Consider the following 54,770-nt stretch of genomic DNA (forward strand, 5'->3'; position numbering starts at 1 on the left):
ACCCGCCCCACCGCCCCTCCCGCCCCTCCGTCTCCTCCCTCTCAGCCCGGTACCCGGACCAACTTCTGCCCCATTCACGGCATCTGTCGGACCTTCATCGAAGCTTCCCGGACGTGATTTCGACAACACTCCGTTTGGTGACCGCCGCGTACGGGCAACCCGGCCGCTCTCGACGATGTGTCGGAAATGTAAAGATCACGAGGGGGGAATGTGCTGTCATGTCCCGCTCGTCATGTCAGTACGCAGAAAAATGTGGGGTCTTGTTGAACACCCCGCGAGTCACTTCCGTACCGGTGGGGGAGCGACCGACTGGGGGAACCCCCGGACACCGGAGGTGGGCGTGCGCAAGGATGCGGCCGTGGCCAATGAACGTGGATCGAGGGCCCGACATCGCATGTCCCAGCCCTCGGAACCAGATGAGGAGCTGATGCGTGCCCTGTACAGGGAGCACGCCGGACCACTCCTTGCGTATGTCCTTCGGCTGGTCGCCGGTGATCGGCAACGCGCCGAGGACGTCGTGCAAGAGACACTCATCCGTGCCTGGAAGAACGCCGGCCAGCTCAATCGAGCGACCGGATCGGTACGCCCCTGGCTGGTGACGGTCGCTCGCCGCATCGTCATCGACGGTCACCGCAGCCGGCAGGCCCGGCCGCAGGAGGTCGATCCGTCGCCGCTGGAGGTCATCCCCGCGGAGGACGAGATCGACAAGGCGCTGTGGCTGATGACGCTGTCAGACGCGCTCGACGACCTGACCCCGGCCCACCGGGAGGTGCTCGTCGAGACGTACTTCAAGGGGCGTACCGTCAACGAGGCGGCCGAAACGCTGGGCATACCCAGCGGCACCGTTCGCTCTCGGGTGTTCTACGCCCTCAGGTCGATGAAGCTGGCTCTGGAGGAGCGGGGGGTGACGGCGTGATGAGTGTGTACGGGGGGCACGGCGGGTTCGGCACAGGTGGTGCGGGTATGTCTGGTGCCATGCAGGAATCTCCGGTGCCCAATGAGCACGAGACCGTCGGCGCATATGCGCTAGGGATTCTCGACGACGCCGAGGCAACCGCTTTCGAGGCCCATCTGGCCGGGTGCGAATGGTGCGCCCAGCAGCTCGACGAGCTGGCCGGAATGGAGCCCATGCTGGCGGCCCTGGCTGATCTGCCGGGCTCCGGAAGCACACCGTCCATCGGCGAGTCGCTGTCCGCGAAGCCCAGTCCGCGGCTGGCCGAGAAGCTGGTCGTCGAGGTGGCCGAGAAGCGGAAGGTCCGCAGCCGGCGCAACATCTTCGCACTGGCGGCCTCGGTCGTCCTGATCGCCGGCGGTTCGGCGGTCGGCGTGGCGCTGGGCGGCGGCTCGGACGGCAGCGGCGGCACCGACATGGCCGTGGGGCCCGCCCAGACGGCCTTCCAGACCATGTCCGACAAGAAGACGGCCACGGACCCGACGACCCATGTCACCGCGACCGTCGCCCTGGAGAAGAAGGACTGGGGCACCCACGCGGTCCTCCAGCTCAAGAACGTCACCGGTCCGAAGAAGTGCTCGCTCATCGCCGTCGGCAAGAACGGCGAGCGCGAGACGGTGACCTCCTGGTCGGTTCCGACCTGGGGATACGGCATCACGGACGCCAAGTCGGAGAAGGCCAAGGAGCCCCTCTACGTGCACGGCGGCGCCGCCTTCACCCCCAACCAGATCGACCACTTCGAGGTCATGACCTTCGACGGGAAGAAGCTCGTCTCGGTCAGCGCGTAGGGCCGGTCCGGCCGATCGGTCGCGGGAAACCACAGGTCGCGGGAGACCAGCGGCGGCCGACCGTGCCCGCGAGCGGGCCATGGTGCGTGCAGCCGCCAGGCGGAGGCGGCGCGGACATTCGGCCGCCGCCGCGGCGGGCGACGCGGTGGGGGCACCTCCCGGCGGAGGCCGGGGGGCGCCGGCGGGTGACGACCACGCCGTCGGGGGCACCTCCTCCGGGGAGTACGCGCCACGTCCCGCGTCCGCGGCATGATCCGCCGGACAGGCCCTGGCTTCGGCGGGCCCCCTTCGCGTACGGTTGACGGCTGCCCAGCACGTCAGAAGGGGGCCCGGTGGCCGCTCAGGCTCAACAATCCGCGGTCGGCTCTCACCGCTCCGAACAGGACACCGTCCAGGACACTGTCCAGGACTCCGTTCGGGACCGTGAGATCTGCGTCGAACAGGAACATCTCGACCGGGTCTACCGGCGCCTCGAGGAGAAGATCCACGAGGCCGAGTTCCTCATGAACGACGCGGCCCAACGCGGCCAGGTAGGCACGCCCGGAGCGCTGGCGGAGCGGGACGCCCAGGTCTTCCGGGCCGGCGTCCACCTCAACCGGCTCAACAACGAGTTCGAGGACTTCCTCTTCGGCCGGATCGACCTGCTCCTCGGCAAGGACGGCAAGAAGGGCCCCGACGGCGCCTACACCGCCGTGGAACCCGCCGACGGCGCGGTCCGCGCCGACAACACCGCCGACATCGCCGAGACCCTGCACATCGGCCGCATCGGCGTCCTCGACCAGGACTACGCGCCCCTGGTCATCGACTGGCGGGCCCCCGCCGCGGCCCCCTTCTACAGGTCCACTCCGGTGGATCCCGGGCGTGTCGTACGACGCCGGGTCATCCGCTCCAAGGGCCGCCGCGTCCTCGGTGTCGAGGACGACCTGATGCGCCCCGAGCTCACCGCCCTCCTGGACGGCGACACGCTGCCCGTCATCGGCGACGGCGCCCTGATGGCCGCCCTCGGCCAGGCCCGCGGCCACACCATGCGGGACATCGTCGCCTCCATCCAGGCCGAGCAGGACCTGGTCATCCGCGCCCCCGCCGCCTCCGTGACCTACGTCGAGGGCGGCCCGGGGACCGGCAAGACCGCCGTCGCCCTGCACCGCGCCGCCTACCTGCTCTACCAGGACCGGCGCCGCTACGCGGGCGGCATCCTGATCGTCTCCCCGACCCCGCTCCTCGTCGCCTACACCGAGGGCGTCCTGCCGTCCCTCGGCGAGGAGGGCCAGGTCGCCATCCGCGCCATCGGCTCCCTGGTCGACGGCGTCGAGGCCACCCTCTACGACACCCCGGCCACCGCCCGCGCCAAGGGCTCCTCCCGGATGCTCCGGGTGCTGCGCAAGGCCGCCCGCGGTGCCCTGGAGCTGAACGACTCGCCGACCCGGCTCAGGGTGGTCGCCTTCGGCCGCCGCCTGGAACTGGAGGCCCCCGAACTCGACCGCGTCAGGCAGAACGCGCTGAGCGGCACCGCGCCGGTCAACCTGCTCCGCCCGCGCGCCCGCAAGCTGCTCCTCGACGCCCTGTGGGCCCGCTCCGGCGCGGCCGGCCGGCACACCGACCCGGAACTCGCCGCCGAACTGCGCTCCTCCTTCGACGAGGACATCCTCACCGAGGACCCCTTCATCGAGTTCCTCGACGCCTGGTGGCCCGAGCTCACCCCGCGGGCCGTCCTCACCGCCATGGCCGACGAGAGACGCCTCGGCCGCTGGGCCCGCCGCGTCCTCAACCCCGGCGAGATCCGCCGGGTGGCCCGCTCCCTGCGGCGGGACGGCCACACGGTCCACGACATCGCCATGCTCGACGAGCTCCAGGCCATCCTCGGCGCCCCCGCCCGCCCGAAGCGCAAACGCGAGGCGGACCCGCTGGACCAGCTCACCGGCCTGGAGGAGCTGATGCCGGTCCGTGAGGAGTCCCAGCGCGAGCGCGCCGAACGGCTCGCCCAGGAGCGCGTCGAGTACGCCCACGTCATCGTCGACGAGGCCCAGGACCTGACTCCGATGCAGTGGCGGATGGTCGGCCGCCGGGGCAGGCACGCCACCTGGACGGTCGTCGGCGACCCCGCCCAGTCCTCCTGGTCCGACCCGGACGAGGCGGCCGAGGCCCGCGACGAGGCGCTCGGCAGCCGTCCGCGCCGCCGCTTCGAGCTCACCGTCAACTACCGCAACCCGGCGGAGATCGCCGAGCTCGCGGCCAAGGTGCTGGCCCTCGCCATGCCCGGCTCCAAGTCCCCGTCGGCCGTCCGCTCCACTGGAGTCGAACCCCGCTTCACGGTGGTGCGCGACTCCCTGGAGAAGACCGTGCGCGCGGAAGCGGAGCGGCTGCTCGGCCTGGTGGACGGCACGGTCGGCGTGGTCGTCGCCATGGACCGGCGCGCCGAGGCCGCCCGCTGGCTCGCCGGGCTCGGTGACCGGGTGGTGGCCCTCGGCAGCCTGGAGGCCAAGGGCCTGGAGTACGACGCGACGGTCGTCGTCTCGCCCGCGGAGATCGCCGACGAGTCCCCGGCCGGGCTGCGCGTGCTGTACGTGGCCCTCACCCGGGCGACCCAGCAGCTGACGGTGGTCTCCGCGGAACGTGACGAACCGGACGCGGCCGGGGTGCCCGACCTGCTCAGGGACTGAGTCCGGGGGTGTCCGGGGACCCGTTCGGCTGGAGGTTTCCTGTGAAGTCGGCGGACGGGAATGGCTGAACGGGATCTGTTTGTTAGCCTTGTCGTGACACCGGCTCGATCCAAGCCCCCGGGCCCAACCTTCGTCGCTGCGAGCGACCACTTGCCGCGAGGCGAGCATGGCGGGTCGGTGTCATGAACGTAGAAGGGGCCCACGTCACCGTGTGACGTGGGCCCCTTTTTCTCGCGAACAATACGCACGTAATCAGGCCCGGCTAACGCCTACCCGGCGGTAGGTGCGACGATCGGACGGCAAAACCAGCGACACGGTGAAACAACGAAGGAAGTCGGCCATGGCAACGGCGCCCAGCGTCTCCTACTCGATGACCATCCGGCTGGAGGTGCCCGCGAGCGGAACGGCCGTCTCGCAGCTCACCACCGCCGTGGAGTCCTCCGGAGGCTCGGTCACCGGCCTCGACGTCACCGCGTCCGGCCACGAGAAGCTCCGTATCGACGTCACCATCGCGGCCTCCTCGACCGCGCACGCCGACCAGATCGTCGAGCAGCTCCGCCACATCGAGGGCGTCACCCTCGGCAAGGTCTCCGACCGTACCTTCCTGATGCACCTCGGCGGCAAGATCGAGATGGCGTCGAAGCACCCCATCCGCAACCGTGACGACCTCTCCATGATCTACACCCCGGGCGTGGCCCGCGTGTGCATGGCGATCGCGGAGAACCCCGAGGACGCGCGCCGCCTCACCATCAAGCGCAACTCCGTTGCGGTCGTGACGGACGGCTCCGCGGTCCTCGGCCTCGGCAACATCGGCCCCAAGGCCGCCCTCCCGGTCATGGAGGGCAAGGCGGCCCTCTTCAAGCGGTTCGCGGGCATCGACGCCTGGCCGCTGTGCCTCGACACCCAGGACACCGACGCGATCGTCGAGATCGTCAAGGCGATCGCCCCTGGCTTCGCGGGCATCAACCTGGAGGACATCTCCGCGCCCCGCTGCTTCGAGATCGAGGCGCGCCTGCGCGAGGCCCTCGACATCCCCGTCTTCCACGACGACCAGCACGGCACCGCGATCGTCGTCCTCGCCGCCCTGACGAACGCACTTCGCTGCACCGGCAAGGCGATCGAGAACATCCGGGTCGTCATGTCCGGCGCCGGCGCGGCCGGTACGGCCATCCTCAAGCTGCTGCTCGCGGCCGGCGTGAAGAACGCCGTCGTCGCCGACATCCGCGGTGTCGTGCACTCCGCGCGCGAGGACCTCGTCGACGCGCCCGCGGACTCGGCGCTGCGCTGGATCGCCGACAACACCAACCCCGAGGGCCTCACCGGCAGCCTCAAGGAGGCCGTGCGCGGCGCCGACGTCTTCATCGGCGTGTCCGCCCCGAACGTGCTCGACGGGGACGACGTCGCCGCCATGGCCGACGGTGCGATCGTGTTCGCACTCGCGAACCCTGACCCCGAGGTCGACCCGGCGATCGCCCGCCAGACGGCCGCCGTGGTCGCCACCGGCCGCTCCGACTTCCCCAACCAGATCAACAACGTGCTGGTCTTCCCGGGTGTCTTCCGGGGCCTCCTGGACGCCCAGTCCCGTACGGTGAACACGGACATGATGCTCGCGGCCGCGAAGGCCCTCGCCGACGTGGTGACGGAGGACGAACTGAACCCGAACTACATCATCCCCAGCGTCTTCAACGAGAAGGTCGCCGGGGCGGTGGCGGGCGCGGTCCGGGAGGCGGCGAAGGGCGCGTAAGCGCCCGTCAGGGGCGCGGGGAACCGCGTGACCGGCCGCCACCGGGCGGCACCAGGAACCCCGCCCGGGCAAACATCTGTGAAACTTGCCACGCCATACATCCGGCGCGTCGTGAAACCCCCCCTTCGGCCCAGCCGTAGGGTATTGGCGGCACCCGGATTGGCGTTCCCGCCGCAGGTGGGGGCAGGATGCGTCCCGGCCCAACATGCGGCTCCGCCGCGTGGCACGCCTCAATGGCAAGAAGAACACGGGAGTAACAACATGAACCGCAGTGAGCTGGTGGCCGCGCTGGCCGACCGTGCCGAGGTGACTCGCAAGGACGCCGACGCCGTGCTGGCCGCGTTCGCCGACGTCGTCGGCGACATCGTCTCCAAGGGCGACGAGAAGGTCACCATCCCCGGCTTCCTGACCTTCGAGCGCACCCACCGTGCCGCTCGTACCGCGCGCAACCCGCAGACCGGCGAGCCGATCAACATCCCCGCCGGCTACAGCGTGAAGGTCTCCGCGGGCTCGAAGCTCAAGGAAGCCGCGAAGGGCAAGTGACCTTGCCGTCCGTAAGCCACGGGACGGCATACGGCACGTAGGAACGACGACGGGGCGGCCCCTCCACCAGGGGGCCGCCCCGTCGTCGTACCAGAACCGCTACCCGAGCGCCTTGCCCGGCAGTTCGACCTTCGCGCCGAGTTCCATGAGCTTCTCCATGAAGTTCTCGTAGCCGCGGTTGATGAGGTCGATGCCGTGGACCCGGGACGTGCCCTGGGCCGCGAGGGCGGCGATGAGGTAGGAGAAGCCGCCCCGGAGGTCGGGGATGACCAGGTCGGCGCCCTGGAGGCGGGTCGGTCCCGAGACGACCGCCGAGTGCAGGAAGTTGCGCTGGCCGAAGCGGCAGGCGGAGCCGCCCAGGCACTCGCGGTAGAGCTGGATGTGCGCGCCCATCTGGTTGAGCGCCGAGGTGAAGCCGAGGCGGGACTCGTACACCGTCTCGTGGACGATGGACAGGCCTGTCGCCTGGGTCAGGGCGACCACGAGCGGCTGCTGCCAGTCGGTCTGGAAGCCCGGGTGCACGTCCGTCTCCAGCGCGATGGACTTCAGCTGGCCGCCGGGGTGCCAGAAGCGGATGCCCTCGTCGTCGATCTCGAAGGCACCGCCCACCTTCCGGTAGGTGTTCAGGAACGTCATCATCGAGCGCTGCTGGGCGCCCCGGACGTAGATGTTGCCCTCGGTCGCCAGCGCCGCCGACGCCCAGGACGCCGCCTCCAGCCGGTCCGACAGGGCGCGGTGGGTGTAGCCGCCGAGCTTGTCCACACCGGTGATGCGGATCGTGCGGTCGGTGTCGATCGCGATGATCGCGCCCATCTTCTGGAGCACGCAGATGAGGTCCTCGATCTCCGGCTCGACGGCCGCGTTCGACAACTCCGTGACGCCCTCGGCGAGTACGGCCGTCAGCAGCACCTGCTCGGTCGCGCCGACGGACGGGTAGGGCAGCGCGATCTTCGTGCCGCGCAGCCCCTTGGGGGCCTCCAGGTACTGGCCGTCCGCGCGCTTCTCGATGGTCGCGCCGAACTGCCGCAGCACGTCGAAGTGGAAGTCGATCGGCCGGCCGCCGATGTCACAGCCGCCGAGCCCGGGGATGAACGCGTGCCCGAGCCGGTGCAGCAGCGGACCGCAGAACAGGATCGGGATCCGGCTGGACCCGGCGTGGGCATCGATGTCAGCGACGTTCGCGCTCTCCACGTACGTCGGGTCGAGCACCAGCTCACCGGGTTCCTCGCCCGGCCGTACCGTCACCCCGTGCAGTTGCAGCAGACCGCGTACGACCCGCACGTCACGGATGTCGGGGACGTTGCGCAGCCGACTCGGCGCACTGCCCAGCAGTGCGGCGACCATGGCCTTCGGTACGAGGTTCTTCGCACCGCGGACCCGGATCTCGCCCTCCAGCGGGGTGCCGCCATGGACAAGCAGTACGTCGTCAGAGCCGTTGACGGTCATGGATCTCGCGTTCCGTGGAGTTGGGCAGGGCTGGAGAGACAGAGTAATCGCCCATCGACCCCCTGCCGTAAGCCCAAGTACCGCCCAGCTACGTCATAGCTGTGTCACAACACGAACCGTTTCTCCTCGGGCACGAGGGGTCACTGGCCGTCACCGTGCGCCGTGGGCGCTTCCGTCCACCCTGAGCTGCATTCACTCGCACACCCCGATTGGCTCCCCACTGGACGGGAAGATGCGGGATCATGTCTGGCATGACCGAGGTGTCCTCGCTCACAGGGCGGCTGCTCGTGGCCACGCCCGCCCTGGCGGACCCGAACTTCGACCGCGCGGTGGTGCTCCTTCTCGACCACGACGAGGAGGGCTCCCTCGGTGTCGTCCTCAACCGCCCCACCCCGGTGGGCGTCGGTGACATCCTGGAGGGCTGGGCCGCCCTCGCCGGTGAGCCCGGGGTCGTCTTCCAGGGCGGCCCGGTGTCGCTGGACTCCGCGCTCGGCGTCGCGGTCATCCCGGGCGGTGCGAGCGGCGACCGCGTACCGCTCGGCTGGCGCCGGGTGCACGGCGCGATCGGTCTGGTCGACCTGGAGGCCCCGCCGGAACTGCTCGCCTCGGCCCTCGGCTCCCTGCGGATCTTCGCCGGTTACGCCGGATGGGGCCCCGGTCAGCTGGAGGACGAACTGGTGGAGGGTGCCTGGTACGTCGTCGAGTCCGAACCCGGCGACGTCTCCTCCCCGTCCCCCGAACGGCTCTGGCGCGAGGTCCTGCGCCGCCAGCGCAACGAGCTCGCGATGGTGGCCACGTACCCCGACGACCCATCGCTCAACTGATTCGTGCGGGCCTCGGTACCCTTGGCGGCATGAGCACTCTTGAGCCCGAGCGCGGGACTGGTACGGGGACCCTCGTAGAGCCGACGCCGCAGGTGTCCCATGGCGACGGCGACCACGAGCGCTTCGCCCACTACGTCCAGAAGGACAAGATCATGGCGAGCGCGCTCGACGGCACCCCCGTCGTGGCGCTGTGCGGCAAGGTGTGGGTGCCGGGCCGTGACCCGAAGAAGTACCCCGTGTGTCCCATGTGCAAGGAGATCTACGAGTCCATGAGCGGCGGCGACGACGAGGGCAAGGACAAGTAGCCCACCGCTCTCCAGCTCGGCTCTCTGAGGCCCCGAGCGCGCTTTGGCGTGCTTCGGGGCCTTTGTCGTGTCCGTGCGTTGCACGGGGTGCGTGCCCTGGTCACAGAGTGGTCGAGACCTCTTGTCGGCATGTTCATGTTGTCCCTACCCTCCGTGGTGTTGTGCAGAGCGAAACCGGCATTGCATATGTTGCAACGCCGTCCGTTGTCTCAGTGCGCTCCGGAGGGTCACTCCATGAAGCTCCCCGTCCCCGCGTTCCTCGTCGCCGCCCTGTTCCTGGCCGCCTGTGCCCCGCAGACCTCCACCAACTCCGCGTCCGACAAGGACGACAGGCACGGCACCCTGCGGGTGTGGCTGTTCCAGGAGGTCGGCAACGAGCCGAAGCAGAAGGTCGTCGACTCGGTCGTCGCCGGCTTCGAGAAGGCGCACCAGGGCACCCGGGTCGACGTCGAGTACATCCCGGTCGACACGCGCGCACAGCGCGTCAAGGCCGCGTTCAACGACCCCGGGTCCGCACCGGACGTCATGGAGTACGGCAACACCGACACCGCCGGTTACGTCCACGACGGCGGACTCCTCGACGTCACGAGGGAGTTCGGCGCCTGGCCCGCGGCCAAGGACACCGACCCGACGGCGAAGCAGTCCGTCACCGTCGCCGGCAAGGTCTACGGCGCCCCCTTCTACGTCGGGGTCCGCGCCCTCTACTACCGCACGGACGTCTTCCGGGAACTCGGCCTGAAACCACCGGCGACCCTCGCCGAGGTGGCGTCCACGGCGCGCAGGATCCGGGCCGCCAGGCCGGACCTGTACGGCCTCGTCGTCGGCGGTGCCTACACCTACGGCGCGATGCCCTTCATCTGGGCCGACGGCGGCGAACTCGCCACGGCCGTGGGAGGTTCGTACACCTCCGCGATCGACAGCGCGGCCGCCCGGAAGGGCATCAAGCAGTACACCTCCCTCTTCGGCGACGACAACTGCCCGGCCGCCAAGTGCGCGGGCTTCGGCGGCAACGACACGGTCACCGCGTTCGCGGCGGGCAAGGCCGGGATGGCGATCGGGGGCGACTTCAGCCACGCGGCGGTGGAGGCGGGGGCCGTCAAGGGGAAGTACGCGGTGGTGCCGCTGCCGGGGGTCACGGCAGGCTCGATCGCGCCGGCCTTCGCGGGCGGCAACAACATCGGCGTGCTGAAGAGCACGACACACCGCACGCTGGCGGTCCGACTGATGGAAGAGCTGACCTCGAAGAAGACACAGGCCTCGATGTTCGACGCGATGGGGTTCCTGCCGACGTTCACGGACGTGCGGGAACAGGTGGCCGCCAAGGAGCCGTTCGTCAAGCCGTTCGTGGCGACGCTGGCCGCGGGGGCGAGGTTCGTGCCCGCGTCGGCCGGGTGGTCGGCGATCGATTCCTCGCTGGTGCTGCCGACGATGTTCCAGGAGGTCATCAGCGGCAAGAAGGACGTGGCGGGGGCATCCGAGGAAGCGGCGAAGAAGATGGACTCGGCGTTCGGGGCGGCGGGATGACGCCCACCGGGGTGGGGGCTGCGGTGCCTTCGCGGGTGCGGGTGCGTCGTGGCTTGTCGCGCCCACGCGGCGGCAGCCGCAAATACGATGCAGCCCCGCGCCCCTTCGGGGGCGCCGGGTGGCACCCTTGGCTGTATCTCGCCCCCGCTCTCGTGATCCTCGGAGGGCTGCTTCTCTACCCCATCTACCAGTTGGGGCTGATCTCGGTCTTCCGGTACACCCAGGCCCAGGTCAGCGGCGGGGAACCCACCGCCTTCGTCGGAGTCGACAACTACGCGGACGTCTTCGGCGACGAGCAGTTCTGGTCGGTCCTGCTGGCCACCGTCCTCTTCGCCGCCGCCTGTGTCGTGTCGACGCTCGCCGTCGGCTGCGCGCTCGCGGTCCTGCTCACGCGGGTGCGGGCGCTGCCCCGGCTGGTGCTGATGCTGGCCGCGCTGGGGGCCTGGGCGACCCCGGCCGTCACCGGGTCGACCGTCTGGCTGTTTCTCTTCGACCCGGACTTCGGGCCCGTCAACCGGGTCCTCGGACTGGGGGACCACTCCTGGACGTACGGGCGGTACAGCGCCTTCCTGCTGGTGCTGCTCGAGGTGGTGTGGTGCTCGTTCCCGTTCGTCATGGTCACCGTGTACGCCGGGATCCGGGCCGTGCCTTCCGAGGTGCTGGAGGCCGCCGCGCTGGACGGGGCCTCGCCGTGGCGGGTCTGGCGGTCGGTGCTGGCGCCGATGCTGCGGCCGGTCCTGACAGTCGTCACCATCCAGTCGGTGATCTGGGACTTCAAGGTGTTCACCCAGATCTACGTGATGACCGGCGGGGGCGGTATCGCCGGGCAGAACCTGGTGCTGAACGTCTACGCCTACCAGCAGGCCTTCGCCTCCTCGCAGTACGGGCTGGGCGCCGCCATCGGTGTCGTCACGCTGCTGGTCCTGCTCGCCGTGACCCTGGTGTACCTGCGGCTGCTGCGCCGGCAGGGGGAGGAGCTGTGACCGTGGTGAATCTTGTGCGCGGGTTCGTAAGGCGCCCGGGGCGTACGGCGGCCGAGGCGGCGGCCCTGGTGATCGCCGTCGTCGTCGCCTTCCCGCTGTACTGGATGGTGCTGGGTGCCTTCAGACCGGCCGGCGAGATCGAGTCCGGCCGGCCCCGGCCGTGGACGCTCGCGCCGTCCCTGGACTCCTTCCGGCGGGTGTTCGGGCAGCAGGAATTCGGCCGCTACTTCGTCAACAGTCTCGTCGTCGCCGGCAGTGTGGTGGTCGTCTCGGGACTCGTCGCCTTTCTCGCGGCGACCGCCGTGACCCGATTCCGGTTCCGCTTCCGGACCACCCTGCTGATCATGTTTCTGGTGGCCCAGATGGTGCCCGTGGAGGCCCTCGCCATCCCGTTGTTCTTCCAGCTGCGGAACCTCGGTCTGCTGAACACGCTGGGCTCGCTGATCCTGCCCCACATCGCCTTCTCGCTGCCCTTCGCGATCTGGATGCTGCGGGGGTTCGTGAAAGGGGTGCCCGAGGCGCTGGAGGAGGCCGCGTACATCGACGGGGCGAGCCGTGTGCGCTTTCTCTGGCAGATCCTTTTCCCGCTCGTCCTGCCGGGGCTCGTGGCCACGAGCGTGTTTTCCTTCATCTCGGCCTGGAACGACTTCCTCTTCGCCAAGTCCTTCATCATCAGCGACACTTCGCAGTCCACGCTGCCGATGGCGCTGCTGGTGTTCTTCAAGCCGGACGACCCGGACTGGGGCGGGGTCATGGCGGCCTCCACGGTGATGACGGTTCCGGTGCTGGTGTTCTTCGTTCTCGTACAGCGAAGGCTGGTCTCAGGACTGGCCGGAGCGGTCAAGGAGTGACGTGGTGGACGTGATGGATGTGATTCCCGGACCTCTGGACGTGCTGTCCCACGGGGACGGTTTCTTCGAACTGGACGCCGGCACCGGACTCGCGGCGGGGGAGGGCGCGGAGCGTACCGAGCGCTGGCTGCGCGGCACGCTGGGGGCGGCCACCGGACTGCCGCTGCCGCCGGGCGGAAGCACGGACGACAACGTCATTCGGCTCTCCGTCGATCCGGCGGTGACCGCGGAACTCGGTGCGGAGGGCTACCGGCTCACGGTCGCCCCCACCGGTGTGCGGGTGGCAGGTGGCGGTCCCGCCGGGCTTTTCTGGGGCGCCCAGACACTGCGTCAGCTGCTCGGCCCCGACGCCTTTCGGCGTGCCCCGCTGCCCGGCGGTTCCCGGCGGCTGCCGTTGTGCCGCCTCCAGGACGCGCCGCGATTCCCCTGGCGCGGCCTCATGCTCGACGTCGCCCGGCACTTCATGCCGAAGGAAGGCGTCCTGCGCTACCTCGATCTCATGGCGGCGCACAAACTCAACGTCTTCCACTTCCATCTGACGGACGACCAGGGATGGCGCATCCGGATCGAGCGGTACCCCCTGCTCACCGAGGTCGGCTCCTGGCGGCCCCGCACGAAATTCGGCCACCGGGCCTCACCGCTGTGGGAGGAGAAGCCCCACGGCGGCCACTACACCCAGGACGACATCCGGGAGATCGTCGCCTACGCGGCCGAGCGGCATATCACCGTCGTCCCCGAAATCGACGTACCGGGGCACTCGCAGGCCGCCGTCGCCGCGTATCCGGAACTCGGCAACACCGATGTCATCGACACCGCCTCCCTGACCGTCTGGGACACCTGGGGGATCTCTCCGAACGTACTCGCCCCCACTGACAACACCCTGCGCTTCTACGAGGGGGTGTTCGAGGAAGTGCTGGAGCTGTTCCCGTCGGAGTTCATTCACGTCGGCGGCGACGAATGCCTCAAGGACCAGTGGCGGGCCTCCCCGGCCGCACAGGCCCGCATCAAGGAACTCGGGCTCGCCGGCGAGGACGAGTTGCAGGCGTGGTTCGTCGGCCACTTCGCGAAGTGGCTCTCCGCGCGCGGGCGCAGACTGATCGGCTGGGACGAGATCCTGGAGGGCGGTGTCGCCGAGGGCGCGGCCGTGGCGTCGTGGCGCGGTTACGGCGGCGGGATCGCGGCCGCGCGGGCCGGCCACGACGTCGTCATGTGCCCCGAGCAGCACGTGTATCTGGACCACCGGCAGGCGGACGGCGCGGACGAGCCGGTACCGATCGGATATGTGCGCACCCTGGAGGACGTGTATCGGTTCGAGCCCGTTCCACCGGGGCTCGACGAATCCCAGGCCCACCGGATCCTGGGCACCCAGGCCAACCTGTGGACCGAGGTGATGGAGGACCACGCGCGCGTGGACTACCAGGCGTTCCCCCGGCTGGCCGCCTTCGCCGAGGTCGCCTGGAGCGCGCTGCCGGCTCCTCCGGAACGGGACTTCGCCGGCTTCGAGCGCCGTATGGCCACCCACTACCGGCGGCTCGACGCCCTCGGGGTCGCCTACCGGCCACCGGCCGGGCCCCTGCCCTGGCAGCGTCGCCCGGGGGTGCCGGGGCGCCCGATCGACGGCCCGCCCCCGAACCGGTAGCCCTCGCCCGTCAGCTCCCCGCCCCGAACGCGTAATGGAAAAAGACCTCAAGGGTCACCGAAGAGTGTCAATCAGGACTCACCGGTGATGGCGTGTGAAAACGGTCCATGCCGCCGGTGAGGTGGGCGAATGCCTCCTAGCGGACCCGTGCGTTCGAGGCTTGCGAAGATGTGCCAGAGTTGCCACGTCCGCCCTGTGAGCACGTACCGTACGGCCACACAGGTGGGACCAGGTGGGGCAGCGGGAAGGGGCAGCCGGTTTTGACCACGCACGCACCGCAGGCGGGGCAGTCCGTCACGCTGCCCACGACGCTGAACGAGGCAGTGGCGGCCCTCACCGACATGCCCGCCGCGGTCCCCGTGGCCGGCGGCACCGACCTGATGGCCGCCGTCAACGCCGGGCAGCTGCGGCCCGCCGCGCTCGTCGGTCTCGGCCGGATCAGCGAGATCCGCGGCTGGCAGTACCAGGACGGCAACGCGCTGCTCGGCGCCGGCCTCACACACGCGCGCATGGGGCGCCCCGACTTCGCCGCGCTGATCCCGGCGCTCGCCGCCGCCGCGCGGGCCGCCGGTCCACCGCACATCCGCAACGCGGGCACCCTGGGCGGCAACATCGCCACGGCCGCGCCCACCGGCGACGCGCTGCCGGTCCTCGCCGCCCTGGAGGCGACGCTGATCATCGCGGGGCCCGGCGGGTCCCGCCGGGAGATCCCGGTGTCGCACCTGCTGGCCGGCGTGGAGATGCTCCGCGCGGGCGAGCTGATCGGCTTCGTGCGGGTGCCGCTGCTGCACGCCCCGCAGGTCTTCCTGAAGGCGACCGGACGCACCGGTCCGGGCCGCTCGGTGGCCTCCGTGGCGCTCGTCCTCGACCCCGCGCGGCGCGGCGTCAGATGTGCCGTCGGTGCCATAGCGCCGATGCCGCTGCGGCCCCTGGAGGCCGAGCAGTGGGTGGCGAGGCTCATCGACTGGGACAACGACCGGGCGCTGGTCCCGGAGGCGCTGGCCGCGTTCGGCGAGTACGTGGCCGCCGCCTGCATCCCGGACCCGGCCCCCGAGCCCGACGGCTCGGTGCCCACGCTTCCGCCCGCCGTACTGCACCTGCGGCGCACCGTCGCCGCGCTGGCCCGACGAGCACTGGGGAGGGCGCTGTCATGACCGACGACCAGCACGCGGAGGGTGCGCCCTCCGGTGGCGGCCGGTGGGACCCGCTGCCCCAGGGCGACTACGACGACGGTGCGACCGCGTTCGTGAAGCTCCCCGAGGGCGGCATCGAGGCCCTGCTGTCCGGTGACAGTCCGCTGGCCGCGCCCGGACACGGTTACGTACCGCCGCAGATAGCGGTCGCTCCGGACAGCGAGACCTGGGGCGCGCCGGGCGAGGGAGGCCGGTGGCCCGACCCCGACGCGGTCCCCCAGGAGCAGTCCGGCGGCGACCGGTTCACGTACAACCCCGCCTCGACGCAGCAGTGGACGTACGAGGAACCGCCGCCCGCGCCCGGTCACGATGTGACCGGGCAGTGGTCGATTCCGGTCGCAAGTGGCGATACTCCGGACGAATCCGGCGAGTTCACCACATCCGCGCTCATGGAGCAGTGGGGCGGCACACCCCCGTCGACCCTCCCGGGCGGTGCCCCCGCCCCCTGGGCGACGGAGACCCAGACCTGGGAGCACCCCGCGGAGGCCCCTGGAGCCCCCGCTGGCGCCCCGTCGCGGCACGGCCCCACTCCGCCCGCTGCTCACGCCCCCGGGCCCGCTGACGGCCCGCCTGCGGCCGGCGGTGCCGAGGAGGGCGAAACGGGCGGACCCTCCGAAACGGGCCGACCGCCCGGGGCCGCGGCACATGAGCACGGCCACGAGCACGCCCACGAGCCCGCGGCGGCCGACGGCCCGGGCGGAACCGGTGAACCGGATGCGGTCGGGGAGCGGGCCGAAACGGACGCACCCGACGACGAGAACCACACCGGCGGTGCGGACGGGGCAGAACCCGACGACGGCGAGACCGAGGCGGTCGACGACCACCCCCTCGCCTCCTACGTCCTGCGGGTCAACGGCACGGACCGCCCCGTCACCGACGCCTGGATCGGCGAGTCCCTGCTCTACGTCCTGCGGGAGCGCCTCGGCCTGGCCGGCGCCAAGGACGGCTGCTCGCAGGGCGAGTGCGGCGCCTGCAACGTCCAGGTCGACGGCCGTCTCGTGGCCTCCTGCCTGGTTCCGGCCGTGACCGCCGCCGGCAGCGAGGTGCGCACCGTGGAGGGCCTCGCCCAGGACGGCCGGCCCTCCGACGTCCAGCGCGCCCTGGCCCGCTGCGGAGCGGTCCAGTGCGGCTTCTGCGTCCCCGGCATGGCGATGACCCTCCACGACCTGCTGGAGGGCAACCCGGCCCCGACCGAGCTGGAGACCCGCCAGGCCCTGTGCGGCAACCTCTGCCGCTGCTCCGGCTACCGGGGCGTCCTGGACGCCGTCCAGGACGTCGTCGCCGAACGCGAGGCACACGCCGCCGCCGACGCCGAGACGGACGGCGACGAGGCCCGTATCCCGCATCAGGCGGGACCGGGCGCCGGCGGCGTCAACGCGTCGGCGTTCGACTCCCCGGGCACGTTCGGGGCGGGCATCCACGTCCCGCACGAGCAGTCGTACGACCAGTCCTTCGGCGGCAACCAGTCGTTCAACGCCGACCAGTCGTTCGGAGGCAACCAGTCCTTCGGCGGCGACCAGACGTTCGGTGGCAACCAGTCGTTCAACGCCGACCAGTCCTTCGGTGGCAACCAGTCGTTCAACGCCGACCAGTCCTTCGGCGGCGACCAGACGTTCGGCGGCAACCAGACGTTCGGCGATCAAGGCCAGGGTTACGACGACCAGCCCTACGGCCCGGACGGAGGCCAGGCGTGACCAACGAGACCGTCACCACGACCACCGCCGCGGAGGCCCCCGCCGCCGCACCCGAGCCCCCGCACGGCCTCGGCGTGTCGCTGCCGCCCGCGGACGCGCGCGCGAAGACCGAGGGCACCTTCCCGTACGCGGCCGACCTGTGGGCCGAGGGCCTGCTGTGGGCGGCCGTGCTGCGCTCCCCGCACCCGCACGCGCGCATCGTGTCCGTCGACACCAGCCACGCGCGCGAGATGCCCGGCGTCCGGGCCGTGATCACCCACGAGGACGTCCCCGGCACCCCGCGCCACGGGCGCGGCACCCCGGACCGCCCGGTGTTCGCCTCGGAGGTCGTCCGCCACCACGGCGAGCCGATCGCCGCCGTCGCCGCCGACCACCCCGACACCGCCCGCATGGCCGCCGCCGCCGTCATCGTCGAGTACGAGATCCTCGACCCGGTCATCGACCCCGAGCAGTCCTTCGAGGCCGAGCCGCTGCACCCCGACGGCAACCTGATCCGGCACATCCCGCTCCAGCACGGCGACCCGGACGCGACCGGCGAGATCGTCGTCGAGGGCCAGTACCGCATCGGCCGCGCCGACCCCGCCCCCATCGGCGCCGAGGCCGGCCTCGCCGTGCCCCGCCCGGACGGCGGGGTCGAGCTGTACCTGGCCTCCACCGACCCGCACACGGACCGCAACACGGCCGCCGCCTGCTACGGCCTGTCGCTCGAACAGGTGAAGATCGTCGTCACCGGGGTGCCCGGCGCCACCGCCGACCGCGAGGACCAGGGCTTCCAGCTGCCGCTCGGCCTGCTCGCCCTGAAGACCGGCTGCCCGGTCAAACTCACCGCCACGCGCGAGGAGTCCTTCCTCGGCCACGCCCACCGCCATCCCACCCTGCTCCGTTACCGGCACCACGCCGACGCCGAGGGCAGGCTGGTCAAGGTCGAGGCGCAGATCCTGCTCGACGCGGGCGCCTACGCCGACACCTCCGCCGAGTCCCTGGCCGCCGCCGTCTCCTTCGCCTGCGGCCCCTACGTCGTCCCGAACGCCTTCATCGAGGGCTGGGCCGTACGCACCAACAACCCGCCCTCCGGTCACGTCCGCGGCGAGGGCGCCATGCAGGTGTGCGCCGCCTACGAGGCGCAGATGGACAAGCTGGCGAAGAAACTGGGCCTGGACCCGGCCGAGATCCGCCTGCGCAACGCGCTCGCGACCGGTGACGTCCTGCCCATCGGCCAGACCGTCACCTGCCCGGCCCCCGTCGCCGAACTCCTCCAGGCGGTACAGGACTTCCCGCTGCCGCAGCTCCCCAAGGACACCCCCGAGGACGAGTGGCTGCTGCCCGGCGGCCCCGAGGGCGCGGGCGAGCCGGGCGCGGTGCGCCGGGGCGTCGGCTACGGCCTCGGCATGGTCCACATGCTCGGCGCGGAGGGCGCCGACGAGGTCTCGACGGCCACCGTCAAGGTCCACGACGGCATCGCGACCGTGCTCTGCGCGGCCGTGGAGACCGGCCAGGGCTTCACCACGCTGGCCCGGCAGATCGTCCAGGAGACGCTCGGCATCGACGAGGTCCACGTGGCGCCCGTCGACACCGACCAGCCGCCCGCGGGCCCCGGCTGCCGCGGCCGCCACACCTGGGTCTCGGGCGGCGCGGTCGAACGCGCCGCGAAGATGGTCCGCACCCAGCTCCTCCAGCCCCTCGCCCACAAGTTCGGCATGTCCACCGAACTGCTCCAGATCACCGACGGCAAGATCACCTCGTACGACGGTGTCCTGTCGACCACGGTCACCGAGGCGCTGGACGGCAAGGAGCTGTGGGCCACCGCGCAGTGCCGGCCGCACCCCACCGAGCCGCTGAACGCCGACGGCCAGGGCGACGCCTTCGTCGGTCTCGCCTTCTGCGCGATCCGCGCGGTCGTCGACGTCGACATCGAACTTGGCTCGGTACGGGTGGTGGAGCTGGCGGTCGCCCAGGACGTGGGCCGGATCCTCAACCCGGCACAGCTCAACGCCCGCATCGAGGCCGGTGTCACGCAGGGCGTCGGCATCGCCCTGACGGAGAACCTGCGCACCCCGCGCGGTCTGATCCGCCACCCCGACCTCACCGGTTACGCCCTGCCGACCGCCCTGGACGCACCCGACATCCGGATCGTCAAACTGGTCGAGGAGCGGGACGTGGTGGCCCCCTTCGGCGCCAAGTCGGTCAGCGCGGTACCGGTCGTGACGTCCCCCGCGGCCATCGCCTCCGCCGTCCGCGCGGCCACCGGCCGCCCGGTCAACCGCCTGCCGATCCGTCCGCAGGCGGCCGTGGTCACCCAGTGACCGGACGGCTCCGCGAGGGGTCGTCGTGATCACGGGGCCTGCCGGCGGCGACGGCGGCCCCGGTCGCCGGGTCCGGTCGCCGGGTCCGGTCGTCGGGTCCGTGGCCGGACGACCTCGGTGCCGGGCGTGGAACGGACGGTGGCGGGGATTCTCGCCGGGGCGGAACGGGCCAGGGTTGCCTGGCGTCTCTTCCACGGGGCGTTGTCAGTGCCGCGGCGTAGTGTTCTGGGCAGTGGGGACGGCCGGTTCGGAGGGGAAGCCCGAACGGCACACCACGCCCTGCTCGACGACGTACGGCGCACCACCCGACCCATCCGATCCACCCGACCCACTTGCACGACTTGAACTCTTTGATCGCGGGGGCAGCGATGAGCACGATCAGCACGACCGGCAGCGGTGCGGCGGCGATCACGCTGACCGAGGCTGAACTGGACCGATACATCACGCACGAACCGACGCGCAGCTGGCTCACCGGCCCCGGACTGCCCGACACCGACGGCCTGCTGACCTTCGAGCCGCTGCGCACGGCGGGCCTGCGCACCCTCGCCGACGTCACGGACGGCCCGTCCCGTCTCGCGGAGGAGCTGCGGGACCGGCTGGTGATAGGGGAGTTGCTCGCGCCCGCCGGTCTGGACCCGGAGTCGATCCTCCTCGACGGCGGCACCGGCGAGATCTCCACGGCCCACCTCGTCGGCCCCACCGACCCGCGCCCGCTCGCCCCCTCGCTGGAGACCCTGCTGCGGTTCGCCGCCGTCACCGAGGAACTGACCGGCCTGCGCGGCCGTTTCGCCTCCCTCGCCGGGACGTACGGCACGAAGGTGGCGACCGAGGCCTCCCGCAAGCTCCTGGAGCTCTTCGAGGAGGGCACGGCGGGCCGGGTCCCGCCGTACTGGAAGGCGACGGCTCTGATCCGCCCCCTCAGCCTGGTCGCAGGACCCGGCACGGGCTCCGGGCTCAGCCTCGACCTGCCGGCCCGGCTCCTGGACCAGGAGTTCGGGCAGGGCCGGGTGGCCCGCTTCGAGGAGGTCGACTTCCCGCCGACGCTCACCCACGAGCCGACCCGCCGCTTCCTGCGCGAGACCGGGCTGCCCGAGCGTGCCGTCCTGTTCCACCTCGACCCGGACGCCTCGCTTCCCACGCTCACCGAGTACTTCGCCGACATCCACCCGGGCGGCTTCCCCATGGAGGACCTCCCGGCCCACGCCGACCGGCTCATACGCCTCGGCCACCTGGTGGAGGACAACAGCCTCGTCGTGGACGGCGGCACGGGCGCGATCCTCAACTTCTCCGAGCCGGAGGCGACGCTCTACCCCCTCAACACCGACATCTCCACCCTCGCCTACACGCTCTGGCTGCTCCACCACGAGCGCACCATCGACGAGCACCTGCACCTCGAACTCACCACGGACGCCTACGACCAGCTCGCCGCCACCATGCTGCACACCCTCGCGGCGATCGACCCCACCCCCACCACGACCGACGCCGACTGGCACTACTGGACGGAACTGTTCCAGGACGAGGCGGGCGGGGTCCTGTAGACGGCTGGCCCCGTCGGCCGACGCCGGGGCCGACGCCGGTGCCGGGTCCGGTCCGGGTCCTCAGGTCACCAAGCCCCGCCGGTAGGCGTAGACGACGGCCTGGACGCGGTCGCGCAGGCCCAGCTTGGTGAGGATGCGGGACACGAACGTCTTGACGGTCTCCTGGCTGATCACGAGGGCCGCCGCGATCTCGCTGTTGGACCGGCCGTCCGCGATCAGCCGCAGCACCTCCAGCTCGCGCGGGGTCAGCGGGACGTCGTGCGGGGTGCCCCCGTCGGCGGGCCGGATCCGGGCGGCGTACCGGCCCACCAACTGCCGGGTCACCTCGGGGTCCAGCAGGGCGGCGCCGGTGGCCACGGTGCGGATGCCGTGCAGCAGCCGGTCCGGCGGGGCGTCCTTGAGCAGGAAGCCGCTGGCACCCGCGCGCAGTGCCTCGTAGACGTACTCGTCCAGGTTGAAGGTCGTCACCACGAGCACCTTCACGGGATGCGGCACCCCCGCTCCGGCGAGCAGCCGGGTGGCCTCGATGCCATCCAGGACCGGCATCCGGACGTCCATCACCACGACGTCCGGGCGCAGCCGGCCGGCCAGGTCGACCGCGCTCCGGCCGTCCCCGCACTCACCGGCCACCTCCAGATCCGGCTGGGCGTCGATGATCGTCGCCAGGCCGGTGCGGATGAGCACCTGGTCGTCACAGACCAGCACCCGCAGCGGTGCCTCGACCACGCCGGTCACGCGGGGTTCCCCGAGGGTATCCGGGCCCGGACGACGAAGCCGCCGTCCGCCGCGTGCCCCGCGCTGAACTCACCGCCCAGGACGTCCACCCGCTCCCGGAGCCCGACGAGCCCACGCCCGCCGCCACCGGGCGACACCGACACCGACACCGAACGAAACCTGCCCACGCCGGCCGTCCCCACCCGGCCCACGCCACGCCCACCCACGCCGGTCCTCCCCGCGCCGACCCCACCCGCACCCGCGCCGCCCGTGCCGGTCCTGCCAGTGCCGGCGCTCGCACCCGTGCCGCCCGTGCCGGGTTCGTCCGTGGTCTCCCCGGTCACTACCGGTCCGGCTGTGTCGATCTCCACGGTGATCTCCTTCTCGCCGTGCCGGACCCGGACCGAGGTGCGGCTGCCGTGGGCGTACTTGAGGGCGTTCGTCAGGGCCTCCTGCACCACCCGGTAGGCCACCAGGTCGGCGCTGCCCGCGGGCTGCGTCGGGGCGCCCTCCTCGGTGAACTCCACCGGCTGCCCGGCCTGCCGGGTCTGTTCCACAAGGGTGAGCAGCCGCCCCGCCGGCGGCGTCCTGACATCGGCGCCGCGGTCGGCACCGTGACCGGGGTTGAGCAGGTCGAGCAGATGGCGCAGGTCGGCGATGGCCCGTCGGCCGGTGTCGCTGACGGCGGTCAGGGCCTGGTCGAGCCGCTCGGGCGCGGCGGTCAGATACCGTGCCGCCTCGGCCTGCACCACCATCGCCGTCACATGGTGGGTCACCACGTCGTGCAACTCGCGGGCGATCCGGGTGCGTTCGGCGGCACGGGTGTCCTCGGCGACCCGCCGCCGGTGTTCGGCCTCCGCGATCCGGCTGCCGTGCAGCCACGCCCCGGCGCCCCAGGCGAGGACCAGCACCAGGTAGAAGGTCACGAACCCGGTGACCGTCTCGCCGCCCGACCCCAGCCGGTACAGCGCGACCGCCAACGGCACGTAGGCCGCCGAGAACACCAGCGCGGCGGCCCGCCGGTGCCGGGTCAGATGGGCCCCGGTGCTGATCAGTGCGAGGGGCAGCGCGGTGCCCGCGACCGAGTGGTAGCCACGCAGCTGGTCGACGGCGAAGCCGAGCGACACCAGGGCGAGACAGCCGGCCGGCCACCGCCGGCGCACCGCCAGCGGCAGGCACTCCAGGGCGAGCGCCAGCAGGGCCAGGGCGTCGATCGGGCGGGTCGGCACATCCCCGACCTGCGTCCCCTTGCCGTGCAGCGCCGGCAGGAACGAACCGGCCAGGAGCAGCAGCCCGAGCGGCAGATCCCGGACCGTGACGTCCAGCCGGTGCCACCGGTCGGCCCACTGCCGAGGACTGATCACCAAGGCAGTTTGACATGCTCCTCGCCCCTGAAGGGCGAGGATTCTGGCCTTCTCGACGTGTTGCCGTGCCACTATGCGGCACGGTTTCCGGTCGGGAATCCGTGGCTTCCTGTTTCTTCGCGCTGTGCCGGGATCGCTCCTGGTCTTACCGGCGCTCCGCAGGCCGATGCCGCCAGTCCGGCGGCCGTCTTCACATTGATCGCGGCGTTGGTGTCCCGATCGTGGACGGTGCCGCAGGCGGTACAGGTCCATTCCCGGACGCTGAGGGGTTTGGGCCCGTCTTTGATGCCGCAGGTGGAGCAGGTCTGGGAGGTCGGCTCGAACCGGCCGGTCTTGACCAGGACACGGCCGTACCGGGAAGCCTTGTATTCCAGCATGCTGAGGAACGATGCCCATCCGGCATCGTGCACGGACTTGGCCAGCCTGGTGCGGGCCAGTCCCGCCACCGACAGGTCCTCCACGGCGATCCCTTGGTTCTCGGAGATCAGCTTCGTGGAGAGCTGGTGGTGGAACTCACGGCGCGCATCGGCAATTTTGGCGTGGGCGCGGGCGACCTTGAGGCGGGCCTTGGCCCGGTTCTTCGACCCCTTCTGCTTACGGGACAGCTTCTGCTGGGCCTTCTTCAGCTTCTTCTCCGCCCGCCGCAAAAAGCGCGGGGAATCGATCTTCGTGCCGTCGGATAGGACGGCGAAGTGCGTGAGGCCGAGATCGATACCGACGGTCTGATCAGTGTGGGGCATCCGTGCTTGGTCGGTGGCGGGATCGGTGTCGATGACGAAGGAGGCGAAGTACCTGTCGGCCGCGTCCTTGACGACGGTGTCGGAGGACGGTGTGGCGGGCAGGGTGCGGGACCATTTCACCTTCACCGCGCCGATCTTCGGCAGGCTCAGACGGCCGCTGTCGGTGATGGTCCAGCGGGCGTTGGCAGTGAACCGGACCGACTGCCGGGCGTCCTTGCGGGACTTGAAGCGGGGCGGGCCGGTCCTGGGTCCTTTACGGGTGTGCTTGAGGGAGGCGAAGAAGTTGCGGTAGGCGGCCTCGGCGTCCCGCAGGGACTGCTGGAGGACGACGGCGGAGACCTCGCCCAGCCAGGAGCGTGCCGCCGTCCGCTTCGCTTCGGTGATCAGCTTCCTAGATAGCTCTCCGGCCGCCGGGAACGGCTGCCCGGCCTTCCGGGCGTCCTCGCGGGCACGGACCGCGTCGTTGAACACCATCCGGGCACACCCGAAAGCCCTGGCCAGCGCGGTGCGCTGACCGGCATTCGGGTAGAGCCTGAACGCATACCGGAGCTGCATGACCATCACCCTAGAAACTCGAACGCCTGCTGTCGTCGGGAACATGTGCGCGAGATGTCACCGGCCGGTGGCTTGCCCGGCTACGCCTGGACAACATCGCGATGCTCCGCGTCGCCCCCACATGAGATGCGCTTCACTTCCCGGCCCGAAGGCCGGAGCGCCGCGAATTCACCCCGGTAGCGACCGCGTCGGCCGTGGCGCCCGGACGACGACGGGGCATCAGGCGACCCCGCCGCCGAGCCAGCCGCAGGAACACGACCGTCACCAGCACGCCGAGCAGCACCGAGTAGATGCTGGCCTCCGGCCCGAACTCGCCACCGGTGACCAGCCGTGCCCCCGAGGTCGTGGCATCCAGCAGCCCCTGCTGCGACCCGCTGCCGGAGACCTCGGTGCCGAAGATGCCCGACTCGGCGAAGTTCCAGCCGAAGTGCAGGCCGATCGGCAGCCACAGGGTGCGGGTGGCGACGTACGAGGCGCCCAGCATGCCGCCGGCCTCGATCGCGATGGCGAGGGCGCCCCAGACGGTGGCGTGCTCGTTGAACAGATGCATCGTCCCGAACAGCGCGCCGGTCGAGGTGAGCGCTATCCACGTCCCGAAGCGCTCCTCGACGATCCGCAACAGCACGCCCCGGAACAGCAGTTCCTCCGTGACCGCGGCGGCGGCCATGAACCCCACCAGCCCCACGGCACTCGCCACCGACCCCACTCCGTGCACCGTGTAATCGCCGAGGAGGGCGATGTTCACGATGACCCCGGTGAACGCCGTCACCCCGACGAGCGCCCCGCGCGCGAACGCCGGGCGCGCGCCCTCCCGCCCCACCTCGGTGACGGGCCGGTGCTCGGTCCGCCGTACCACCCACCGGTAGACCGGCACCGCGGCCACTGCCGTCAGCAGGCCGACGACCAGCGTGAGAAACCAGTTCCCGTCCACCGCCGCGAGCGCCTGCCCGCCGACGAAGGAGACGGCCGCGACGGCCAGGAGCTGCCAGACCACCCTCATGATGACTTCCTCCCAGGGACGCGCGGCCCGACCGCCGCGACTGGTCAGAACGCTATGGACCGGCCGCCCGGGAATCGTCACCACGCGGAGGACACCTGCGTGTAGCTCGCACGGGGGACAGGGCCGCTCCGGCCGGTCTCCCCGCTCCCCGCGCAGGTCCAGACCGGATGCGTCAAGCCTTGTAGAGCCGGCTCGTCCCGGGGCCCGCCATGCGGTCGAGAGCTGAAGGCGGTGGTCCCGCTTCCGGCCGCGAAGCCACAACTCAAGTGATTTCGGGTTCAGTTGTTGACGGCGGGCGTCGGTGGGTCTACAACCCGAGGGAACGCTCGCCCGTCTGCTGTCGCTCCATCCCCACGCACGCCGAACCGGCTTGAGGAGACCCGCATGCAGAGTTCCGTCAGCGTGCTCACCACCCGCAGACCACCGGCCGACGCCGTGCGCCCACGCATGGCTCTCGGTCTGGTCGTCGTCCTGATCGCCGCCTTCTTCGCGGCCCTCGCACCGTCCCCCGCGCACGCCGCCGACCAGTTGCTGTCCCAGGGCAGGCCGGCCACCGCCTTCTCGACCGAGAACGCGTCCTTCCCCGCGAGCGCGGCGGTCGACGGCAACACCGGCACCCGCTGGTCCTCGGCCTTCTCCGACCCGCAGTGGCTCCAGGTCGACCTGGGGTCCGTCCAGCAGCTCACCCGCGTCACCCTCGACTGGGAGGCCGCCTACGCGAAAACCTTCCAGATCCAGACCTCCACCGACGCCACCACCTGGACCACCGTCTACTCCACCACCACCGGCACCGGCGGCACCCAGAACCTGACCGTCACCGGCAGCGGCCGCTACGTCCGCCTCTACGGCACCACGCGGGCCACCCCGTACGGCTACTCACTCTGGGAGTTCCAGGTCTACGGCCCCGGTTCCACCACCCCGCCGGACGACTTCTGGGGCAGCACCAGCGACATACCCGCCGCGAACAACGCCGTCGAGGTGAAGATCCTCAACCGCACCAACGGCAAGTACCCCGACAGCCAGGTGTACTGGAGCTTCAACGGCCAGACCCACTCCATCGCCGAGCAGCCCTACCTCGACATGCCGGCCAACTCCGCGGGCCGCATGTACTTCTACCTGGGCTCGCCCACCAGCCCGTACTACGACTTCATCGAGTTCACGGTCGGCGACCACGTCTTCAACGGCAACACCACCCGGGTCGACGCCTTCGGCCTGAAGCTGGCCATGCGCCTGCACACCAAGGACGGTTACGACACCGAGGTCGGCGAGAACCGGCAGACCTTCGCCGAGGACCGAGCCACCACCTTCCAGCGCTTCACCGACGCCGTTCCCGGCCAGTTCAAGGTCCTCGCCCAGACCCAGGCCCCGTACCGGATCATCGCGCCCGGCAGCGACCCCAGCTTCCGCGCGGGCGGCGCCAACGCGAACTACTTCACCTCGTACGCCCAGTCGGTCGGCGTGACCGCGGCCACCTCCGACATCTTCGGCTGCGCGGCCTCCCTGGCGGCCGACCCCACCATGTGCGCCGCCCTCAACCGCCACGTCGCCACCCTGCCGGCCTCGCAGCAGTCCGACCCGGCCCAGTTCTACACGGCGGCCCCCGCCAACTACTACGCGAAGTTCTGGCACGACAACGCCATCAGCCACCTCGCCTACGGCTTCCCCTACGACGACGTGGCAGGCCAGTCCTCCTTCATCTCCCACGCCGACCCGCAGTGGCTCCTGGTCGCCGTCGGCTGGTGACCGGAACCAGAAGAGGGCGGCACCCCTGATAGGTGCCGCCCTCTTCTTCTGCCTGGTCAGGCAGTAAGAGGCCGTGGCGGGAATTGAACCCACGTACCTCGCTTTGCAGGCGAGTCCCTAAGCCACTCGGGCACACGGCCGTGTCGGTGAGACGAAGGTATGAGGGTGTGGGGGAGGGGGGCAAGGGGACCGGTGGGGGTGCAACGGGACTGCCATACGGCGTTCATGAAACGGGACGGGGAGGGGGGTCTACGACCAAGGTCCGAGGTGGGGTACGGCTCCCGACAGGGGCCAAAGTGACACTTGGGCCTTACCGTGGTCAGCATGACCGCCCTTGAGCCGAGCGACGCCGTCGTCGCAGATGAGACCGCCGACAGCGTCGATGACGAGGGTGTGCTGGGGCGGTCGTACCGGGCGCTGAGCATCGGGATCGTGTCCGTCGTGCTGCTGATCGCCTTCGAGGCGACGGCCGTGGGGACGGCGATGCCGGTCGCGGCCCGGGAACTGCACGGGGTGTCGTCGTACGCGTTCGCCTTCTCCGGGTACTTCACGACCAGTCTGTTCGGGATGGTGCTGGCCGGGCAGTGGTCGGACCGCAGGGGGCCGCTCGGGGCCCTGACCACCGGGATCGGGGCCTTCGCCGCCGGGCTCGTCGTGGCCGGGACCGCCCAGAGCATGTGGGTGTTCATCCTGGGGCGGGCCGTGCAGGGCCTCGGCGGGGGACTGGTCATCGTCGCCCTGTACGTGGTCGTGGGCCGGGCCTACCCGGAACGGCTGCGGCCCGCGATCATGGCCGCCTTCGCGGCCGGCTGGGTCGTGCCGTCCATCGTCGGGCCGCTGGCCGCCGGAACCGTCACCGAACAGCTCGGCTGGCGCTGGGTGTTCCTCGGGATCCCGGTGCTGGTGGTCCTCCCGGTGGCGCTCGCGCTGCCGCAGATACGGCGGCGGGCCGGCGGTCCCGTGCCGGGCGGCCGCCAGGAGGCCTTCGACCGCCGGCGCATCCGGCTCGCCCTCGGCATCTCCGTGGGCGCGGGACTGCTCCAGTACGCGGCCCAGGACCCGCGCTGGCTGTCCCTGCTGCCGGGAGCCGCCGGCGCCGCGCTGCTGGTACCGGCCGTGCTCGGGCTGCTGCCCCGCGGCACCTACCGCGCCGCGCGCGGCCTGCCCTCGGTCGTGCTGCTGCGCGGGCTCGCGGCGGGTTCCTTCGTCGCCGCCGAGTCCTTCGTACCGCTGATGCTCGTCACCCAGCGGGGGCTGTCCCCGACGCTCGCCGGGTTCTCGCTGGCGGCGGGCGGGGTGACCTGGGCGGCGGGCTCGTGGGTGCAGGCGCGGCCGGGCATGCAGGCCCACCGGGAGCGCCTGATGACCCTGGGCATGGTGCTGGTCGCCGCGGCGGTCGCGACCGCGCCCAGTGTGCTCCTGCCCGCCGTGCCGGTGTGGATCGTCGCCGTCGCCTGGGCCTTCGGCTGTTTCGGGATGGGGCTGGTGATCGCCTCGGCCAGCGTCCTGATGCTCCGGCTCTCCGCTCCTGAGGAGGCCGGTGCCAACTCCGCAGCCCTCCAGATCTCCGACGCCCTGTCCAACGTGGTGCTGCTCGCCGCGACCGGCGCGGCGTTCGCCGCCCTCGGCGGCGGCAGCATGACGGGTACGGCCGGCTCCGGTTCCCATTCCGCCGCCTTCGCCGCCGTGTTCCTGCCCATGGCGGCCGTGGCACTCGCGGGGGCCTGGGTGACGACCCGGCTCCGTGATCGGTGACCCGGCTCGGTGATCGGTGACCCGGCTCCGTGATCGGTGACCCGGCTCGGTGATCGGTGACCCGGCTCCGTGATCTGTGACGTGGGTCCCACCCCGGGGTGACCCGGCCTCGTCCGCGCGTTGACAGCCACGGCACGCCGGTAGGGTGGCCCGGTTGTCATACGTAGCCGCCCGACCCTCGTACACCTCGCGACCCCCTACTACGGAGACCGTGACTACTACCGCCGCTTCCCCGTCCTCCTCCAACTCCCACCACCTCTCGCCGGCCTTTCCGGGCCGGGCGCCCTGGGGTACCGCCAGCAAGCTGCGGGCCTGGCAGCAGGGGGCCATGGAGAAGTACGTCCAGGAGCAGCCACGCGACTTCCTCGCCGTCGCCACCCCCGGCGCCGGCAAGACCACGTTCGCGCTGACGCTCGCCTCCTGGCTGCTGCACCACCACGTCGTGCAGCAGGTCACGGTCGTCGCGCCCACCGAGCACCTGAAGAAGCAGTGGGCGGAGGCCGCCGCGCGGATAGGCATCAAGCTCGACCCCGAGTACAGCGCCGGACCGCTCAGCCGCGAGTACGACGGGGTCGCCGTCACCTACGCCGGTGTCGGCGTGCGGCCCATGCTGCACCGCAACCGCTCCGAGCAGCGCAAGACCCTCGTCATCCTCGACGAGATCCACCACGCCGGTGACTCCAAGTCCTGGGGCGAGGCCTGCCTGGAGGCGTTCGAGCCGGCCACCCGGCGGCTGGCCCTGACCGGTACGCCGTTCCGGTCCGACACCAACCCGATCCCCTTCGTGACCTACGAGGAGGGGCAGGACGGCATCCGGCGGTCCGCCGCCGACTACACCTACGGGTACGGCAACGCGCTCGCCGACCACGTCGTGCGCCCGGTCATCTTCCTCTCCTACAGCGGCAACATGCGCTGGCGCACCAAGGCCGGTGACGAGATCGCCGCCCGGCTCGGCGAGCCCATGACCAAGGACGCGGTGAGCCAGGCCTGGCGGACGGCGCTCGATCCGCGCGGCGAGTGGATGCCGGCCGTGCTGCGCGCCGCCGACCAGCGACTGACCGAGGTGCGCAAGGGCATCCCGGACGCGGGCGCCCTCGTCATCGCCTCCGACCAGGACTCGGCCCGCGCCTACGCCAAGCTGATCCGCGAGATCACGGGCTGCAAGGCGACGCTGGTCCTCTCCGACGACACCGGCGCGTCCAAGCGGATCGACGACTTCAGCGCGAGTGACGACCGGTGGATGGTCGCCGTGCGCATGGTGTCCGAGGGCGTCGACGTGCCCCGGCTGGCCGTCGGCGTCTACGCCACCACCATCTCCACCCCCCTCTTCTTCGCCCAGGCCGTCGGCCGGTTCGTGCGGTCGAGGCGGCGCGGCGAGACCGCGTCGGTGTTCCTGCCGACCGTCCCCGACCTGCTGACCTTCGCCAACGAGATGGAGGTCGAGCGCGACCACGCCCTCGACAAGCCGAAGAAGAACGGCGAGGAGGACCCGTACGCCGAGTCCGAGAAGGAGATGGAGGAGGCGAACAAGGAGCAGGACGAGGACACCGGCGAGCAGGAGCAGTTCGCCTTCGAGGCTCTGGAGTCCGAGGCCGTCTTCGACCGGGTCCTCTACGACGGCGCCGAGTTCGGCATGCAGGCCCACCCGGGCAGCGAGGAGGAGCAGGACTACCTCGGTATCCCGGGGCTCCTCGAACCCGACCAGGTGCAGCTGCTGTTGCAGAAGCGGCAGGCCCGGCAGATCGCGCACAGCCGCAAGAAGCCGGACACCGAGGCCGATCTCCTCGAACTCCCGGCGGAGCGGCGGCCCGTCGTCTCCCACAAGGAGATGATGGAGCTGCGTAAGCAGCTGAACACCATGGTCAGCGCGTACGTCCACCAGAGCGGCAAGCCGCACGGGGTGATCCACACGGAGCTGCGCCGGGTCTGCGGTGGGCCGCCGAGCGCGGAGGCCACGGCCGGACAGCTGCGGCAGCGGATCGCCAAGGTGCAGGAGTGGGCCACGCGGATGCGGTGACATCGGCAGAACACCGCGTATATAACGGCACATACCGAGGTAGTCCGTACCGGCGTCTGACCGGATTCTGGACGCAGACTTCCGCTCAGCGAACCCGCTTCGCTACTGTCCGGCTACGCACACGCCCCGTGGCAGCGCCGCCGCGGAGCGCAGCCGTGAAGCGACTGGGCCCGGAGCCGCCGGGCCGCCTTGCCGATCGGCGGCCTCTGAAGCGCGTCGCTGACGGGACTCGGCGACGCAACCGCCGCGTCGGAGGTCGTCGACCTCACCACTTAAGGAGTGGGCGTCGTGACCGCGGAGACCTCTCAGACGCTCGACCGGGGCCTCAGGGTCCTCAAACTGCTGGCCGACACGGACCACGGGCTGACCGTCACCGAGCTATCCAACAAACTGGGCGTGAACCGGACCGTGGTGTACCGGTTGCTCGCCACCCTTGAACAGCATGCGCTGGTACGGCGTGACCTGGGCGGGCGAGCCCGGGTCGGGCTGGGGGTGCTGCGCCTCGGACGGCAGGTGCATCCGCTCGTACGGGAGGCCGCCCTGCCGGCGCTCCGTTCGCTCGCCGAGGACATCGGGGCGACCGCCCATCTGACGCTGGTCGACGGGACGGAGGCGCTCGCGGTCGCGGTGGTCGAGCCGAGCTGGACCGACTACCACGTGGCGTACCGGGCCGGGTTCCGGCATCCGCTGGACCGGGGGGCCGCCGGCAGGGCGATCCTGTCCGCCCGGCACTCGCCGCGCGACGACCCCGGATACACGCTGACGCACGGCGAGTTGGAGGCCGGGGCGAGCGGGGCCGCGGCTCCGCTGCTCGGGGTCACCGGGGTGGAGGGGAGCGTCGGCGTCGTGATGCTCGCGGACTCCGTCCCGGAACGGGTGGGGACACGCGTGATGGACGCCGCGCGGGAGGTCGCGGAGGCGTTGCGCTAGCCGCCCTCGGCCGGGGCCGGGCGGCCCGTGCGGTGTGCGTGGAGATGCGCGGTGAGCGGGGTCGGGGCGATGGCCGGAACAGGTCGCCACGTTAGATTGACTCCGTGCTCTCACGTCTCACGCGTCTCCAGGCCATCGCCGTGTGTGCGGTTCCCGTCGTGGCTCTGATCGGTACGGCCGTCTTCGCGCCGCTGCCGTTCTCGGTGGCCCAGCCCGGGATGACGGCGAACGTCCTCGGCGACAACCAGGGAACCCCGGTGATCACCGTCGCCGGGGCGCCCACCCGCACCACCAGCGGGCAGCTGCGGATGACGACGATCGAGGCGACCGGGCCGGACGCGCGGGTGTCGCTGGGCGACGTCGTCGGCAACTGGTTCCGGACGGACCGGGCGGTGATGCCGCGCGACTCGGTGTATCCGAGCGGTGGCGACGTCAAGGAGATCGAGCAGCACAACACCGAGCAGATGCGGCAGTCGCAGGACGCGGCGGCCCAGGCCGCGCTGAAGTACCTCGGGCTGAGTGCGGACAAGGTCAAGGTGACCCTGAAGCTGGCGGACGTGGGCGGGCCGAGCGCCGGGCTGCTGTTCTCGCTCGGGGTGATCGACAAGCTCGACGGCAACGGGAGCGGGGGAGACCTCACCGGGGGCAGGAACATCGCCGGTACGGGGACCATCACCGCCGACGGGACGGTGGGGGCCGTGGGCGGGGTCGCGTTGAAGACGCAGGCGGCCCGGCGGGACGGGGCGACGGTGTTCCTGGTGCCGAGGGACGAGTGCGGTGACGCGAAGGCGGAGTTGCCGAAGGGGCTGAGGCTGGTGCCGGTGACCAGTCTCAAGGGGGCCGTCTCCGACCTGGTGGCGTTGGAGAAGGGGCAGAAGGTCGCCGGCTGTTGAGTTCCGGGTGACCGGTGGGTGGGGGTTGCTCGCGCAGTTCCCCGCGCCCCTAAAGGGGCGCTGACGTCGGAACCGGAGTTGCCAGGCGGAGGCCTATCTCCACCAGCGTCCAGCCGATTCGCGCGCGGAGCTCTCGCTCCGGCTTCGCCTCCCTCGCCAGGCGGTGGGTCTCGGCCTCGGCGTGGAGTTCCGCTGTTCGGGTGTGGTGCAGGGCGAGGTGGGTCTCGGGGTGCAGCATCTCGGTGGGCCTCTCAGTCCGTCTCGATGGGGAAGAGGTGCGTGTGGACGCGTACCTGCGTGACGCTCTCGTCCTCGCCGGCCCTGTCGCGGTAGGTGTCGACGAGCGCGTGCATCTTCTCGGTCAGTTCCTGGGCGAGTTCCGGGGTGAGCCGTAGCGTGGCGCTGCTCATGTCCCAGACGCGGTTCCACTCCTCGGGCCATTCGGCGCGGGTGCCGAGCCAGGTCGACAGGTTCCTGATCTGGGTGGTGGCGATCTCGTGCAGGTACATGTCGGCGGCGCCGCGGACGACCGGGTCGGTGTCCGTGAGCAGGGCGTCGTCGAAGCGCAGGCCCTGGTGTGCCGCCTTCCACCAGCGTTCGCGGCCCTTGCCCCGCTCGGGCGCGTCCACGACGAAGCCGTGCGCCGCGAGCTGGCGCAGGTGGTAGCTGGTGGCCCCGCTCGACTCGCCCAGTCTCTCCGCGAGCTGGGAGGCGGTGGCCGGCCCGCCGTAGCGCAGGGCGTCCAGCAGCTGCATCCGCAGCGGGTGGGCGAGGCCGCGCAGGGAGCGTGCGTCGAGATCGCGGACCTGGGGGTCCCGGGGTTCGCTCATGGGTCCGAGAGTAGCGATGCAAAGAGTCCTTTGCAACGTGTCCTTTGCATCAACTTCTTTGCACCCACTCCCTTGTGACTCTCCCGGCGTCGCCTCCCGCTCCCGGCGTCGCCTCCCGCTCCCGGCGTCGTCTCCCGCTCCCGGCGTCGTCTCCCGGCGTCGTCTCCCGGTGTCATTCCCCGCCGGTCAGACCCCGTCGCTGTCCGCCGCGGCCTGCTCCACCAGGGGGATGATCCGCAGCGGGACGGGGTTCTCCATGACGATCGCCGTGGAGGCCCGGACGATGCCGTCGAAACCGACGACCCGGTCGATCACCCGCTGGAGATCGGCGTTGGAGCGGGCGACCAGCCGGCACTGCATGTCCCCGGTGCCGGTCGTGGTGTGCAGCTCCAGCACCTCCGGCACGCCCGCCAGGTGCGCGCGGACGTCCGGCCCCTGGCCCTGCCGGATCTGGAGCGTGGCGAACGCGGTGACCGGGTAGCCGAGGGCCGCCGGGTCCACCTGGGGGCCGAACCCCTGGATGACCCCGTTCGACTGAAGCCGGTCGAGGCGCGCCTGCACGGTCCCCCGGGCCACCCCCAGCCGGCGCGACATCTCCAGCACCCCGATCCGCGGCTCCCGGGCCAGCAGCACCAGGATCCGCCCGTCCAGATGATCGATCGCCATGCCTGCCTCCGGATGGTCACCCTGTACAGAAAGTCCGCCGAAACGGTCGTACCGCTGAGCATATTGCCCAGCCGGAATCAGAACTATTGCGCACCTTGTCCGCCGGGTTCACCCTTCGGACATGACGCAGACCACAGAGCACGCTCCCGTCACCACGGCCCGGCAGGACGATCCCTTCCCGGTCCGGGGGATGGACGCGGTCGTCTTCGCCGTCGGCAACGCCAAACAGGCCGCGCACTACTACTCCAGCGCGTTCGGCATGCGGCTGGTCGCGTACTCCGGACCGGAGAACGGCAGCCGCGAGACCGCGAGCTACGTGCTGGAGAACGGCTCGGCGAGGTTCGTCCTCACCTCCGTCATCAAGCCCGCCACCCCCTGGGGCCACTTCCTCGCGCAGCACGTCGCCGAGCACGGCGACGGCGTGGTCGACCTCGCCATCGAGGTCCCGGACGCGCGCCGCGCCCACGCGTACGCGATCGAGCACGGCGCCCGGTCGGTGGCCGAGCCCTACGAGCTGAAGGACGAGCACGGCACGGTGGTGCTGGCCGCGATCGCCACGTACGGCGAGACCCGCCACACCCTCGTCGAACGCACGCACTACGACGGCCCCTACCTCCCGGGGTTCGCCGCCGCGGCCCCGATCGTCGCACCCCCGGCCCGCCGCACCTTCCAGGCCGTCGACCACTGCGTCGGCAACGTCGAACTCGGCCGGATGAACGACTGGGTCGACTTCTACCACCGGGTCATGGGCTTCTCGAACATGAAGGAGTTCGTCGGCGACGACATCGCCACCGAGTACAGCGCGCTGATGTCCAAGGTGGTCGCCGACGGCACCCTGAAGGTCAAGTTCCCGATCAACGAACCGGCCATCGCCAAGAAGAAGTCCCAGATCGACGAGTACCTGGAGTTCTACGGCGGCGCGGGCGTCCAGCACATCGCGCTCAACACCAACGACATCGTCGAGACCGTACGGACCATGCGCGCGGCCGGCGTCGAGTTCCTGGACACCCCGGACAGCTACTACGACACCCTCGGCGAGTGGGTCGGCGACACCCGGGTGCCGATCGACACCCTGCGCGAGCTGAAGATCCTCGCCGACCGCGACGAGGACGGCTACCTGCTCCAGATCTTCACCAAGCCGGTCCAGGACCGCCCGACGGTCTTCTTCGAGATCATCGAACGCCACGGCTCGATGGGCTTCGGCAAGGGCAACTTCAAGGCCCTCTTCGAAGCGATCGAACGGGAGCAGGACCGCCGCGGCAATCTCTGACCGGCGTCAGCCCGGCAGCGGTTCCTCCGGTGGCTGTTCGCCCAGCGCCGCCAGGGCCGATCGCGCCACCGGGGCCTGGAGCGGGGAGAAGTACGGGTTGAAGCGCAGGGCGTCCTGGAGGTGACGGCGGGCCGGGGCGTCCTCGTCCAGGTCCCGCTCGATCATGCCCCGGTGGAAGGCGTACAGGGCACTGCGCACCCCGCCGCCCTTCGTCGAGTCCGTGGCGATCGAGGCGTACCGCAGGGCCTCCTGGTCGTCACCGGCCCGGTGCAGCGCCCAGCCCAGCGCGTCCGCCACCTCGATACCGGGCTGCCGCTCCCACTCGGCGGTCAGCCGCTGCACGCCCTCCTCGGCGTCCCCGTGGTCCGCCTCGTACCGACCGATCAGCAGGTCGTCGTCGACCCCGGCGGCCAGCTCCTCCTCCACCTGGGTGCGCATCAGCTCGTACTCCGTGTGCGCCTGCCGGGTCATCCCCAGCGACTCGTACAGCTCGGCCAGCTCCAGGGTGACCTGCGGGGTGGGCCGGTGCGCGAGCGCCTCCCGGTACGCGGCCAGCGCCTCCTCGGTGCGGCCCAGCCCGGCCAGCGCCCGCCCCTGCCCGGCGCGTGCGGCCGCCTCGTCCCGGTCCAGGCGCACGGCCGCCTCGAAGTGCCGCAGCGCGTCCTCCCGTTCACCCCGCTCCCAGGCCAGCTGTCCGGCCTGGGTGAGATAGGCGGCCTGCTCGGCGGGCGTCCGCGCGGCCGCCGCCGCGTCCGTCACCTGGGCCGCCGCGTCCTCGCGCCAGCCCCGGTCCCGGTACACCGCCGAGGCCCGCGCCATCACGGCCGGCCGCGCCGCCGCCCCGACCTTCAGCGCCGTCAGCTTGTCCAGCGCGGACCGGGCCGCCTTGTAGTCGCCGAGCCCGTCGCAGGCGTCGATCAGCACCGGATACGTCGACCACCGCTTCGGCGCCGCCTTCAACGCCTCCTCACCGAACCGCCTGGCCTCGGCGAAGTCCCGGCGCGCGTTCGCCAGCGCGGCGAGCCCGCCCAGCGCCTCGGCGTTGCCCTTGGCGGCCACCTGGAGGGAGGTCCGCAGCGCCTGCTCGGCCTTCGGATAGTCGGCCGTCCCGGCGGTCCGCCGGATCCGCTCCACGTACGCGGCCCCCAGCACCGCCCAGGCCGCCGCGTCCTTGGGCCGTTCCCGCACCCGCCGCTCGCGGGCCCCGATGAGCGAGGTGAGGTCGGGCAGCGCGGCCGGCAGGCCGTCGAGCACGGCCGCCTGCACCGCCGCCGCCCGCGCGCCCGAGAAGGCCGGCGGCCCGGCCGCCGGGCGCGGTGCGGCGGCGCGGTGCGGCTCGTGCGGCCACAGCAGCAGCGTCCCGCCGGCCGCCACCCCGCCGGCCAGCGCGACCACCAGCAGCCGCCGCAGCACCCGGCGCCGGCGCGGCGGCCCGGGCTCCGCGAGCAACGAGGAACCGGGCCCGGACTGTCGGTTTTCGAGCGCGCACATGCAGCTCACTGTGCGTCAATACGACCAGTGCGTCCGGGCGGCCCAAGGGCGGGCCCGGCGGGGTTCACACCGATGGCCCCGGGTGCGACGCTGTGATCATGAGCCGTATCGAAGCGCCTCGGGACGAGGCCACCAGCAACCTCACCGACCGGCTCCTCGCGGGCCTGCCGGCCGAGGCGGTCCTCGTCGACCCCGACGTGACCGCCTCCTACGCCAACGACATGGCGAGCTTCTGCCCGGCCGGCTCCCCGGCCGTCGTCGTGCTGCCCCGCACGGTCGAGCAGGTCCAGCACGTCATGCGCGTGGCCACCGACCTGCGCGTCCCGGTCGTCCCGCAGGGCGCCCGCACCGGCCTGTCCGGCGCCGCCAACGCCGTCGACGGCTGCATCGCGCTGTCCCTGACCCGGATGGACCGCGTCCTGGAGATCTCGCCGGTGGACCGCGTCGCGGTCGTCGAACCCGGCGTCGTCAACGCCGCCTTCTCCCGGGCCGTCGAGGAGCACGGCCTCTACTACCCGCCGGACCCCTCCAGCTGGGAGATGTGCACGATCGGCGGCAACATCGGCACCGCGTCCGGCGGGCTGTGCTGCGTGAAGTACGGGGTGACCGCCGAGTACGTGCTCGGCCTGGACGTCGTCCTCGCCGACGGCAGGCTGATGTCCACCGGCAGGCGGACGGCGAAGGGCGTCGCCGGGTACGACCTCACCCGGCTCTTCGTCGGCTCCGAGGGCTCGCTCGGCATCGTCGTGCGCGCCGTCCTCGCGCTGAAGCCCAAGCCGCCGCAGCAGCTGGTGCTGGCCGCCGAGTTCGGCTCCGCGACCGCCGCCTGCGACGCGGTGTGCCGGATCATGGCGGGCGGCCATGTGCCGTCCCTGCTCGAACTGATGGACCGGACGACCGTGCGGGCCGTCAACGAACTCACCCACATGGGGCTGCCGGAGACCACCGAGGCGCTGCTGCTCGCCGCGTTCGACACCGCGGACCCGGCCGCCGACCTCGCCGCCGTCGGCTGGCTCTGCGAGGCCGCGGGCGCCACCCAGGTGGTACCGGCCGACGACGCCGCCGAGTCCGAGCTGCTCCTCCAGGCCCGCCGCTCCTCGCTGATCGCCCTGGAGAAGGTCAAGGGCACGACGATGATCGACGACGTGTGCGTGCCGCGTTCCCGGCTCGGCGACATGCTCGAAGGGGTGGAACGCATCGCCGGCAAGCACGGGCTGACCATCGGGGTCGTCGCCCACGCCGGCGACGGCAACACCCACCCCACCGTCTGCTTCGACGCGCAGGACCCCGACGAGTGCGCCCGCGCCCGGGAGTCCTTCGACGAGATCATGGCCCTCGGCCTGGAACTCGGCGGCACCATCACCGGCGAACACGGCGTCGGCGTCCTGAAGAAGGAGTGGCTGGCCCGGGAGATCGGGCCGGTGGGCGTGGAGATGCAGCGGGCCGTCAAACACGTCTTCGACCCGCTGGGCATCCTCAATCCCGGCAAGCTGTTCTGACCCCATCCGCGGGCGCCCTCACTGGGCGAGCAACTGGTCGAGCGCGTCGTCGATCCCCAGCCGCGCGCCCTCCGTCCCCGGCGGCACCGCGCGCAGCGTCCGCTCCAGCCAGGCGGACACCTGGGCGGTCGGCGCCTCCAGGAGGGCGTCGCCGTCGGGCGAGCTCAGGGCCATCAGCACCACGCTGCGGCCCTCCGACTTCGTCGGCCACACCCGCACGTCCCCGTGCCCGCTCGGCCGGAACACCCCTTCCACCAGCAGGTCGCGGGCGAACGTCCAGTGGACCGGGCACTCCGAGTTGACGTGGAAGCCGACGTGGACGGCGTAGGGGTCGGCGGAGCGGTAGGTGAGCCGGGCCGGGACCGGGATGCTCCGCTCGGGGGACAGGACGAGCCGCAGCTCCAGTTCGCGTTCCACCACGGTGTGATGCATGACGTCCGTTTCCTCTCTCGATCAGTCGTACGAGCTCCCGTCGGGTTCTCCGCCGGGCCTGTACGAGTGGAGAGCGGCCGGGGCCGCGAGCATTACGCGGGTTCCGGGAAATTTTTTTCCGATGTGGTGAAGGGGGTGCACAGGGCTGCCCGGAAAGGGGCGGGTCCTGCGGGACTGGCGGTGACGGGCACCCGGGTCTGATAGATGTGGAGGCTCCCACACGACCCCCGAGCAGATACGGGACGACGGACATGAGCGCCCCAACTCCGGCACCCGGTGACGAACGGCCCCGCGAGGGCTACTACCCGGACCCGTCCATCCCCGGCTACGTCCGTTACTGGAACGGTGCCGCGTGGGTGCCGGGTACCAGCCGTCCGGCCCCGGCCGCCGGTGAACCGCTCGCCCCGCCGCCCGGTTCCCGCCCCGCGGCCGCCGTCGAGGAGACCGGCCCGCACTTCTTCGACGAGGACCCGCAGCCGTCCGCGGCCTCCGGCTGGACGGCGGAGGGAGGCGCCTGGAGCACCGACCCGAGACCGGCACCGGGCGCCCCGCCGGCGGACGACGGCGACCTCGACTCCGGCGGCACGTTCGTCTTCCGCAGGCCGACGGTCGGCCCCGCGGCCGGCCGACCCCCCGTGGACGAGGGCACGATGACGTTCCGCCCGATCCGGGGCGACGACACCCCGGAACCGGGCGCGGGCGCGCAGGGCGGCGGAGGCGCGGGCGGAGGCGCCGGGGGCGTGGCGGCACGCGGCGGTGCCGGCGCGGCGGGTGCCGGGGTGCCGGGTGCCGGAGCGGCCGGGTTCGGTGCGCCGGGTTCCGGCGGCTCGGGTGTCGCGGGTGGTGCCGGTGCCGCCGGAGCGGCAAGTGGTGTGTCCGGCGCGGGTCCTTACGGCGGTCAGGGTTCGGCCGGCTCCAGCGCGTTCGGTGCTCAGGGGCCCGTCGGCGCGCCCGGCGCCGCAGCGGGTGGTGCCGGTGCCGTCGGTGCCGTCGGTGCCGGGCGGCCCGGATTCGGGGCCGGGAAGGCCGCCGCGGAACGGGCCGCCGCGGCCCAGCCGTTGCCCACCGGCCCCGGCCCCGGCCCCGGCCCCGGTCCCGCTGCCGCCGGCGCCTCCCAGGCCGTCGCCCCCGGCGTACCCCCGCAGTCCGCCGGGCCGCAGCCCGTCTCCGCCGCTCCCGCCGGTCCCGCCGCTCCCGCCGGTCCCATGGCCTCCGGCTCCGGCGGCGGGCAGTCCTCATGGCCCCAGCAGGTGCACCAACTCGCCGGTGACCAGCAGGTCGCCCCCTGGAAGCCGCCGGTGGAGGACGTCTTCCAGGCGGCCGCCCGGCGCCAGGCGGCGGCCCGCCCCGCGGGGCTCGGCAGGCGGTTCGCGGCCCGGCTCGTCGACAGTCTGGTCGTCGGCATGGTGACCGCGGCCGCCGCCGTCCCGTTCGGCAGCAAGGCCGCCGACCACGTCCAGGACAAGATCGACGCGGCGAAACTGTCCGGCCGTACCGAGACCGTCTGGCTGCTCGACGGCACCACGGGCCTGTACCTGGGGATCGTGCTCGCCGTCCTGCTGGCCGTCGGCGTCCTCTACGAGGTGCTGCCCACCGCCCGGTGGGGCCGCACGCTCGGCAAGAAGCTGTTCGGCCTGGAGGTACGGGACATCGAGGGCCACCAGCCGCCGGCCTTCGGCGCCGCGCTGCGCCGCTGGCTGGTGTACACCGTGCCGGGGCTGCTCGGCATCGGGATCGTCGGTGTCGCCTGGTGCCTGTTCGACCGGCCCTGGCACCAGTGCTGGCACGACAAGGCGGCGCACACCTTCGTAGCGGCAACATGACCCGTACGGCGGCTCGCCGGATGCGGGCCGGGCCGCCTCGCGGTCCACTCGGGCCATGAGCACCGAACCGCCCCCTCCGCCGCCGGGCTCCGGAGAACCGCCGGAGGAAGACCCGTTCAGGAAGCAGCCCCCGCCGCCCTCCCACGGCGGCGGTCCCTACGGGGCGGGCGGCAGCGGTCCCTACGGAGGCGGCGGTCCCTCCGGAGGCAGTGGTCCCTACGGAGGCGGCGGCCCCTACGGAGGCGGTGGTCCCTACGGCGGCGCGGGTCAGGGCGGCTACCCGGCAGATCCGCTCGCCGGGATGCCCCCGCTCGCCGACAGCGGCAGGCGCACCCTCGCCCGGATCATCGACATGGTCCTGGTGCTCATCGTGGTCTGGTTGCTCACCTGGGCCTTCGGGGTGCGCGAGTACGAGGTGAACGGCGACAGGGTCGAGGTCGGCAAGTCCCTCGCGCAGTCGATCGTCGCCGCCGTCCTGTTCGTCGCCTACGACACCCTGCTGATCGCCAAGTCGGGCCAGACCCTGGGCAAGAAGTGGCTCGGCATGCGGGTCGCCAACCTGACCGACGGTGCCACGCCCTCCACCCAGACCTCGCTCGTCCGCGCCCTGGTGCTCTGGCTGCCGTTCGCGTTCTGCTGCGCCTGTGTCTGGACGGTGATCTGCGGCGGCTGGAGCTTCTTCGACAAGCCGTACAAACAGGGGCTGCACGACAAGGCCGCCAAGACGGTCGTCGTCAGTACGAGGTAACGACGAGGGGGGCACGGGGCGGTGCCGGGGGGCGCACAGCAGCCGGCGGGGCCGTCAGTCTCACGGCTCCGCCGGCTTCCGGTCCGTGGTGCGCGTCAGGGCGCGGTGGGCTCCCGGACGGGTTCGGCCGCCGCGGCGGCGACGGTCTCCCGCTGCACGGGGAACCGGATCTCGGAGGGTGCGGTGGAGGCGGGCTCGGACCGGGCGACCGTGCGCGGCCGGGGGAGCGGGACCGTCATGGCCACCAGCAGTCCCAGACCGAGCGCGGCGAGCGCGATGACCGCGATCCCGATGCCCGAACTCGTCTGTGACAGCAGCAGCATGGCGAGCGTCGAGCAGATCACGGTGCAGGAACCGTAGACGAGCTGTGCCGGGGTCGGACGAGGCATGGCAATCGTGTCCTCGGGAGATGTGGAGGTGAGACGGGTAGCCGGCCTGGCATTCCACCGGCTTCCGGGCGTTCCACCATTCGACTCTATTCGCGTGTGTGCCCGAGAGGAACGTCCGGTAAGCGTGACCTAACCCACGGTACCGGTGCACAGGGGGCGCACGGTCGCATGGGTCTCGCCCACTGGATGCATATGCGCGCCGGTTATCCATGTCCGGCTCCGCTCCGGAGTGTCCGTAAAGCGAACTTCTGCTCCGCATACTGGAGTTGAAGTGTCTGAGTCAAGGTCTGTCTTTTCTCGTAAACCAGTAGTCAAATGTCGTCACTTGAATCGACGCGTTGATCGTGCGCGCACGGACCCCCAACCACCACCCGGTCCCTTCCGTGCGCGCGGCGCGGGGGAGGAACTCAAGTGACCAGCAGACCCTGGACGTTCAGAGCAATCGCCGTCGGCGTGACGCTCGCGACCGCCTCCGCAGGTTTCACCACCTTCGCGGTCGCCCAGGCCGCGACCCCGGCGAAGAGCGCCACCGTCGACCGGCACGACCCGTCGGCGAAGCAGGACGAGCACGACCTGGACGGCCCGCTGAGCAAGACCCAGGCGGCCCAGCGCCAGGAGGCCCTCGACCAGGTCATATCCGGTAAGACCCAGGTCAAGGACCGTGACGGTTCCAAGGTCGTCCAGCTGAAGAGCAAGAAGGGCGACAGCAAGTACGTCGAGCTCGGCCGTGAGAAGACGGACAAGATCTTCACGATCCTGGTGGAGTTCGGGGACCAGACGGACCCCCGGTACAACGGCACGGCCGGCCCGCTGCACAACCAGATAGCCCAGCCGGACCGCACCAAGGACAACTCCACGGCCTGGCAGGCGGACTACAACCAGCAGCACTTCCAGGACCTCTACTTCGGCACCGGCAAGAACACCGAGTCGCTGAAGAAGTACTACGAGAAGCAGTCCTCGGGCCGCTACTCGGTCGACGGCGAGGTCACGGACTGGGTCAAGGTCCCGTACAACGAGGCCCGTTACGGCAACAACGCGTGCGGCTCCACCACCTGCTCCAGCGTCTGGAACCTGGTGCGCGACGGCCTGAACGCCTGGGTCGCCGACCAGAAGGCGGCCGGCGAGTCCGACGCCGCGATCAAGGCGGACCTGGCCCAGTACGACCAGTGGGACCGCTACGACTACGACGGCGACGGCAACTTCAACGAGCCGGACGGCTACGTCGACCACTTCCAGATCGTGCACGCCGGCGAGGACGAGTCCGCGGGCGGCGGTGCCCAGGGCACCGACGCGATCTGGGCGCACCGCTGGTACGCCTTCGGCACCGACGCCGGCGCCACCGGCCCCGCGGACAACAAGCTCGGCGGCACCCAGGTCGGCGACACCGGCATCTGGGTCGGCGACTACACCATGCAGCCGGAGAACGGCGGCCTCGGCGTCTACGCCCACGAGTACGGCCACGACCTTGGCCTGCCGGACGAGTACGACACCGACGGCGGCGAGAACTCCACCGGTTTCTGGACCCTGATGTCCTCCGGCTCCTGGCTGGGCACCGGCAAGGAGGCCATCGGTGACCTGCCGGGCGACATGAACGCCTGGGACAAGCTCCAGCTGGGCTGGCTCGACTACGACGTGGCGAAGGCGGCCACCAAGTCCCGCCACAAGCTGGGCGTCGCCGAGTACAACACCAAGAACAAGCAGGCCCTGGTGGTCTCGCTGCCCGACAAGGCGGTCACCACCACCGTCGTCACCCCCGCGCAGGGCTCGACCCAGTGGTGGAGCGGCAGCGGCAACGACCTGAAGAACACGCTGACCCGTGACGTCGACCTCACCGGCAAGTCGTCCGCGACGCTCTCGCTCGACGGCTGGTACGACATCGAGGCGAACTACGACTACCTCTACGCCGAGGTGTCCACCGACGGCGGCGCCAACTGGACCGCCCTGGACGGCACGGTCAACGGCGCGGCGATCCCGCGTGACGGCAGCGACAAGCCGGCCCTCACCGGTTCGATCGACGCGTACGCCAAGCTGTCGTACCCGCTGGACGCCTACGCGGGCCAGAAGATCCAGCTCCGCTTCCGCTACCAGACCGACGGCGGGGTGGCCCTGAAGGGCTTCGCGGCCGACGAGATCGCGGTGACGGCCGACGGCGCGACCGTCTTCTCCGACAACGCGGAGGCGGCGGACGCCGCTTGGACCGCGTCCGGCTTCTCCCGGATCGGCGCGTCCTTCACCAAGGACTACGCGCAGTACTACATCGCGGAGAACCGCCAGTACGTGTCGTACGACAAGACCCTCCGGGTCGGCCCGTACAACTTCGGCTTCTCGACGACCCGTCCGGACTGGGTGGAGCACTACCCGTACCAGAACGGCCTGTTGATCTGGAAGTGGGACACCTCCGAGGCGGACAACAACACGCACACGGGCGACGGCGGTCACCCGGGTACCGGTCTGATCCTCCCGGTCGACTCCCACCCGGCGCCGCTGAAGTGGTCCGACGGCACGCTGATGCGCAACCGCGTCCAGGCCTACGACTCGCCGTTCAGCCTCTACGGCACCGACGGCATCACGCTGCACAAGGCGGACGTCGCGACGAAGATCAAGGGGTCGCGCGGGGTGTCGGTCTTCGACGACCACGCCAGCACCTACTACGACGCGTCGAACCCGACCGCCGGTGTCAAGATCACTGACACCAACACGAAGATCAAGATCGTCAAGGAAGCGCGAGACGGCTCGACGATCTCCATCCAGGTTGGCCCCGCGGTGAAGTAGTTCGCATTCCCGCAGGTCAGACACGTATCGGCGGCGACCCCTTGGCGGGTCGCCGCCGATCGTGTTTAGGTGCGTCCTGTGGCTTTCTTATTGACACCGACGCACACGGGGGTGTGACCGCATGACCGCAGGAGGGTTCTGCAAGCTGCCGAACGGCATGGTGGTGGTGGCGCTGAATCTGCCCAGTCCGACCGCGGACGGCTCGTCCGCCGTGCGTGTGCTGGTGCACGCCCAGAACCGTGCCCGGGCCCTGACCAGGCTCCGCAACCTCGGCATGCGAGCGGTCTACCTGCGGGGCAACGCCGCCCCGCCGACCCCGGACGAGATCACGGCCGTCCTCCACCACCCCGACGGCCTCATATGGCGAACGACCCCTGACAACGGTGTCACCCCCCTGGAACTCTGGAGACCCATCAGATCCCTCCTTCGAAGATCGGCGGCGGCATAGCGCCCCGCCAGGGGCGCGAACCTGTCAGCGCCGGCCCAGGCGGCCGACCCAGGGGCGCGGGGAACTGCGCGATCAGCCCCCACCGGCCGGCAGATGCCCACCGGCGGGTCCGGCACCGCCGAAACCCGCCGGCGCGGCTGAGCCTCGCTACGGACCCGCCGTCGTGGTTGAGCGCCGCGGAGTGGAAATGGAGGTGCGGTTCCTATACGACCGGCTTGCCGGTCAGTTCCACGCCTGCCTCGCGGAGCTCCTCCAAGGCCCGCTGGGTGGTCGCCTCGGCGACGCCCGCCGTGAGGGCGAGGAGGACCTGGGTCCGGAAGCCCGCTTTCACGGCGTCCAGGGCGGTGGCCCGCACGCAGTGGTCCGTCGCGATCCCCACCACGTCCACCTCGTCGATCTTGCGGGCGCGCAGCCACTCCGCCAGTGTCACCCCGTTCTCGTCGGCGCCCTCGAACCCGCTGTACGCCGCCGCGTACGCGCCCTTGCTGAACACCGCGTCCACCGCGCCGGAGGCGACCGCCGGGGCGAAGTTCGGATGGAAGCCCACGCCCTCCGTGCCGGCGACGCAGTGCGCGGGCCAGCTGCGGACGTAGTCGGGGTTGTCCGCGAAGTGGCCGCCCGGCGCTATGTGGTGGTCGCGGGTCGCCACCACGTGGCGGTACCCGGCCGGCGCCTGCCCGATCAGCTCCGTGATCGCGGCGGCCACGTCGGCGCCCCCGGCCACGGCGAGGCTGCCCCCTTCGCAGAAGTCGTTCTGCACATCGACGACGATCAACGCGCGGCGCATGGTGGAGTCCTTCGGATTCGGTATCGGGTTGTGTCGAAGGGAGAGACGCGTGACGAGGGCGTGCGGGTCCGGCCTGACCTCCGAGCGTAGAGAGTTACGGGGGCGTAGGGGAGGGGGCTTTGCGGGGCGCGTACGCGGGCGCCCGCTCTAGCTACCCGAGCGCCCCTGGACGTACTCCGTCGGAATGACCGGTTCCCCCCGGGAGAGCTGGGTCGCGGAGAGGGGCAGGTTGGCCTTGGCCGCCGCATGGCGTGCGCGGGGCGCGTCCAGGGGCTCGCGCGCGACCACCTCGCCGGACTTCACCAGTTCGACCAGCAACTGCCGGTCGGCCAGCGCGGCCGGCACCTCACCGGTGCCGACGACCTCGGCCTCCGCCACCCCGTCGGCGTCCAGCCGCCGCGCGGCCCACTTGCGCCCCCCGACCGACGTCTTGCCGCCGGTCGACTTCTTCGCCACCGGCACCAGCGGCGCGTTCGGGTCGGCGGACTCGGTGCGCGCCACCAGCTTGTAGACCATGGAGCAGGTGGGGTGCCCGGAGCCGGTCACCAGCTGGGTGCCGACGCCGTACGCGTCCACGGGCGCCGCGGCGAGCGAGGCGATGGCGTACTCGTCGAGGTCGGAGGTGACGACGATCTTCGTGTCCGTCGCGCCCAGCTCGTCCAGCTGCTGGCGCACCCGGTGGGCGACCAGCAGCAGGTCGCCGGAGTCGATCCGGACCGCGCCCAGCTCGGGCCCGGCCACCTCCACGGCCGTACGGACCGCCTCGGCGACGTCGTAGGTGTCCACCAGCAGGGTGGTGCCCCGGCCGAGCGAGTCGACCTGGGCGCGGAAGGCGTCCCGCTCCCGGTCGTGCAGCAGGGTGAAGGCGTGGGCGGAGGTGCCGACGGTGGGGATGCCGTAGCGGAACCCGGCCGCCAGGTCGGAGGTGGTCGCGAAGCCGCCGACGTAGGCGGCGCGGGAGGCGGCGACGGCGGCCAGCTCGTGGGTGCGGCGGGCGCCCATCTCGATCAGCGGGCGGCCCCCGGCGGCCGAGGACATCCGGGAGGCGGCGGCCGCGATCGCCGAGTCGTGGTTGAGGATCGAGAGGATCACGGTCTCCAGCAGCACGCACTCCCCGAAGGACCCCTCCACCCGCATGATCGGCGAGCCCGGGAAGTAGACCTCGCCCTCGGGGTAACCCCAGATGTCGCCGCTGAAGCGGTAGTCGGCCAGCCACTGGAGGGTGGGGCCGTCGACGATCCCGCGCTCCTCCAGGAAGCCGAGCACGTTCGCGTCGAACCGGAAGTTCTGGACCGCGTCAAGGACGCGTCCGGTGCCCGCCAGCGCGCCGTAGCGACGCCCTTCCGGCAGTCGCCGGGTGAAGACCTCGAAGACGCTGTGCCGCTCGGCCGTGCCCGCCTTCAGGGCGGCTTGCAGCATCGTCAGCTCGTACTGGTCCGTGAAGAGCGCCGTCGAGGGAACGTCCACCGGCAGCCCAAGGTCCGCTGTGTTCATGACTACGGATGCTACACCCCTTCGCGTCAGTGTGACGATTTATGGCCCGCGTGGCAGCATGGGCCCTGTGACGTCACCCGCTCCCGTAGAGATCGAACGCACCGAGTCGGCGGAGGAGGTCTTCGCCGTACCCGAGCCCGACGTCCCGTGGATCACGATCGTGCACAACGATCCCGTCAACCTCATGAGCTACGTGACGTACGTCTTCCAGACGTACTTCGGCTATCCCAAGGACAAGGCCACCAAGCTCATGCTCGACGTCCACCACAAGGGCCGGGCGGTCGTCTCCAGCGGCTCCCGTGAGGAGATGGAACGCGACGTGCAGGCGATGCACGGCTACGGCCTGTGGGCCACCCTCCAGCAGGACCGGAAGTAGCCCCCGGGAAGCGGCCCCCACAACAGCCTCGCCGAGCAGCCAGGCTCCCCGACCAGGACCGGAAGCAGCGAACCCCCTCCATGCCAGGAATCTTCGAACCGCTCCCCGGCGGCGGCGCGGCCGTCGCGCTCGACGACGTCGAGATCTCCATCATCCGGTCGCTGGCCGTCCAGCTCCTGGAGCTCATCGGCCCGGGACCCGCCGAGGACGCCCCCGACGACCCGCTCGCCGAACTGTTCAACGAGGGGCCCAGTGAGGCCCCCGCCGACCCGGTGCTGCGCCGGCTCTTCCCGGACGCCTACTGCGACCCGGAGCGGGCCCCGGACTCGCCCGACGCGGCCGCGGAGCAGCAGGCCCACTCCGCGGAGTTCCGCCGCTACACCGAGAACGACCTGCGGGCCGGCAAGCGGGAGAGCGCCCTCGCGGTGATCCGCTCCCTGGACGGGCTCGCCCCCGTCGAGGAGAGCGGCGCGGTCCTGGAGCTGGCCCCGGGCGAGTCCCGGCAGTGGCTCGGCGCCCTCAACGACCTGCGCCTCGCGATCGGCTCGCGCCTCGACATCACCGACGAGGACGACACCGACCTGCTCTACCGGCTCCCCGACGAGGACCCGCGCAAGCCCATGGTGATGGCGTACCTGTGGCTCGGGGGCCTCCAGGAGACCCTGGTCGCCACCCTGATGCCGTAATCCGGGATGTCGTGATCCCCGATGCCGTAATCCGGGATGTCGTGATCCCGGATGCCGTGATCCCGGCCGTGATTTTGGACGCCGTGGTCCCTGGCGCCGCGGTCCGGCTCCCTTATGTCGTAGAAGATCCGGATTTCGCGTTCGCTCAGAGGACGCTCAATTCCGGATAACGATCCCGTCACCGATGCGGCCGCTTATGACCTTTTCGGCCGCACTTTGTCCGCTTCTTCCTGTGGTGTGCGCCACAATGCCCCTCGGCGGATCCCGGTGATCAATGTTGCGGGCGTGATAAATCTTCACGACCGCCCGGCGGACACCACCCACGTGTCGTCCGGGTGCGCCACCGACCCGGCGACCGCCGGACAGGCACCGCTCCATCAATCCGGGGGGATCGAAACCCGATCCGAGGCCGACCAGAGGCCCGGTTCGGCATGGAGAAAGGCGCACACCACACATGACCTCCGCTCAGGTCGACACGTCGGAGAAGGGCTCCGGAGCCTCCGGGTCCCCGGCCGCCTCCGAAGCTCCCGAAGAGGGGTACGAGCGCGGACTCGGCAGCCGCCAGGTCCAGATGATCGCGATCGGCGGCGCCATCGGCGTCGGCCTCTTCCTGGGAGCCGGGGCGAACATCGCCAAGGCAGGACCCAGCCTGATCCTGATGTACGCCCTCGCCGGCGCCATCATCTTCTTCATCATGCGGGCCCTCGGCGAGCTCCTGCTCTACCGGCCCGTCTCCGGCTCCTTCGCCGAGTACTCCCGCGAGTTCCTCGGCCCGTTCTTCGGCTACTTCACCGGCTGGACGTACTGGCTGATGTGGGTCGTCACGGGCATGGCCGAACTGACGGCCGCCGCGATCTACGTCCACTACTGGTTCCCGGCCATCCCCCAGTGGGTGACGGCCCTGGTGTTCCTGGTGGTGCTCTTCGGGGTCAACCTGATCTCCGTGAAGGTGTTCGGGGAGCTGGAGTTCTGGTTCTCCATGGTCAAGGTCACCGCCCTGATCGGCATGATCGTGATCGGCCTCGGCGTCCTCACCTTCGGTTTCAGCTCCGCCGGTGACACCGCGTCGGTCGCGAACCTCTACCAGTTCGACGGCTTCTTCCCCAAGGGCGTCGGCTCGTCCCTGATGACCCTCCAGGGCGTCATGTTCGCCTACCTCGCGGTCGAGCTGGTCGGCGTCACCGCCGGCGAGTCGGAGGACCCCGAGAAGACCCTCCCCAAGGCGATCAACACGCTCCCCTGGCGCATCGCCCTCTTCTACGTCGGCGCGCTCACCGTCATCCTCTGCGTCGTCAAGTGGACCGAGTTCGCACCGGGCGTCTCCCCGTTCGTGGCCGCCTTCGCGAAGATCGGCATCCCGGCCGGCGCCGGCATCGTCAACTTCGTCGTGCTGACCGCCGCCCTGTCCTCCTGCAACTCCGGCATGTACTCCACGGGCCGGATGCTGCGCACCCTCGCCGACAGCGGTGAGGCACCGGCCGCGTTCAGGAAGCTGTCCGCGTCCAAGACCCCGGCGTTCGGCGTCACGGTCTCGGTCCTCTTCATGGGCATCGGCGTGGTCCTCAACTACGTCGTCCCGGAGAAGGCGTTCGGCTACGTCACCTCCGTCGCCACCGCGGCCGGCATCTGGACCTGGCTGATGATCCTGATCAGCCACGTCCTGTACCGCCGCGCGGTCGACGCGGGCCGTCTGCCGGCCTCCTCCTTCCCGGCGCCCGGCGGCGCGGTGTGCAGCTGGATCGCCATCGCCTTCCTGCTCTTCGTGACCTGCCTGATCGCGTACGACGCCGACTCCCGGGTCTGCCTCTACGTGATGGCCGGCTGGGCCGCGGCGCTCGGCGTCGGCTGGCGGGTGCTGAAGAACCGCAGTCCCGAGGTCACCGAGCGCCGCGAGCGGGCGCCGGAGAAGGTGAGCTGACCACCCCCTCCCGGACGTCCGGCCACAGGGAGCACTCGTGGCGCTCCCCGCGGCCGCCGCTCAGGGCGTCCGGCATCTGGGCCGTCCCGTACCACCCATCGGTACGGGGCGGCCCTTCTGCTTATCCTGGCGACCATGCTGACCATCACCCAGGCCCTCGTCGACCAGATCGTCGCCCACGCGCGCAAGGACCACCCGGACGAGGCGTGCGGCGTCGTCGCCGGGCCGGCCGGCTCCGACCGCCCCGAGCGCTTCATCCCGATGCTGAACGCGGCGATGTCCCCGACGTTCTACGAGTTCGACTCCGGGGACCTGCTGAAGCTGTACCGCGAGATGGACGACCGCGACGAGGAACCGGTGGTGATCTACCACTCCCACACGGCGACGGAGGCGTACCCGTCCCGGACGGACATCTCGTACGCGAACGAGCCCGGCGCCCACTACGTCCTCGTCTCCACGGCGGACACGGACGGCCTCGGCGACTTCCAGTTCCGCTCGTACCGCATCGTGGACGGCGAGGTCACGGAGGAAGAGGTCGCGGTGGTGGCGTCGTACTGAGTCCGCGGGTCGGTGGGGGCCGGTCGCGCGGTTCCCCGCGTCCCCTCACGTCGGCCACGTCCCGCCTGTCTCAGAGTCCGGTCGGAATACGTCCATCATGCGGAATCACACTCCAGGATCCAGGCCGGGAATCGATACGATGACCCCATGGTTTTCCATGACGTGAGCGAGAAGGCGCCGGGCAGCATGCTCGTGGCGCGGCTGCACGTCGACCTGTGCAGGCTGAACAGCGCCATCTGTTGACGTCACCCCTGCCGCCGTACGGCCGTGAGCCGCGGCGTGCCGCTGCGCGCCCACCCACCCAGACTTTCCGACAGGAGCCCTGAGCCATGGCCATCGAGGTCCGCATCCCGACCATCCTCCGCCAGTACACCGACGGTCAGAAGGCGGTGGAGGGCAGCGGTGACACCCTCGCCGACCTCTTCAACGACCTCGAGACCCGGCATGCCGGCATCCACGCCCGCATCGTGGACGACGGCAAGCTCCGCCGCTTCGTGAACGTGTACCTGAACGACGAGGACGTCCGCTTCGTCGACGGCATCAACACCAAGCTCTCCGACGGCGACACCGTGACGATCCTGCCGGCCGTCGCCGGCGGCATGGCCTGAGATCGGCATGCGGTACGACTCCCCGCTGGCCGCGGTCGGCAACACCCCCCTGGTGTGCCTGCCGCGGCTCTCGCCGTCCCCCGAGGTCCGGATCTGGGCCAAGCTGGAGGACCGCAACCCGACCGGCTCGGTCAAGGACCGCCCCGCCCTGCACATGATCGAGCAGGCGGAGAAGGACGGCCGGCTCACCCCGGGCTGCACCATCCTGGAGCCGACCTCCGGCAACACCGGCATCTCCCTCGCCATGGCGGCCAAGCTCAAGGGCTACCGGATGGTCTGCGTGATGCCCGAGAACACCTCCCAGGAGCGCCGTGACCTGCTGGGGATGTGGGGTGCGGAGATCATCTCCAGCCCCGCGGCCGGCGGCTCCAACACCGCCGTACGGGTGGCCAAGGAGCTGTCCGCCGAGCACCCGGACTGGGTGATGCTGTACCAGTACGGCAACCCGGACAACGCCGGTGCGCACTACGCGACGACCGGTCCCGAGATCCTCGCCGACCTGCCGTCCGTCACGCACTTCGTCGCGGGGCTCGGTACGACGGGCACGCTGATGGGTGTCGGCCGCTATCTGCGCGAGCACAAGCCGGACGTGAAGATCGTCGCCGCCGAGCCGCGGTACGACGACCTCGTGTACGGGCTGCGCAACCTCGACGAGGGCTTCGTGCCCGAGCTCTACGACGCCTCCGTGCTCACCACCCGCTTCTCGGTCGGCTCGGCGGACGCCGTGACCCGGACCCGGGAACTCCTCCAGCAGGAGGGCATCTTCGCGGGCGTCTCCACCGGAGCCGCGCTGCACGCCGCGCTCGGCGTGGGGAAGAAGGCCGTACAGGCGGGCGAGAGCGCGGACATCGTGTTCGTCGTCGCCGACGGCGGCTGGAAGTACCTGTCGACCGGTGTCTACACCGCCGCCACCACCGAGGAAGCCATCGCGACGCTCCAGGGTCAGCTCTGGGCATAGTATTCATCATGTACGCGCCAACCCCCTCTCATGAGGGGGCCAAGCGCCATCTACGGGCCAGTAAAGATCTCCGCCCGGGGGAACCGACTTCGACGGAACCCCGTTAGGTTCTCCTCCGTCCTGTCATGCCACGCTCATCGGCATCCCAGGGTGTTCGAAGTGTCATGCTCATGACTGCGCACTCTGCCGCCGCTACGCGCGTCACGGGCCTGCCTTGTAACCCCACCGATGGAGGCAGTACCCCCATGCGTGAATCACGACGGAGCGTGCGAAGACTCCTCGCCTTCGCCTTCCCCGCCCTCGCCCTGGCCGTCTCCGGTTTCGTCGCGGCCCCGGCCGCGCAGGCGCAGGCGACCGCCGCCCACCCCGTCCAGGCGGCGCAGACCTCCCGGGCCACCCAGAACGCCAAGGCGCTGACCGACCCCGCCCGGCAGGCCGTGCACAGCACCGGCAGGGCCGGTCAGAAGGTGCCCACCGAGCACCTGTGCGCCACCGCCGCCAAGCCCGGTGAGGCCAACTGCTTCGCGCAGCGCCGCACCGACATCAGGCAGCAGCTGTCCTCGGCGCTCGCCGCCGCCCCCTCCGGCCTGAGCCCCACCAACCTGCACAGCGCCTACAACCTGCCCTCGACGGGCGGCTCCGGCCTGACCGTTGCCGTGGTCGACGCCTACAACGACCCCAACGCGGCCTCGGACCTCGCCACTTACCGCTCGCAGTACGGCCTGTCGGCGTGCACCGTCGCCAACGGCTGCTTCAAGCAGGTCAGTCAGACCGGTTCGACGACCTCGCTGCCGACGAACGACTCCGGCTGGGCCGGTGAGGAAGCGCTCGACATCGACATGGTCAGCGCGGTCTGCCCGAACTGCAACATCATCCTGGTCGAGGCGAACTCCGCCACCGACTCGGACCTCGGCACGGCCGAGAACGAGGCCGTCGCGCTCGGCGCCAAGTTCGTCTCCAACAGCTGGGGCGGCTCCGAGTCCTCCTCCCAGACCAGCGAGGACACCTCGTACTTCAAGCACCCGGGCGTCGCGATCACCGTCTCCGCCGGTGACGAGGACTACGGCGCCGAGTACCCGGCGACCTCCCAGTACGTGACCGCCGTCGGCGGCACCGCGCTCTCCACCTCCTCCACCACCCGCGGCTGGACCGAGTCGGTCTGGAAGACCAGCTCCTCCGAGGGCACCGGCTCCGGCTGCTCCGCCTACGACGCGAAGCCGAGCTGGCAGACCGACACCGGCTGCACCAAGCGCATGGAGTCCGACGTCTCCGCGGTCGCCGACCCGGCCACCGGTGTCGCGGTCTACGACACCTACGGCGGCTCCGGCTGGGCGGTCTACGGCGGTACGAGCGCCTCCTCGCCGATCATCGCGGGCGTGTACGCCCTCGCGGGCACCCCGGGCTCCAGCGACTACCCGGCGAAGTACCCGTACTCGCACACCGGCAACCTGTACGACGTCACCAGCGGCAACAACGGCTCCTGCTCGACGTCGTACTTCTGCACCGCCGGCACCGGCTACGACGGCCCGACCGGCTGGGGCACCCCGAACGGCACCGCCGCCTTCACCTCCGGCACCAGCACCGGCAACACGGTGACCGTCACCAACCCCGGCAGCCAGTCCACCGCGACCGGCAGCTCGGTCAGCCTCCAGATCTCGGCCTCCGACAGCGCGGGCGCGACCCTCACCTACAGCGCCAGCGGCCTGCCCACCGGCCTGTCCATCGCCGGCTCCACCGGCCTGATCTCCGGCACGGCGTCCACCGCGGGCACCTACAGCACCACCGTCACCGCGACCGACTCCACCGGCGCCTCCGGCTCGGCCTCCTTCACCTGGACCGTCAGCACCAGCGGCGGCGGCTCCTGCACCTCGTCCCAGCTGCTCGGCAACAACGGCTTCGAGTCGGGCAACACCACCTGGACCGCCTCCAGCGGCGTCATCACCAACTCCAGCAGCGAGTCGGCGCACGGCGGCTCCTACTACGCCTGGCTCGACGGCTACGGCTCCACCCACACCGACACGCTCTCCCAGTCGGTGACGATCCCGGCCGCCTGCACCAACACCACGTTCACCTTCTACCTGCACGTCGACACCGCCGAGACCACCACCAGCACCCAGTACGACAAGCTGACGGTCACCGCCGGTTCGACCACCCTGGCCACGTACTCCAACCTCAACGCGGCCTCCGGGTACGTGCAGAAGTCCTTCAGCCTCGGGTCCTACGCGGGCTCGACCGTCACCCTGAAGTTCAGCGGGGTCGAGGACTCCTCGCTCCAGACCAGCTTCGTCCTCGACGACACCGCCGTCACGACCGGCTGAC

47 protein-coding genes and 1 tRNA gene are annotated in these 54,770 nt (G+C 71.1%); 34 read left to right on the top strand and 14 right to left on the bottom strand.

Annotated elements, in window-relative coordinates:
* The first annotated feature begins 394 nt into the window (after positions 1-394).
* The 5 genes from AAW13_RS30435 to AAW13_RS30455 all read left to right on the top strand — a co-directional run bounded on the left by AAW13_RS30435 (position 395) and on the right by AAW13_RS30455 (position 6,687).
* The gene (locus AAW13_RS30435) at positions 395-916 is read left to right on the top strand and encodes a sigma-70 family RNA polymerase sigma factor (RefSeq protein ID WP_010039908.1); all 522 of its coding nucleotides are present in this window, start codon (positions 395-397) and stop codon (positions 914-916) included.
* Positions 916-1,740: an anti-sigma factor family protein gene (locus tag AAW13_RS30440; RefSeq protein WP_276207611.1), complete on the top strand. Its 825-nt coding sequence runs from the start codon at positions 916-918 to the stop codon at positions 1,738-1,740. The genes AAW13_RS30435 and AAW13_RS30440 overlap by 1 nt, the downstream gene beginning before the upstream one ends.
* 332 nt (positions 1,741-2,072) lie before the next feature.
* The gene (locus tag AAW13_RS30445; RefSeq protein WP_046733429.1) at positions 2,073-4,400 is read left to right on the top strand and encodes a HelD family protein; all 2,328 of its coding nucleotides are present in this window, start codon (positions 2,073-2,075) and stop codon (positions 4,398-4,400) included.
* Positions 4,401-4,740: 340 nt separating this feature from the next.
* A complete protein-coding gene (locus AAW13_RS30450) occupies positions 4,741-6,144 on the top strand; it encodes an NAD-dependent malic enzyme (RefSeq protein ID WP_046733428.1) in 1,404 nt (467 codons plus the stop codon).
* Positions 6,145-6,405: 261 nt separating this feature from the next.
* Positions 6,406-6,687 carry an HU family DNA-binding protein gene (locus AAW13_RS30455; protein ID WP_046733427.1) on the top strand — a complete coding sequence of 94 codons (282 nt, stop codon included), beginning with the start codon at positions 6,406-6,408 and terminating at the stop codon, positions 6,685-6,687.
* Between the two features lie 99 nt (positions 6,688-6,786).
* Here AAW13_RS30455 and murA read toward each other — a convergent pair whose 3' ends face one another.
* Complete coding sequence (murA, locus tag AAW13_RS30460; protein WP_046733426.1) at positions 6,787-8,133, bottom strand: UDP-N-acetylglucosamine 1-carboxyvinyltransferase; 1,347 nt, start codon at positions 8,131-8,133, stop codon at positions 6,787-6,789.
* Positions 8,134-8,384: 251 nt separating this feature from the next.
* On the opposite strand from murA, the gene AAW13_RS30465 reads away from it, so the two are divergent.
* From AAW13_RS30465 to AAW13_RS30510, 10 genes are all read left to right on the top strand, one after another.
* Positions 8,385-8,957 carry a YqgE/AlgH family protein gene (locus AAW13_RS30465; RefSeq protein ID WP_046733425.1) on the top strand — a complete coding sequence of 191 codons (573 nt, stop codon included), beginning with the start codon at positions 8,385-8,387 and terminating at the stop codon, positions 8,955-8,957.
* A gap of 29 nt (positions 8,958-8,986) precedes the next feature.
* Positions 8,987-9,262 (top strand): DUF3039 domain-containing protein, encoded by a 276-nt coding sequence (locus AAW13_RS30470; protein ID WP_046733424.1) that lies wholly within the window; start codon positions 8,987-8,989, stop codon positions 9,260-9,262.
* Positions 9,263-9,496: 234 nt separating this feature from the next.
* Positions 9,497-10,786, top strand: a complete 1,290-nt coding sequence (locus tag AAW13_RS30475; RefSeq protein WP_046733423.1) for an extracellular solute-binding protein — start codon at positions 9,497-9,499, stop codon at positions 10,784-10,786.
* A complete protein-coding gene (locus AAW13_RS30480) occupies positions 10,783-11,769 on the top strand; it encodes a carbohydrate ABC transporter permease (protein WP_079179031.1) in 987 nt (328 codons plus the stop codon). Before AAW13_RS30475 ends, AAW13_RS30480 begins: the two co-directional genes overlap by 4 nt.
* Before the next feature lie 5 nt (positions 11,770-11,774).
* Positions 11,775-12,620, top strand: a complete 846-nt coding sequence (locus AAW13_RS30485; protein WP_046733438.1) for a carbohydrate ABC transporter permease — start codon at positions 11,775-11,777, stop codon at positions 12,618-12,620.
* A 13-nt stretch (positions 12,621-12,633) separates the two neighbouring features.
* Positions 12,634-14,259 (top strand): beta-N-acetylhexosaminidase, encoded by a 1,626-nt coding sequence (locus AAW13_RS30490; protein WP_046733437.1) that lies wholly within the window; start codon positions 12,634-12,636, stop codon positions 14,257-14,259.
* Positions 14,260-14,519: 260 nt separating this feature from the next.
* Positions 14,520-15,413: an FAD binding domain-containing protein gene (locus AAW13_RS30495; RefSeq protein ID WP_046733421.1), complete on the top strand. Its 894-nt coding sequence runs from the start codon at positions 14,520-14,522 to the stop codon at positions 15,411-15,413.
* Complete coding sequence (locus tag AAW13_RS30500) at positions 15,410-17,146, top strand: 2Fe-2S iron-sulfur cluster-binding protein (protein WP_046733420.1); 1,737 nt, start codon at positions 15,410-15,412, stop codon at positions 17,144-17,146. Before AAW13_RS30495 ends, AAW13_RS30500 begins: the two co-directional genes overlap by 4 nt.
* Positions 17,143-19,449 carry a xanthine dehydrogenase family protein molybdopterin-binding subunit gene (locus AAW13_RS30505; RefSeq protein ID WP_046733419.1) on the top strand — a complete coding sequence of 769 codons (2,307 nt, stop codon included), beginning with the start codon at positions 17,143-17,145 and terminating at the stop codon, positions 19,447-19,449. The genes AAW13_RS30500 and AAW13_RS30505 overlap by 4 nt, the downstream gene beginning before the upstream one ends.
* A 368-nt stretch (positions 19,450-19,817) precedes the next feature.
* Entirely contained in the window at positions 19,818-20,987 is a 1,170-nt protein-coding gene (locus AAW13_RS30510; protein WP_206306294.1) for an SUKH-4 family immunity protein, read from the top strand.
* A 60-nt stretch (positions 20,988-21,047) separates the two neighbouring features.
* Here the strand turns inward: AAW13_RS30510 and AAW13_RS30515 are convergent, their stop codons facing one another.
* The 4 genes from AAW13_RS30515 to AAW13_RS30530 form a co-directional block, all read right to left on the bottom strand.
* A complete protein-coding gene (locus tag AAW13_RS30515; RefSeq protein WP_046733435.1) occupies positions 21,048-21,713 on the bottom strand; it encodes a response regulator in 666 nt (221 codons plus the stop codon).
* 5 nt (positions 21,714-21,718) lie between these two features.
* Complete coding sequence (locus AAW13_RS30520; RefSeq protein ID WP_046733434.1) at positions 21,719-23,065, bottom strand: histidine kinase; 1,347 nt, start codon at positions 23,063-23,065, stop codon at positions 21,719-21,721.
* A gap of 71 nt (positions 23,066-23,136) precedes the next feature.
* Complete coding sequence (locus tag AAW13_RS30525; RefSeq protein WP_046733418.1) at positions 23,137-24,360, bottom strand: RNA-guided endonuclease InsQ/TnpB family protein; 1,224 nt, start codon at positions 24,358-24,360, stop codon at positions 23,137-23,139.
* A 133-nt stretch (positions 24,361-24,493) separates the two neighbouring features.
* Positions 24,494-25,360: a CPBP family intramembrane glutamic endopeptidase gene (locus tag AAW13_RS30530; RefSeq protein WP_046733417.1), complete on the bottom strand. Its 867-nt coding sequence runs from the start codon at positions 25,358-25,360 to the stop codon at positions 24,494-24,496.
* Between the two features lie 384 nt (positions 25,361-25,744).
* Here AAW13_RS30530 and AAW13_RS30535 point away from each other — a divergent pair, with 384 nt between their 5' ends.
* Positions 25,745-27,103, top strand: a complete 1,359-nt coding sequence (locus AAW13_RS30535) for a beta-1,3-glucanase family protein (RefSeq protein ID WP_046733416.1) — start codon at positions 25,745-25,747, stop codon at positions 27,101-27,103.
* A 68-nt stretch (positions 27,104-27,171) separates the two neighbouring features.
* On the opposite strand, the gene AAW13_RS30540 is transcribed toward AAW13_RS30535, so the two are convergent.
* Positions 27,172-27,243 (bottom strand) — tRNA-Cys (locus AAW13_RS30540).
* Positions 27,244-27,427: 184 nt separating this feature from the next.
* Here AAW13_RS30540 and AAW13_RS30545 point away from each other — a divergent pair.
* The 4 genes from AAW13_RS30545 to AAW13_RS30560 all read left to right on the top strand — a co-directional run bounded on the left by AAW13_RS30545 (position 27,428) and on the right by AAW13_RS30560 (position 32,698).
* Positions 27,428-28,858, top strand: a complete 1,431-nt coding sequence (locus AAW13_RS30545; RefSeq protein ID WP_046733433.1) for an MFS transporter — start codon at positions 27,428-27,430, stop codon at positions 28,856-28,858.
* Between the two features lie 211 nt (positions 28,859-29,069).
* Positions 29,070-30,875, top strand: coding sequence for a DEAD/DEAH box helicase (locus AAW13_RS30550; protein ID WP_046733415.1), 1,806 nt, complete (start codon positions 29,070-29,072; stop codon positions 30,873-30,875).
* A 288-nt stretch (positions 30,876-31,163) separates the two neighbouring features.
* Positions 31,164-31,805 (top strand): IclR family transcriptional regulator, encoded by a 642-nt coding sequence (locus tag AAW13_RS30555; protein WP_046733414.1) that lies wholly within the window; start codon positions 31,164-31,166, stop codon positions 31,803-31,805.
* A 104-nt stretch (positions 31,806-31,909) separates the two neighbouring features.
* Positions 31,910-32,698, top strand: a complete 789-nt coding sequence (locus AAW13_RS30560) for a S16 family serine protease (protein WP_046733413.1) — start codon at positions 31,910-31,912, stop codon at positions 32,696-32,698.
* 49 nt (positions 32,699-32,747) lie between these two features.
* Here AAW13_RS30560 and AAW13_RS47085 read toward each other — a convergent pair whose 3' ends face one another.
* From AAW13_RS47085 to AAW13_RS30575, 3 genes are all read right to left on the bottom strand, one after another.
* Positions 32,748-32,933: a hypothetical protein gene (locus tag AAW13_RS47085; RefSeq protein WP_046733432.1), complete on the bottom strand. Its 186-nt coding sequence runs from the start codon at positions 32,931-32,933 to the stop codon at positions 32,748-32,750.
* Positions 32,934-32,949: 16 nt separating this feature from the next.
* Positions 32,950-33,528 carry an ArsR/SmtB family transcription factor gene (locus tag AAW13_RS30570; protein WP_046733412.1) on the bottom strand — a complete coding sequence of 193 codons (579 nt, stop codon included), beginning with the start codon at positions 33,526-33,528 and terminating at the stop codon, positions 32,950-32,952.
* A 186-nt stretch (positions 33,529-33,714) separates the two neighbouring features.
* Complete coding sequence (locus AAW13_RS30575) at positions 33,715-34,194, bottom strand: Lrp/AsnC family transcriptional regulator (RefSeq protein WP_046733411.1); 480 nt, start codon at positions 34,192-34,194, stop codon at positions 33,715-33,717.
* Positions 34,195-34,315: 121 nt separating this feature from the next.
* On the opposite strand from AAW13_RS30575, the gene hppD reads away from it, so the two are divergent.
* Positions 34,316-35,464, top strand: coding sequence for a 4-hydroxyphenylpyruvate dioxygenase (gene hppD / locus AAW13_RS30580; protein ID WP_046733410.1), 1,149 nt, complete (start codon positions 34,316-34,318; stop codon positions 35,462-35,464).
* Between the two features lie 6 nt (positions 35,465-35,470).
* Here hppD and AAW13_RS30585 read toward each other — a convergent pair whose 3' ends face one another.
* On the bottom strand, positions 35,471-36,955 hold the full coding sequence (locus AAW13_RS30585; RefSeq protein ID WP_071659732.1) for a tetratricopeptide repeat protein: 1,485 nt from the start codon (positions 36,953-36,955) through the stop codon (positions 35,471-35,473).
* A gap of 92 nt (positions 36,956-37,047) precedes the next feature.
* Here AAW13_RS30585 and AAW13_RS30590 point away from each other — a divergent pair, with 92 nt between their 5' ends.
* Positions 37,048-38,454, top strand: coding sequence for an FAD-binding oxidoreductase (locus AAW13_RS30590; RefSeq protein WP_046734689.1), 1,407 nt, complete (start codon positions 37,048-37,050; stop codon positions 38,452-38,454).
* A gap of 18 nt (positions 38,455-38,472) precedes the next feature.
* Here the strand turns inward: AAW13_RS30590 and AAW13_RS30595 are convergent, their stop codons facing one another.
* Positions 38,473-38,886, bottom strand: coding sequence for an SsgA family sporulation/cell division regulator (locus AAW13_RS30595; RefSeq protein ID WP_046734690.1), 414 nt, complete (start codon positions 38,884-38,886; stop codon positions 38,473-38,475).
* A gap of 251 nt (positions 38,887-39,137) precedes the next feature.
* Between AAW13_RS30595 and AAW13_RS30600 the strand changes: the two genes are divergently transcribed.
* The gene (locus AAW13_RS30600; RefSeq protein WP_046734691.1) at positions 39,138-40,709 is read left to right on the top strand and encodes an RDD family protein; all 1,572 of its coding nucleotides are present in this window, start codon (positions 39,138-39,140) and stop codon (positions 40,707-40,709) included.
* Positions 40,710-40,764: 55 nt separating this feature from the next.
* Positions 40,765-41,457: an RDD family protein gene (locus AAW13_RS30605; RefSeq protein ID WP_046734692.1), complete on the top strand. Its 693-nt coding sequence runs from the start codon at positions 40,765-40,767 to the stop codon at positions 41,455-41,457.
* A 95-nt stretch (positions 41,458-41,552) separates the two neighbouring features.
* Here the strand turns inward: AAW13_RS30605 and AAW13_RS30610 are convergent, their stop codons facing one another.
* The gene (locus AAW13_RS30610) at positions 41,553-41,846 is read right to left on the bottom strand and encodes a hypothetical protein (RefSeq protein WP_046734693.1); all 294 of its coding nucleotides are present in this window, start codon (positions 41,844-41,846) and stop codon (positions 41,553-41,555) included.
* Between the two features lie 411 nt (positions 41,847-42,257).
* Between AAW13_RS30610 and AAW13_RS30615 the strand changes: the two genes are divergently transcribed.
* Together AAW13_RS30615 and AAW13_RS30620 are read left to right on the top strand one after the other, a co-directional pair.
* Positions 42,258-44,618 carry an immune inhibitor A domain-containing protein gene (locus AAW13_RS30615; protein WP_046734694.1) on the top strand — a complete coding sequence of 787 codons (2,361 nt, stop codon included), beginning with the start codon at positions 42,258-42,260 and terminating at the stop codon, positions 44,616-44,618.
* A gap of 121 nt (positions 44,619-44,739) precedes the next feature.
* Positions 44,740-45,066: a hypothetical protein gene (locus AAW13_RS30620; RefSeq protein ID WP_046734695.1), complete on the top strand. Its 327-nt coding sequence runs from the start codon at positions 44,740-44,742 to the stop codon at positions 45,064-45,066.
* Between the two features lie 202 nt (positions 45,067-45,268).
* Here the strand turns inward: AAW13_RS30620 and AAW13_RS30625 are convergent, their stop codons facing one another.
* Together AAW13_RS30625 and AAW13_RS30630 are read right to left on the bottom strand one after the other, a co-directional pair.
* On the bottom strand, positions 45,269-45,853 hold the full coding sequence (locus AAW13_RS30625) for an isochorismatase family protein (RefSeq protein WP_046732590.1): 585 nt from the start codon (positions 45,851-45,853) through the stop codon (positions 45,269-45,271).
* Between the two features lie 147 nt (positions 45,854-46,000).
* Positions 46,001-47,347 (bottom strand): nicotinate phosphoribosyltransferase, encoded by a 1,347-nt coding sequence (locus tag AAW13_RS30630; protein WP_046732591.1) that lies wholly within the window; start codon positions 47,345-47,347, stop codon positions 46,001-46,003.
* Positions 47,348-47,405: 58 nt separating this feature from the next.
* Between AAW13_RS30630 and clpS the strand changes: the two genes are divergently transcribed.
* The 8 genes from clpS (at position 47,406) to AAW13_RS30665 (ending at position 54,769) form a co-directional block, all read left to right on the top strand.
* Complete coding sequence (gene clpS, locus AAW13_RS30635) at positions 47,406-47,723, top strand: ATP-dependent Clp protease adapter ClpS (RefSeq protein ID WP_046732592.1); 318 nt, start codon at positions 47,406-47,408, stop codon at positions 47,721-47,723.
* Between the two features lie 80 nt (positions 47,724-47,803).
* The gene (locus tag AAW13_RS30640; RefSeq protein ID WP_046732593.1) at positions 47,804-48,409 is read left to right on the top strand and encodes a DUF2017 domain-containing protein; all 606 of its coding nucleotides are present in this window, start codon (positions 47,804-47,806) and stop codon (positions 48,407-48,409) included.
* A 454-nt stretch (positions 48,410-48,863) separates the two neighbouring features.
* The gene (locus AAW13_RS30645; protein ID WP_046732594.1) at positions 48,864-50,327 is read left to right on the top strand and encodes an amino acid permease; all 1,464 of its coding nucleotides are present in this window, start codon (positions 48,864-48,866) and stop codon (positions 50,325-50,327) included.
* Between the two features lie 135 nt (positions 50,328-50,462).
* Positions 50,463-50,885, top strand: coding sequence for a M67 family metallopeptidase (locus AAW13_RS30650; RefSeq protein ID WP_046732595.1), 423 nt, complete (start codon positions 50,463-50,465; stop codon positions 50,883-50,885).
* Positions 50,886-51,032: 147 nt separating this feature from the next.
* Positions 51,033-51,128 (top strand): putative leader peptide, encoded by a 96-nt coding sequence (locus tag AAW13_RS47675; protein WP_338059066.1) that lies wholly within the window; start codon positions 51,033-51,035, stop codon positions 51,126-51,128.
* Between the two features lie 86 nt (positions 51,129-51,214).
* The gene (locus AAW13_RS30655) at positions 51,215-51,493 is read left to right on the top strand and encodes a MoaD/ThiS family protein (protein WP_046732596.1); all 279 of its coding nucleotides are present in this window, start codon (positions 51,215-51,217) and stop codon (positions 51,491-51,493) included.
* Between the two features lie 7 nt (positions 51,494-51,500).
* The gene (locus AAW13_RS30660) at positions 51,501-52,451 is read left to right on the top strand and encodes a PLP-dependent cysteine synthase family protein (protein ID WP_046732597.1); all 951 of its coding nucleotides are present in this window, start codon (positions 51,501-51,503) and stop codon (positions 52,449-52,451) included.
* Positions 52,452-52,696: 245 nt separating this feature from the next.
* Complete coding sequence (locus AAW13_RS30665; RefSeq protein ID WP_071659733.1) at positions 52,697-54,769, top strand: putative Ig domain-containing protein; 2,073 nt, start codon at positions 52,697-52,699, stop codon at positions 54,767-54,769.
* Position 54,770: the final 1 nt, after the last annotated feature.

The organism is Streptomyces humi (assembly GCF_001005085.2).
GTDB lineage: Bacteria > Actinomycetota > Actinomycetes > Streptomycetales > Streptomycetaceae > Streptomyces > Streptomyces humi.

Bases quoted from the DNA above. Each gene is read 5' to 3' on its own strand.
- AAW13_RS30435 (WP_010039908.1), top strand. From the start codon at position 395: ATGTCCCAGCCCTCGGAACCAGATGAGGAGCTGATGCGTGCCCTGTAC.
- AAW13_RS30440 (WP_276207611.1), top strand. From the start codon at position 916: ATGAGTGTGTACGGGGGGCACGGCGGGTTCGGCACAGGTGGTGCGGGT.
- AAW13_RS30450 (WP_046733428.1), top strand. From the start codon at position 4,741: ATGGCAACGGCGCCCAGCGTCTCCTACTCGATGACCATCCGGCTGGAG.
- AAW13_RS30455 (WP_046733427.1), top strand. From the start codon at position 6,406: ATGAACCGCAGTGAGCTGGTGGCCGCGCTGGCCGACCGTGCCGAGGTG.
- murA (WP_046733426.1), bottom strand. From the start codon at position 8,133: ATGACCGTCAACGGCTCTGACGACGTACTGCTTGTCCATGGCGGCACC.
- AAW13_RS30465 (WP_046733425.1), top strand. From the start codon at position 8,385: ATGACCGAGGTGTCCTCGCTCACAGGGCGGCTGCTCGTGGCCACGCCC.
- AAW13_RS30470 (WP_046733424.1), top strand. From the start codon at position 8,987: ATGAGCACTCTTGAGCCCGAGCGCGGGACTGGTACGGGGACCCTCGTA.
- AAW13_RS30475 (WP_046733423.1), top strand. From the start codon at position 9,497: ATGAAGCTCCCCGTCCCCGCGTTCCTCGTCGCCGCCCTGTTCCTGGCC.
- AAW13_RS30480 (WP_079179031.1), top strand. From the start codon at position 10,783: ATGACGCCCACCGGGGTGGGGGCTGCGGTGCCTTCGCGGGTGCGGGTG.
- AAW13_RS30490 (WP_046733437.1), top strand. From the start codon at position 12,634: ATGGATGTGATTCCCGGACCTCTGGACGTGCTGTCCCACGGGGACGGT.
- AAW13_RS30500 (WP_046733420.1), top strand. From the start codon at position 15,410: ATGACCGACGACCAGCACGCGGAGGGTGCGCCCTCCGGTGGCGGCCGG.
- AAW13_RS30510 (WP_206306294.1), top strand. From the start codon at position 19,818: ATGAGCACGATCAGCACGACCGGCAGCGGTGCGGCGGCGATCACGCTG.
- AAW13_RS30525 (WP_046733418.1), bottom strand. From the start codon at position 24,360: ATGCAGCTCCGGTATGCGTTCAGGCTCTACCCGAATGCCGGTCAGCGC.
- AAW13_RS30530 (WP_046733417.1), bottom strand. From the start codon at position 25,360: ATGAGGGTGGTCTGGCAGCTCCTGGCCGTCGCGGCCGTCTCCTTCGTC.
- AAW13_RS30535 (WP_046733416.1), top strand. From the start codon at position 25,745: ATGCAGAGTTCCGTCAGCGTGCTCACCACCCGCAGACCACCGGCCGAC.
- AAW13_RS30545 (WP_046733433.1), top strand. From the start codon at position 27,428: ATGACCGCCCTTGAGCCGAGCGACGCCGTCGTCGCAGATGAGACCGCC.
- AAW13_RS30570 (WP_046733412.1), bottom strand. From the start codon at position 33,528: ATGAGCGAACCCCGGGACCCCCAGGTCCGCGATCTCGACGCACGCTCC.
- AAW13_RS30575 (WP_046733411.1), bottom strand. From the start codon at position 34,194: ATGGCGATCGATCATCTGGACGGGCGGATCCTGGTGCTGCTGGCCCGG.
- hppD (WP_046733410.1), top strand. From the start codon at position 34,316: ATGACGCAGACCACAGAGCACGCTCCCGTCACCACGGCCCGGCAGGAC.
- AAW13_RS30585 (WP_071659732.1), bottom strand. From the start codon at position 36,955: ATGTGCGCGCTCGAAAACCGACAGTCCGGGCCCGGTTCCTCGTTGCTC.
- AAW13_RS30595 (WP_046734690.1), bottom strand. From the start codon at position 38,886: ATGCATCACACCGTGGTGGAACGCGAACTGGAGCTGCGGCTCGTCCTG.
- AAW13_RS30600 (WP_046734691.1), top strand. From the start codon at position 39,138: ATGAGCGCCCCAACTCCGGCACCCGGTGACGAACGGCCCCGCGAGGGC.
- AAW13_RS30605 (WP_046734692.1), top strand. From the start codon at position 40,765: ATGAGCACCGAACCGCCCCCTCCGCCGCCGGGCTCCGGAGAACCGCCG.
- AAW13_RS30610 (WP_046734693.1), bottom strand. From the start codon at position 41,846: ATGCCTCGTCCGACCCCGGCACAGCTCGTCTACGGTTCCTGCACCGTG.
- AAW13_RS30620 (WP_046734695.1), top strand. From the start codon at position 44,740: ATGACCGCAGGAGGGTTCTGCAAGCTGCCGAACGGCATGGTGGTGGTG.
- AAW13_RS30625 (WP_046732590.1), bottom strand. From the start codon at position 45,853: ATGCGCCGCGCGTTGATCGTCGTCGATGTGCAGAACGACTTCTGCGAA.
- AAW13_RS30630 (WP_046732591.1), bottom strand. From the start codon at position 47,347: ATGAACACAGCGGACCTTGGGCTGCCGGTGGACGTTCCCTCGACGGCG.
- clpS (WP_046732592.1), top strand. From the start codon at position 47,406: ATGGGCCCTGTGACGTCACCCGCTCCCGTAGAGATCGAACGCACCGAG.
- AAW13_RS30640 (WP_046732593.1), top strand. From the start codon at position 47,804: ATGCCAGGAATCTTCGAACCGCTCCCCGGCGGCGGCGCGGCCGTCGCG.
- AAW13_RS30645 (WP_046732594.1), top strand. From the start codon at position 48,864: ATGACCTCCGCTCAGGTCGACACGTCGGAGAAGGGCTCCGGAGCCTCC.
- AAW13_RS30650 (WP_046732595.1), top strand. From the start codon at position 50,463: ATGCTGACCATCACCCAGGCCCTCGTCGACCAGATCGTCGCCCACGCG.
- AAW13_RS47675 (WP_338059066.1), top strand. From the start codon at position 51,033: ATGGTTTTCCATGACGTGAGCGAGAAGGCGCCGGGCAGCATGCTCGTG.
- AAW13_RS30655 (WP_046732596.1), top strand. From the start codon at position 51,215: ATGGCCATCGAGGTCCGCATCCCGACCATCCTCCGCCAGTACACCGAC.
- AAW13_RS30660 (WP_046732597.1), top strand. From the start codon at position 51,501: ATGCGGTACGACTCCCCGCTGGCCGCGGTCGGCAACACCCCCCTGGTG.
- AAW13_RS30665 (WP_071659733.1), top strand. From the start codon at position 52,697: ATGCGTGAATCACGACGGAGCGTGCGAAGACTCCTCGCCTTCGCCTTC.